The sequence below is a fragment of the Hymenobacter sp. IS2118 genome (assembly GCF_000715495.1).
In the GTDB taxonomy this organism is placed as follows: domain Bacteria; phylum Bacteroidota; class Bacteroidia; order Cytophagales; family Hymenobacteraceae; genus Hymenobacter.
In genome coordinates this window covers 1-47,336 of sequence record NZ_JNLX01000135.1, presented here as the reverse complement: position 1 = coordinate 47,336, position 47,336 = coordinate 1, and the positions used below count along the sequence as shown (strand labels likewise).

Below are 47,336 nucleotides of genomic sequence, written 5' to 3'. Positions count from 1 at the left end.
GGGGTAGCACAAGAGTAGGAACAGAAAATATCGCTAGGCCATTTCGCTTAACGACGCTTCCCAGTCCGTGAGGGCGCGCAACGGGCGTAACTGCCCGGCCGCAACCGCTTCCGGCAGCGTGAAGTCGTAGCGGCCCAGCATGTTGACGTGTTCGTGCAGTAACGGCGAAAGGCGGGCTACGTCGTCTGGGTTCAGGTTCCCTTCGGTTTCTTGCCACTGTTCCAACGCCTGCTGCAAATAGCGAGTGTTCCACAGCACCAAGGCGTTCACGACCAGGCCCAGCGCGCCCAACTGGTCCTCCATGCCCTCGCGGTAGCGTTGGCGTAACTCGCCTTTCTTGCCGTGGAAGACGGCACGGGCCAGCGCGTGGCGGCCCTCGCCGCGGTTGAGCTGCACCAGGATGCGCCGGCGGTAGGCCTCGTCCTGCACGTAGGCCAGCAGGTAGCGCGTCTTCTCCACCCGCCCGAATTCCGCCATCGCCCGGCCCAGGCCCGAGAGCGAACCCGCCCGCTGCAACGTGCGCATCACGGCGGTGGCTTTGACCTTGCCCAGCTTGAGCGAGCCCGCCAGCCGCAGCATGTCGTCCCAATGGTCGTGAATGAGGCGGGAATGGATGACGTGCCGGCCCAACTCGTTGAGCGGGCCGTAGTCGTCCTCTTTGTTCAGGCGCCAGAAGCGCTGGTCCGAGAGGTCGGCCAGCCGGGGGCTGAACCGGTAGCCCAGCAACGCAAACAAGCCAAAGACGACCTCGCTGTAGCCGTGCGTATCGGCCATGATTTCGCGCGGGTCCAGGTTGGTTTGCTGCTCCAGCAGTCCGGCCAGGATGAACAGGGAATCGCGCAAGGTGCCGGGAATGACGATGCCGTGAAAGCCCGTGAACTGGTCGCCGGTAAAGTTGTAGTAGGTCACGCCGCGCTGCGAGCCGTAGTATTTGCGGTTCCACCCGGCATGAAGCGTGCGCACGGGCACCACGAAACGCATGCCATCGGCCGAGGCGACTTCGCCCCCGCCCCAGGCCTGGGCCAGGGGTAACCGGGCTTGCCCGTCCACCAGACGGGCGTTGGCGGCGGCAAGCGTTTCCGCCCGCACGTAGTTTTGTTGCACCCAGGACAAGCGCGGCAGCGTCAGGGCGGGCACTTCGGGCCGGGCCACTGCCTTTAGGCCAATGTTGCAGGCTTGCGCCAATAAAACGGCGCAAATGCTCAGCGGCAGGTCGAGCGCTTTGGTTTGTCCATCGGCCACATGCGTGAAGGCCCCGGTTAAGTCCGTGAAGGCATCGACTTCCAACAGCAGCGCCGCCAGCTCCACGCGGGGCAACTGCCCCGCCAGCTGCTCGCGCAAGTGCGTCAGGCTGGCTGGTTCCTCCTGCGCCGACAAGGGGCTCACCCGCACAAAAGGCTGCCCGTCCTGCTGCACCACCTGCAGCGCCGTGTTGTGCGGCAGGCTTTCGCCCACTCCCCTGTAGGCGGCCCGTAGCTGTGCCTGGAGCCGAACCAGTTCCACGGCCGGGTCGAGGGAGCGGTCCAAGGCGCGGGCCACCGCCTCCCGCGCCGCCTCCCAGGCCTCACCTTGCAGCAGTTCCGCCCGCGGGTCGCCGTAGCGCTCACTTGTCGCAACGAATACCTCCCGGCGACGCAGGGCCTGGTGCAGCCGGTCCAGCACGCAAAGGGTGTACGCCGCCGGGTTCACCTCGTCTTTGCCGGGAAACACCCGCCGCGCCCAGCTTTTGGGCACGAGGGAGCGGGGCGCCGCCGCCCACTTCGGCCGGCCCCGCCCACCGGCTTCCTGGGCCTGTAGGAAGCGCCACGCGTCGAGCAAGGGTTTGGCCGACGGAGCGCCCTCGAAAGTAACGCCCGCCAGCAAGGTCGGCAGGAACCGGCGCACCGTCGCGTAGCTGCCGCTGAGCGCCTGGAACTGTGGGTCGTCTGCGGAACCGGCCAGCGCCTGCACTGCGTCAGCTGCTGCCCGCAACGGGGCTTCGCCGATGCGCCCCAGCACTTGGTTCCGAATGTGGGCTTCGGGAACGGATTCGTCCAGCAGAATACGCACCGCTTGGTGCAACACTAGCGCGGCCTGGTCTAGGTCCTTGAGGGAACGGAGCCGTTCGCGGCGGCGCTTCGTTTCGCCCCGCAGGGCCAGCGACGTCATCAGCCCGTCGAAGAGGTCCAGCACATCGTCGGTGGCCGTGCGTTCGAGGGCCTGGACAAAGGCGAACAGCGTGGCCAGGCGGCGTTCCTCCCCCATGCGGGCCAACGTCTGCCCCCAGGCCACTTGGGCGTGGCGGGCCAGCCGCACCAAGCGGGCTTCGGGCAAGTCGTGGAGCGAGATGTCCCCGACACCCAGGGCGCGCACGTGGTCCAGCCGTCCCAACGCGGCCACCAGAGCAGGGCCGGAAACGCGGGTGGGCGCGGTACGTAACGCTTCCAGTCGGGTGAGCCGCTGGCCAGGCGGCACGACCAACAGCGATTCCAAGGCCTGCTGCTGCACCGGGTTCAACCGGTTACGGAGCTGGCGGTAGAGGTGGCGGCCGGTGCGCTCGCGCACCCGCGCAATCAGGCGAGCCAGCACCGTCACGCCGGGCAGTACGACGCGCTGGGCCACCAGGTGCGCGGTCGCCAAATCGAAGAGCACGCTGGGCCGCACGGTGCTGGTGAGCACCTGGGCGTAAAGCCAGCGGGCCAGGCGGAACGCCTGGCGGCCGTCAAAGGGGCGAAAACCCAGATAGGCCACCACCTGTACCTGGTGGTCGTGCAAGGTGTTCGGCCGGGTGTACTGGTCGCTCCAGGTATCGGCCGTCAGGTGCAGTTGCCGGGCCAGGGTTTGTACCACAACGGCCGGAACCTGCGTGGGAACGGGCAGAAACGTGCCCAAAAACCGCAACGTACCCAGCTGCACGGCGCACCCGAGTTGGGTGTAGGTTCGGCGGTAGCCGGCCAGAAACTGGATGTCCTGCGGGCTCAGGTAAAAGAAACGGGCCAGTTGCTCCGGACTGGGGTCGGCGGGGTAGCGCCCGTAGCGGGCGGCCTGCTCGTCGCTAAGGAATTCAACGGGCATGGCAGCGGATGACAGCGTTGCGCAAGGGCGGAAGCCGTCTGGTCATCGTTCCCACGCTAACCGCCGAAGCCGCCTGTATCACCTTTGGGTTGGTTTTCGATGGTGCTGGCGGGCTTATTGTTCCCCAGAAACCAGGTGAATCCCAGGTAGCCCACGCGCGTTTCGTATTTGGTTCGCAGGTCGGCGGCAAGCCCATCGGCCGCGAGTTGCGTGTACTGGCGGCGCGTGTTGAATACGTCACTCACGCGCAGGGTCAGCGCGGCCCGGTCGCGAAAGAGGCGCTGGCGGAGGGCCACGTCAACCCCGTACACCTCCAGCAAGCGGCCTTGCGGCACCACCAGCGGCGCGCGGTAGTTGCCGCTGAGCTGCACGGCCAGCGTTTTGGTGGGGTTGAAGGTGTTCAGGACATAGGCCGTGCCGGTGAAGTTGGCCCGGGTCCCCTCGCCGCTGAAGCTGGCTACTTGGTTGCGGTAGTAAGAGCCGTTCGCCGTGAGCTTCCACCAGGGGGCTATGGTTTGCGTCAGCGAAACCTCCAGCCCGTAGCTGGCGGTGTTGCCAAAATTGGCGTAGCTGGTGCGGGTGATGAAATCGGGCTGGCCGCTGAGGCGGGTCGCCAGCGTATCAATGGTGCGCAGGCTTTGGATGGACTGGCTGGCAAAGCGCCCGAACAGGGTCGTGCTCAGCGTCGTGGTCTGCCAGGCTACCTGGTGCCCCAACTCCGCGACGTGCACGTACTCGGGGCGTAGGTCGGGGTTGCCCACCACGTAATTGCGGGCATCCAAATAAATGGGCAGCGCAATGATTTGCAGGAAATTGGGCCGGTTTAGCCGGCGCGCGTAGCTGAACTGTAGGCGCTGGTCGTGGGGCAGCGTGCGCGCCACCGTGGCTGAGGGGAAGACGTTGAGAATCCGTTGGCGGGCCGAGCCCGTGGGCAGCACCTGGGCCTGCAGGCCCGTGTATTCGGCCCGCAGCCCGCCCTGGTATTCCCACGCACCCGACTTGTGCTGGTAGGAACCGTAAGCCTGCGGAATGAGCTGCCGGTACTTGTACCGGAACGAGCCGGCTTCCTGCCGAATGAATTCGGCGCCGGTCGTCGGTTGCACCGAATAATCGGCCGAGCCGGGCGTCACCATGAGGTCTGTTTTCACCCCCGCTGCCCAGCCGCGCTTGTCGTCCAGGGGATGCACGTAGTCCACTTGCGCCGAAGGCATCTGAATGGTGACATCCAGTAGTTGCTGGCGGGCGTTGCGCGAATAGCGGGCGGGGCCATCCAATACGCGCTGCTGGGTCGTGACGGTGCCCCCATCCAGAAGGTACGTGGCGCTGGCCGTCAGCACCCGGCCGGGGTAAGCGGCCCACGTGCGCCGGTAATCGCCCGAGACGCGGGCGTTGTAGAGGTTTTCTACCTGCGAATTCTGATTTTGCAGGTCGATGGTGGGGGCAAGGCCGTCGGTGAGCCGGGTGGTAAAGTCCTGCGCGGTCTGGTTGTCCTGTTTGTAGTACTGGGCCGTGAGGGACAGGCGCTGCTGGTCGCTGGGAGCGTAGCCAACACCCAGACGCCCGCCAATTGCGGTTTGGTCGCGGGTGCTTCGGCCCGTCTGGTCGGTGCGGGTGGTGCTGCCGTCTACCGTAGCGACCTGCTGCAAGGACGAGCTGCCCCGAAAGAGATTGTCCGACCCGTCAACTCCCCCAAAAAAGTTGATGTTGCCGACCTTGCGGTTCAGGTTGAGGGACGCCGTGTATTTGTCGCGGGTGCCCATCGTAACCAGCGCATCGCCGTTCCAGCCATCCTGGGTTGGTTTTTTCTGCACCAGATTGATGATGCCCCCCGTGCCTTGGGCCGAATACTGCGCGCCGGGATTGGTAATGACTTCGATGGTTTCGAGGCGGCTGGCCGGCAGCTGGTCGAGGCGCAGGTTGGGGGGAGCTGGCTTGCCGTCGAGGTAGAGCGTGACGCCCGGGTTGCCCCGCAGGCTCACTTGCCCGTTTTCGTCCACCGCCACCGAGGGTACTTTCTGTAGCACATCCGCCGCCGTGCCGCCCGCGCTGTTGAGGTCTTTGTCCACGTTGAGCACGATTTTACCCAGCTCGTTGACCAGCGCCGCTTTTTCGCCCTGCACGACCACGCCGCCCAGCTGCACGGCGGCGGCCACCATCCCCCACTCCCCCAAACGGACCACCGGGGTAGTGGCGTCCATCGTAGCCGGACGGCGGATAGAACGGTAGCCCAGCGCCTCGGCCCGCACCAGGTAACGGCCCAACGCGAGGTTGGTCAGCGCAAAGGTGCCGTTTTCCGCGGTTTGGGTGTTGGCTACCAGGGCCGAGTCGGACACCCGCAGAAGCAGCACATTGGCAAAAGGGAGCGGTTGCCGGGTTGCCTGGTCCAGCAGCGTACCGGAGACTTCGCCCAACGTCTGCGCACGGAGCGGACTAGGCAGTAGGCCCGCTACGAAGAACACGAGCCCCCAACACCACCCCCCGCCTCGGCGCACAGCCGATGTGCCATCAAGAAGTTGACGCAACAGCTGCATGACAGCTCTTTTAACATTCGGCATAAGAAATTGACTGACAAGGTTTATTGCAATACAAGCTACCAGGCAATACCTAGTAAATTGAGCTGAGAATACCGGCTGATTCATCGGGGTTTGGAAGTAAGATGACAGAAAAAGAAAAGGAGATGAGGCAGTAATTTCCCTCGCGTACTCGCTGCCCTCGCGTTCGAAACTAACGAGAATAGGGGGTTACGAGGGGTTACTTCGCTTGTCGGCGCAGGAATAGATAGTAAGCCAGGAAGCCCAAGGCGGTGCTGAACACTAGGATGATGACGGAGTGCAGGCCCAGGGGTAGGTACCAATTACACGCCGTGAGCCCCGCGCCAGTGCTCAGGAGCAACGCGACCCACTTCACCACTTTGTTTAGCTCGTCCTGCGGGCCGGGCAATAGGCGCTCGACCACGCTTTCCGAAATGATGGCCGTATCAACTATTTTGTTTTTTAGTAAGTAATTAAGTACCAGTTTAATGGCTGCCAAAACGAAGTAGCCGAGCAGGAAAAGGGCGATGGCTGGAAAAATGACCCGTCGCGCAATCTCCACCGCGTTGGCATCAAGGGTCGGTAGCAGGGCCGATTGGGCCGATGCTTCCCCGGCGGTCAGGCAGCAAAACAGCAGCAACAGAAACCTTTTCATAAGTCGGGTTGGGGGTAATACCGCATGAGACCGGTCAGCGCCAGTCAGGTTGCAAAAAATCAAGAAAAAGTCAGCAGGCGCATTTGCTGGCGGTGCCGGGTCAGCAATTCCAGGCATTGCCCGGCCACGACCAAGCCCGTCACGGCCAGCAGCCCAGCCCCTAGCCCGGTGCCCAAGCTTTGTAAAATCGGTACCAGCTGGCCGCCAAATACGGCCAGGAACGCCACCACCACCGCCAGCACGAGGGCGGCCACTCCGCTGAGCACCCAGGGAAAGGCGGGCTGGGGCCGGGGCAACTGTGCCAGGACGCTCGCCGTGAGGTCGAAAGCGAAGACCGGGGGCGGCAGGTGGGCGGCGGCCGTGAACAGATGCTGGTACGTAGCCACCCGGCCCTGACACAAGCGGCAGCCGCGCAGGTGTGCTGCCTGGGAGTCCGGCAGCAAGGAGGTGGATTCCGCCGCTTCCTGAAGGGCGCGCTCGGTGAGATGGGGGCTGGTCATAATTCGTCTCGTTTATAAGTGGCCAATAGCTGTTGTTTTAGCTGTTTCCGCGCCCGAAAGAGGTAGTTTTTCACGGTCCCGTCCGGCAGAGAGGTTATCTGGGCAATTTCCTCGTAGCTCAGTTCCTGCTGGTGATACAAGGCAATCAGGGTGCGGTAGAGCGGGGGCAATTGCTCGATGGCCGTGCTTAAAATACCGGCCAGGTCTTGGTCAAAAAGGGCCGCTTCCGGGTCGTAGTCTGGCCCGGCCACTAAACCGAAGGGGGGACTACGGCCTTCGTCCGACGAGTTGTCCGGCTTGTGCTCCGACAAGTCCACTAGCACCAGTTGCTTCTTTTCCAGGTAATGCAGGCACGTGTTGTAGGCAATCTGACCGACCCACGTGGAAAGCTTTGCTTGAAACTTGAACCCGGCCAAATGCTTAAAAACCTTCAGGTACACTTCCTGCGCGACATCCGGACGGTCCGCGGGGTGGCGAATCATTTTGAATACCATCTGCGTGACCAGCCCCTCCGTGCGCTGCACGATTTGCCCAAAAGCCGCGGTATTTCCTCCCAGCACCTGCGCCACAAGCTGCTGGTCGGTCACGGGGAAGGCGGGCAGTTTGCTCATCTAGGCATGAGACCGGTCAGTCGGAATGATGTTGCATAAAGACTTTTTTCGGCAGTCACTCCGTTTGCGAAAAAGCGTTTGTGCAGGCGACTCAAGCCGGCGTACGGGTGCCGCCAGTGGGTACATCCAAGTGCGCGAGGTACCGGTAAATCGTCGCTCGTCCCACGCCCAGCAGTTGTCCGATTTCCGCCACCGTTTTGTCCTGTTGCAAGTAAAGCGTCTTCGCCGCCTGCGCCTTGGAGAGGGCTTCCTTCGAGAGGCCTTTGGGCCGACCGCCCTGTCGTCCCCGCGCCCGGGCAGCCGTCAGTCCGGCCTTGGTGCGCTCGCGGATAATGTCGCGCTCAAACTCGGCCAGTGAGGCGAACAGATTGAACATAAGCCGGCCCTGCGCCGTGGTCGTATCCAGGTGGTCCTGTAGGCTGACGAAGTGGATGCCGTTGTCTTGAAACCCCGTCACCAACGTGACTAGGTCCTTCAGCGAACGGCCCAGCCGGTCCAGCTTCCAGACCACGAGCGTGTCGCCGGGCCGCAGCCGGGCCAACAGGTGTTGGAGTGCCGGACGCTCTTTCACGGATGACACTTTTTCCTGGGCCACCTCGGCACAGCCGTAAGCCTGCAAGGCATCGGTCTGCAGGTGCAGCTGCTGGTCGGAGGTGCTCACACGGGCATAGCCGAAAATCATGGTAGTTTTTCTCAGGAAGTCAACGGAGGCGAAGATAGCGAGTCGTTGATTGGTGAGAACAGGAAATGAGACAATCTTTGGTCGCTTTTCGGGGCGCAAAGCAGGCCAGGCGGGTGGGCCGCTAAAACGGCCGTATTTTGAGACAGCCGACCACGCAGTTTTCCCCTACCGATACTTTCTGTTCCTACTCTTGTGCTACCCCTAAAGAGACATAATCTGAAAGTACAAAAAATACCTGTCTAATCTAACCTGTTTTTAACACGAACTACAAGCAGAACTTGAAACAAGATGGTCTTTTTGGGAGGCCCTTGGTGGGCCATATTCAGTGACCAATGCGGGTGATTAGGCTAATGATTTGCACGCAATAACCACCATTAGCATTAGTTAGTACAAGCTCAACATTTATAGTTATAAATCTTTAATTACTAGTAATATATAGTTTATAGTCGGCCGCGCCCTGGTGTGCGAAGCTTTCGTTGGTTGATTTTTGCTTTTCTCTTGACTGTCGTTCAGATGCCCCTCTTCCCGAACACTTTAAAAGCCTTCGCCTGCGCGTTCAATTATTTGTGACAATTCTTTTTCATTACTTGTTATTTGGGGGTGCCGTAACTACTTGATTAGCAACGCCGCCAGAGCACCAAAGTTGTCAAAAAGTTCGTGAAAGTTGTCAAAAAGTTCGTGAAAGTTGTCAAAAAGTTCGTGAAACCGGGGTTGAAAGTTGTCAAAAAGTTCGTGGGAAGCCCGTGAAGGTTGTCAAAAAGTTCGTGGGTATTGCCGTACGTAAGTTGTCTGGTTCTTTTAAACGACAACTTTGTTAGCTTTGCTTTATGAAGCACGTTCCTACCCCGCTTGATGGGGCTACACTCTGGCAGGACAACGCCCTGACGGTGGCCCGCTACGAGATGTCCGCCCTGGAGAAGAACATCCTGTACATGGTCATGGCCAGCATCAAAAAAGACGATGCGCCCAACACGCTCTACCAAGTGTCCGCCCGAGAGTTGATGGCCCTCACGGGGGAGACCATCAAAGTGGCTGACTTGCATCGCGCCACCAAGCGGCTCATCACCCGCTACTTTGAAACGACTCTGCCCAACGGGCACCTGCTGCAGGCGACGTTCGTCGCGTCGGCCGAGTACATGACCGGCCAGGGCATCATCGAGCTGGAGCTGAGCCAGAAGGTGCGCCCGCTGTACGTGGAGTTGAAGGAGCGCTTCACCACGATGCAGCTGCACACGGCGCTGACGCTGAACAGCAAGTACGCCAAGCGGCTCTATGAGCTGTTTTCCATGTACAAGAACCTGCCGGATAAGTCCTTCCGCATCGACGTGCAGCAGCTCAAGCAGCAGCTCGACATCATCGACCCTAAGACGGGCAAGGACCGCTACGAGAAGTGGACCCACTTCAAAAACCGGGTGCTGGACCCGTCGGAACACGAAATCAACGGCAAGGCCGACCTCTCCTTTAGCTATAAACCCCTCAAACAGGGCCGTAGCGTGACGCAAATCGAATTTCAGGTCCACTACCACCCCAAGCAGCAGATAGTGGCGTACGAGGGCCCAAACGCGGCCGTATTCGGCCGGCTCACGACCCACTTCGGCCTGCGCCCGGACCAGGCCCACAAAGTGCTGACCCTGCATTCGCTCGCCGACATCAACCGGCAGCTGCATAAGATTCAGCTGCGGGCGGCCAACCACGAGCTGGAAAACGTCGGCGCGTACACGGCCAAGCTCTTCGGCGTCTAGGCGGGGACGCCCGGCCCGGCTACTCGCCGGTGCTGCCCTGGCGGCCCTGCTGGATGCGCTGCCGGCGCTGCTGCTCCTGCTCGCGGGCCTGGGCCGGCCGCGGCGGGGCCGGGGCTGCCCCGGCGAAGAGCAATTCCAGGGCTTCCTGGAGGGCCTGCTTCTGCGAGTAGCTGTAGTCGCCCTGGACCCGGCGGGCGTGCACAAAATCGCGCAGCTGCTCCAGATGGCCCCGGCTCAGCACGAAGGTTTGCCGCACACCATCGGGCGCGGCACTGGCAGGAGCGGGCACGGCGGCGAGTACTGAAACAGGCTTCGTCTTCTCTGTTGTGTTACCGATGTTATCCGTGTTACTGGTATTACCAGTGTTACCAATATTACCGGTGATATATGCCGTTTCTGGATTTTCAGCTGCCTTTTTTTCTGGCGCGGGTACGTCGCTGAGGTCGAAAAAGTCGCGTTCCGACGTGGGCTTGGGCGCGGTTGACTCGCTGGGGCGGGGCAGGTTTTTGAAGGTCTTAGCCATGAGAAGCGAACGGATTAGCGGGTGAGAATCTCGGCCACCAGCGCCTGGTAGTCGGTGGCCCCGGCGCTCTGCGGGGCGTAGGTGAAAATGTCCTGGCCCAAGTGGGGGGCTTCGCCCAGGGCAATGCTCTCGCGAATGAAGCTGGTCAGGACCAGGCCCGGATACAGCGCCCGTAGTTCCTCGGCCGTCTCGCGGCGCAGAATTTTGCGGCCGTCGTGGCGGGTGAAGAAGATGCCGCCCACCGACAGACCGGGGTTCAGGCGCCGCCGCACCCGGCCGACCAGCTCCAGCACCTTCTCCAAGCCGTCAGCGGCGTACATCTGGGCTTCCAACGGCACATAGAGGGCCTGGGCGCAGGCGTAGGCGTTGAGAGTGACAAGGCCCAGGGCCGGCGGGCAATCCAGCAGAATGTAGTCGCAACGCTCGCGCAGGGGTTCGAGTAACTCCTTCAGCAGAAACTCGCGGTCCAGCTCGTCGCCCTTGACCTTCTCGAAACCTGACAGGGCCGGGGAGCCCGCCACCAACGCCAGATTCTCGTGCAGCGAGTAGGCTTTCAGGCGGTACTCGCCCAGCAACGCCCCGTACACGTTCTGCTCGGCATCGACCAGGCCCAGGCCTTTGGTCAGGTTGGCCTGGGGGTCCAGGTCCACCAGCAGCACCCGCTGGCCGGCCCGGGCGAGGCCCGCCCCGACGTTGGCCGTGGACGTAGTTTTGCCCACTCCCCCCTTTTGGTTTGTAAACGCGAGTATTTTGCTCATGGCGCAAACATACGCAACGGAGTGTTACCCGTGTTACTTATCGTACCAATGTTACCTATATTACCCGTGTTACTAATGTTACCGATAGCAATTTTTTCTCCTTGAAAAGCCAGTAGGATTCTGGAATTGGCCCACATACGCTTTTCGCTTACCGCACCTCACCACCCGCCTCATGCCCCGTCATCCCCTCCAGCGGCCCGCGGCCCGGCAAGCATCCGCCCCGCCCCGCGTGCTGCCCGCCACCTGGCTCCCCGACCTGACCACGGCCCGCTTTGCCTACAGCGGCTTGCAGCTCGACCTGTTGTTTTACTTTCTCTCCACGCTGGAAGAAGAGACGGCTACCCGCACGGTGGAGCTGTGGCTTGGTGGCTTTTCCGCAGCGGCGGGCAAAAAGCATAACTACAGCTACGTGGTGGCCGCAGCCGCGGCGCTGGTGGCTCAACCGCTGACCATCCGGGGCAAGCAGGAGCAGTACCGGCCGCTGCGCCTTTTCGACCGCATTCGTTCCGTGCCGGGACAGGGCCTGCTGCAAATCAAACTCGCCCGAACCGGCATCCCGCATCTACTCGAACTGCGCGACGTGATTCCCGCCACCAGTCTGCGGGCGTTTCTACAGCTTTCGAGCAAGCACACCAAGCGGATTTATGCCCTGTGCTGCCGCTACAAAGCCAAGGGGCGCACGCCCACCTTCACCGTGCCCGATTTCAAGCAGCTGCTGGGCTTACTGGATGAGCAGGGCCACGAAAAGCAGCGGGGCTTCACCTCTTTCCGCAAGCACGTATTGGAAGCGGCTATCGAGCAGATTAATGCCACCACCGACCTGCGGATTGACGCTCACTTGGAAAAACACGGCCGGGCTGTTTTCTACCTCGCGTTTACGGTGAAGTCCCAAGCCCTGCCCATGCTGCCACCGGCGGCGGGCTCGGATGCTCAGCTGCTTTCCTAACCGGCCCGGTAACCTTCTTCTAACTTGGTATTACCGGTATTACCAATGTTACTAGTATTACTTGTGTTACTGATGTTACCTGGCCAAAGTAAGATGGGAATAGGGTAAAATCGGGCTAAAATCGTTACTTTTGGTTGCTGCGTGTGCAGCCTGCCTTACCTGATTCTCATGACTTCTTCCAGCCAAGATGCTTACCAGGCCCTCCGGGACTACCTAAACGGGCTCCTTAACCCGTCGCTGGCTGACCAGGCGCTGGCCGACGTGCCGGCGGCCCTGCGTCCCGGTCTGGAGGTGTTTATGACGGGCAAAACCGAGTACCAGGACGAAGCGGGCCGGCGGATGATTTACGCGGCCGACCTGGCAGCCTGGGCGGCGGACCTGATTTATGGCGCGGGCCTGACCGCGCCCCTGCCCCTGGCCACCGTGGACGTGGCCGCGCTGCGGGCGGCCACCCTCCGGCACGCCGCATGACGTGGACGCAGCTTGAGGAGCTGACGCAGCGGGTGCAGCAGCTGCCAACCAGCCGGCAGCAGACCAGCCAGCAGCTTAGCCAGGTTATGGTGTCGGCGCACTCGACTATGATTGAGGGCTCCCGCGTGACGGTATTGGAAGCGTTTGACTTTCTGCTCGGGGCGGCCCCCACCCTGGGGCCGGGCAAGCCGCTGGCCGGCTACGACATGCTGGGCGACCACGCCCGCGCCCTGGACCTGGCCTTGCAGCGGGCGGATGCGCGGCAGCTGCCCGGCCCGGCCCTGCTGCGCGAGCTGGCAGCGGCCGTGATGCAGTCCACCGGCCGGCCGACCAACACGGCCCTGGGCACCGTGGACCCCACGCGGGGCGACCTGCGCCGGGGCAACGTGTTCATCGTCGGGGCCAGCTCTTTCCCGAACGCTCAAAAGGTGCCGGCCCTGGTCGCGGCGCTCAGCGGCGAGCTACGCGAGCGGATGCCGGTGGCCACCACGTTGCGCGAGCAGCTGGAGCTGGCCTTTGAAGCCCATCAGCGCCTGGTCAGCATCCATCCCTTCAACGATGGCAACGGGCGCACTTCCCGCCTGTTGATGAATTACGTGCAGCGCTACTATGGCCAGCCCCTGACCATTGTGTTCCGCGAGGACCGGCAGGCGTATTTCGCGGCACTGGAAGAAAGCCGCGTCGCGGATGACTTAACGGTATTCTTTGATTTTATGCGGGGTCAGCACGGCAAGTCATTGACATATCAGCTGACGGCTGCTGAGCCGTCAAAGCCCCTTTAATTTCAATGACGATAAGTGTTACCCGTGTTACTAATGTTATCAGTGTTACTGGTATTACTAATGTTACTTGTATGACCTCCACGGGTGGTCTGGATTAAACGTTTGGTGCAAATGGTAAGTGAGCAAGCTGCAATGACTGCCTGGCAGACAGTATAAGGGGGTACAGCTTGCCCTGGGCGGCGCGGGCCAGCCTCTCGTGCTAGCCGGCCACGCGCAGCTTGTCGTAGAGGCGTACCACGTAGGTGCGTACCGTGGCTGGGCCCAGCCCCAGCTGCGCGGCGATGGTTTGCTCGGTGTGGCCGGCCACCAGGCCTTCGAGTACCTGCCGCTCCCGCTCGCTGAGCAGGGCCGTTTGCAGGGAGACGGGCGTGAAGTAGGCCAGCATCTTGCGGGCTACCGACGGGCTCATCACGACTCCGCCGGCGGCCACGTCGAGCAGGGCCTGGCGGTAGGCCGGCAGCGGGGTGCCGCCCTTCACCACGCAGCCGCGCGCCCCCAGCCGCAGGGCCTGAAAAATGGTGTCGGCCGCGTCGTGAGTGGTTTGCCCCAGCACCCACAAGTCCGGGAGCTGCGCTATTAGCGCGGGCAGCGCCTGCAGGCCGCTTTCGCTGGGCAGGCCTACATCCAGCAGCAGCAACTGCGGCGGCTGATGCAGGTCGAGTTCGTGCCGGAACGCCTCGATGCTGCCGGCAACGATGACGCAGTCGAATTCGGGGCAGGCGCTGAGGTAACGGTGTAGCAGCTCACGAATAACGACGTCGTCTTCGACGATGGCCAGGCGCAGCGGGCCGACAGGAACGGGCGGCAAGACCTCACCCAAGGGCATGGCAGGAGAAAGCGAGGACACGGGGCGAATAGGTGAGGTAGGGAAAACAGTCGGTGCCCACGGCCTGAGCCAAAGCGGGTGCCGCAAAATTCGACTGCTCAGTTCAGTACCACACCACCACGCGTGTCCCTATTTATGGGGACACACTTCCTGTTTTATCAATAAAGCACAAGTAGAAATACTACGAATTATAGTATCGCCTAAAAAAGACACCTCCTGTACGCTTGCTGGTTCCCAATTGACGGGATATTTCCGCCGCCGGTGCCTTCCGGGCGTGGCGTTCTGGCCGGCAGGGCTTTGCCCTGAGTGCTTTATTCTGCTTACGCCGGCAGGTCCAGCGCCTGGAGCTGGCGCAGGGCGGGGGCGCTGTTTTCGTAGCGCTCGGTCCCGCAGTACACGTAGGGGGCGTCTCAGGAAACGGAAAAAATAGCACGTTAAGGCCTGGAAAGGGGCCGTAGGGGCTGAAACTTGCCAGCCGCCCGTTTCGTGCGCCAGGAATAGTCCCCGGTCAGGTTGATGTGCTCCCAGCCCAGCGGCGATAAGTAGGGCAACAGCGCCTCATCTACAGTCTGACCATGAGCCCACAAGGCTTGCACGGCACGTTGTATATATACTGTGTTCCACAACACAATGGCGGCCGTGAGCAGATTCAGACCGCTGGCCCGGTAGCGCTGTTGCTCGAAGCCCCGGTCCCGGATTTCGCCCAGCCGGTGGAAGAAGACGGCCCGGGCCAGCGCGTTGCGAGCTTCGCCTTTGTTGAGCCCGACCTGTACGCGGCGGCGCAAGTCGACGCTCTGCAGCCAGTCCAGAATGAATAAGCTCCGCTCGATGCGGCCCAGTTCGCGCAGGGCCACGGCCAGCCCGTTCTGGCGCGGGTAGCTGCCGAGTTTGCGCAGCATGAGCGAGGCGGTCACGGTGCCTTGCTTGATGGAGGTAGCCAGGCGGAGAATGGCCTCCCAGTGGGCCAGGATGTGGCGCACATTGAGGGTTCCGCCTAGCAGCGGCTGTAAGGCCTCGTACGCCGGGGAGCCCGGCGGCACGTACAGCTTCGTCTCGCTCAGGTCGCGGATGCGGGGCGCGAAGCGGTAGCTCAGCAGCGGCATCACGGCAAACAGGTGGTCGGTAAAGCCGGCCGTGTCGGTGTAGTGCTCGGCGATGCGCAGGTCGGATTCGTGGTAGAGCAAGCCGTCGAGCACGTAGGTCGCATCCCGCACGCCCACGTTAATCACTTGACTGCTAAAGGGCGCGTACTGGTCCGAGACGTGGGTGTAGAACAGCCGGCCCGGCTCGGCCCCGTACTTGGGATTGATGTGCCCGGTGCTCTCGGCGCGTCCCCCGGCCCGAAACCGCTGCCCGTCCGACGAGGACGTGGTGCCGTCGCCCCAATGGGCCGCGAAGGGCTGGCGCCCTTGGGCGTTGACCAGCTCGGCCAGGGCCAGCGAATAGGTGTCGTCGCGGATGTGCCAGGCCTGGAGCCAGGCGAGTTTGGCGGGGGTGCTGCCGGGGCAGGCCTCGGCCATTTTGGTCAGGCCCAGGTTCAGCCCATCGGCCAGCAGGGTGGTGAGCAGCAGGACGTGGTCCTTGGCCGGGGCCCCGGTCTTTAGGTGCGTGAAGTGGCGGCTGAACCCGGTCCACTCGTCGACTTCCAGCAGCAGGTCCGTAATCTTGACGTGGGGCAGCAGGCGCGCCACCTGGTCAATCAGGGCCTGGGCCGCCCCCGGCACGGCGGCATCCAGGGGCGTAATTTTGAGCCCCGCCGCCGTCAGGCTCGCGTCCGGCAATTCGCCGGCGGCGGCTAACTGGTTAACCGTCTCCAACTGCAGGGTCAGGTGGGCGAGGCGCTGGCGGAGGTAGTGTTCGCCGTCGGCTTCGACCGCCAGGGGCAGCTGGCCGGCTTCCAGCAGGGCGGCAAACGGCTGGGCCGGCACCAGGTATTCCTCGAAGTCCTTGAACTGGCGCGAGCCGACCACCCACATATCGCCTGAACGCAACGCGTTTTTGAGCTCGGCCAGGGCGCACAGCTCGTAGTGGCGGCGGTCCAGGCCGTCCGACGTCACCACCAGTTTTTGCCAGCGTTTGCTGATAAAGGCCGTCGGTGCATCGGCGGTCAGCTTACGAGCCCCGGTCGCGTTCAGCTCGCGCAACACGTCAATCGCCGCCAAGAGGCTTCTGGCCGCTGGGGCCGCCCGCAGCGGCAGGGCCGCCAGAAACGCGGGGGCGTAGCGGCGCACGGTGGCGTAGTGCTCGCTCACCCGGTGCAGAAAATCAAAGCCGGCGGGTTGGGCCAAGTGCTGCGCTTCGCCGACGCTCGCGGTGAAGTCTTCCCACGGCAGGACCGATTCGATGGCCACGAACGGGTCCGCCCCCGTCGTGCGGGCCGTGAGCAGGGCCTGGCCAATTTGCCCAAACAGGCGAAGCTGCTGGTTGATGGCCTTGCCTGCGGCCTGGAATTGCTGCTGGTGCTTGTTCTTCGCCGCGTTGAACACCTTGCCTATGATGCGGTCGTGCAGGTCGAGCAATTCGTCCAGCACCGTGGCCGTGCCTTCCAGTGCCAGGGCCACCAGCGTGGCCAGGCGACGAGCGGGCTCAAACCGGGCCAGGTCGGCCGGGGTCATCTGCGCCCCCTCGCGGGCAATTTTGAGCAGCCGGTTCTGGTGTACCCGGCGCGCCAGTTCAGCCGGCAGGCCCAGGTGTTGCCACGACGCGAGGCGGGCCAGGTGTTCCACCATCTGGCGCGACGTCGGGGCGGCGGGCGCTTGGCGGAGCCAGGCCAGCCAGGTCAGGCTGCTGCCTTCGCGGCGGGTGAGCAGGTCTTCCAGTCCCTGCCGGGTTTCCAGGGTAAGGCCCTCTGTCAACGTGTCGTAGAGCTGCCGATTGGCCCGCGTCAGGGCCTCCGCGCTGAGTCGTTCGAGGACGGCCACCGCGGGCAATAGGATGCCTTGGCGGCGCAAATGCCCCATCAGGGCCTGAACGAGTAGCACGCCTTTGTCCGTTTGCAGCGCAACGTCGGTTAGCCAGGGCACGGCGGCCCGATAATGCGGCAGGGCAAACGTCTGGAACCCGAAAGCCGCTTGCAGTTCCACCAGGTGCTCGCGCCGGGTTTGCTCACGCCGGCCATAGACGGCCCACTCCGGGGCCAGGAGCTTCAGTTGCGCGGCCACGAATGCGAGCAGGGAAGGGGCCGGCAACTGGTCCACACCCAACACGACGCCCGGAAAGCGCAGGTAGCAGAGTTGCATGGCGAAGCCCAGTCGGTTCGCCGCGCCGCGGTGCTGGTGAATTAACGAGAGGTCGGCCTCACTGAACGTGTAGTGCCGGATAAACTCCTCGGAGGTTTCAGGCAAGGCGAGCAGTTGCTCCCGCTCGGCGGCGGAGAGCGTAGAACGACGAGGCATAGGCAACTGGGGAGTGAGCAGACCGATAGGCTACAAGGGGCATTCATCCCTTCTATGCCAGCACAAGTCAATGTAAAGGCTGTTTCTGAATGTACAGTAAAACGAAGGTTTTTTTGTGTACAACGGCATCCCGCCGGCAGGCAATGCCGCCGACACCCCTTACATGCGCTATCTAAATATCGAAACCAGCCTCTACCCACTGGTGCAACAGGCCACCGGTAGCCCGTACCGGCAACTCAAGCCCTTCGACAGCCGTCGCTACAATAAGATATTGGAACGGCGAGGCATCGACTCCCAAACGCTGGGCCCGGGCCCGGCTTCACCTGCGATAGGGGGTAACAAGCGACCGTTAACGCCAAAGGTCACCCGCCCACGCGCGGTCCGCTAATGAAAACTGCGCAACGGCTGCGCGGGCAGAAACTGCGGGCTCACCCCGGGCAGCGCGTTGCAGGCCCGCACGAAGGTGTGGCCGTGAAACACGTAGTACCGGGCGTTTTGTAAGCTGTCGGGGAGCGGGCGGTCTTGGCGCAAGGCGGCCTGAAACAAGCGCACGTAGGTTGGGGCGTAATCCGACCGATAATAGGGGTGGTTGATGGCCAGTAAGGGATGTTCCAGTGGCGGCTGCAAGTTGATTTGTTCCATGTCGGCGTAGTATTCGACCACGGCCTGGAAACGGTACCCCTGGCGGCGGCAGCGTTCTTCCACGCTTTGTAGGGAGGCACACCCGCGGCCATGGCAGTACGGTGCCCAGAGGTAAACCAACGTTGTGTCGTTCGCGGGCAGGGTTTGGAGCAAGCTTTGCGCAGTAACGGCATACAACAGCCCGTTGGCAACCGTGGAAATGGGCTCGTTTACCGGCAAAAACCGAATTTTTGCCCGCTCCAAGTCGGGTAGCCGGGCGTAGCCGCTGTGAAAGCCCGGCGCGTGGGTAATGACACAGCCGGTCAGCAGGAAGGCGCCCGACAGGAGTGCAAGTACTAAGCGTTTCATGGCGGTTGAAAGCAGTAATATGAGCGTTCACAAAATCGGCCAGCACCACTGACAGGATGGTTCAAACGGGCATTACTCCGTTCACTTTTCAGGGCGCTGGGTAGAGCACCAACTGATTTTCTGCCTGCAACCAAGTGATGGCCTGCCGCCACGGGTGGAGCTTGCGAACCGCCCGACTCGCCAGCAGGTGCCACGCCTCGCCGTTGGTGTGGGTTTCCAGTACCTCGCCGGTTTCCGTCAGCAAATAGCCCATCGCGGTGCCCGGCAAAAATTCGACCTGTTCAAAGCTAGTGAAGGGAGGGGCGAACACCGGGTGCCACTGCCCGGCCGTCAAGCGCAGCAAGCGTTTGGTTGGTAACGCCACGTACCCCAAATTGCCGTGGCTCAGGTGTGGTTTGCGGCCGGCCATGGTTACCCATAGTTCGCCGGTACCAGCCTGAGAGAGTGATTGTACGTCGACCGTATCTGGGGTGTCGACCAGTTTAGTAGGTGGTTGTAAGCTGGCCGGCAACACGTAGATGTTGCCCGCAGTAGCGCTCATAACTGAACTCGGGAGAGTGGGCATTCGGTCGCTGCCGAAGATGTAAAGGGTCGAATCCAGGGCGGACAGCTTCATGCCCGTTACGCCCCGGCTGAGGCGGATGCCATAGGGATGCAGCCGGGAATTCGTGGCCAACTGGGGGGTGCGGGTTGCCTCGGTGCCATAAATCCAGAGGTCGCCATCACCGTGCAAGGGAATGGGGCCGGCCTCTTGGCGGGCGTACGTGCCCACCACAAAATTGCCTCCGACGGCGGCGAGGGCCGTGGGGTAGAAGTTGGTCGGTATCGGGTGGGTATCCCAGGTGCTGCCCTGATTCGGCGTCAGGGCAACGAAGGCCTGCTGGCCCTTGTTGGCGAAGTAGCGATGAAAGGACAAGAGCCCAAGTGGCGTGTGCGTGAGCACTGTCGCGTGGGGCGAAGCCGGGTCTGCAGTGCGATACTGCTGCCACGCAGAACGGCACGAGAGCAGCACCCCACTGGCCAGCAACAGCACGCCCAGGCCGGAGGTCAGGCGGCGAACGGCAAGGGGGCGACGTCCCTTCCATGCCAGCCAGAGCAGCAGGAGCAGGGGAAGGACGGCCGCCCCAACGGCCTCCTTTTGGAGGGGTTTTGCGTCTGCTTGCCCTATGCCAACCAGGGCCCCGTGGGTTTGGTCGCGAAAGTAAAAATGGGAAACGGTGAATTCCGACGGGGTCTCCACACGCGTGGTGCGCTGCCCATTAAAGCGATACAGTTGCCCCGTTTGGGTCAAAACATAGCCCGAAGAATCGGTTAAAAACTGAAAGTCCTTCAGCGGAGGAAGGGTGCTGAATGTAAAGGTTTTCATGAGGGCTACCAAAAAACACCCACCTGGGTATCGGGCATGAAGGCACAAAAGTTGCTCCATGGTGGAGCAGTTGGCGGGTTAGTTCGCCGCATTCAGCAGCTTGGCAAGGGTGCTTTGCAGTTCCTCGCCGCGCAGGTTCGTGGCCACAATTTTGCCCTGCGGGTCGAGCAGGAAGTTCTGGGGAACGGACTGGATGCCGTATGCCTGCGCCACGGCGTTGTTCCACGACTTGAGGTCGGACACCTGGGTCCACGTCAGGCCGTCTTTGGCGATGGCGCGGAGCCAAGCCTCGCGGCCATTGGGGTTGTCCAGCGACACGCCGATGACGGTGAAGCCTTTGCCTTTGAACTCGTTGTAGGCCTTTACGACGTTGGGGTTTTCTTGGCGGCAGGGGCCGCACCAACTGGCCCAGAAATCAATCAGCACGTACTGGCCGCGCAGGCGACTGAGCGTCACGGGCACGTTGTCGGGGGTGTTTTGCGTGAAATCCGGGGCGATGGCCCCCACGGCCACCTGTTGCAGCCGCTTTATCCGCGCGCCGATGCGCTGGCCGCGCGGGGAAGTTCGCAGGCCCTCGTTTAGGCCCTGGTACCACCCGGCATAACGCTCCAGGTCGTGCTTGCTCCACTCCAGCTCCTGCAGCACGAACAGGCTGAACCGTGCGTCCGGGTGCGCCGTCACGTAATCGGCCCGTACCTGCTGCTGCGCGGCCTCGATGGCCTCAAGGCCGGCTTCGAGCTGCGGCTCGGTGGCGTGGCTCTTGCGCAGGGCGGCAGCTTGGTCGTTGAGGGGCTTGAGCGAGGCTTGCAGCCGGGCGAATGCGTCGTTGAGCGGCGTCCCCCGCACGACGGCTTTCGCGGCCGAGTCAGGGGTGGACCAGGTCAAGGTGCCTTGTTCCAGGAAAAAAGGGTACAAGGTATAATCGCGCGATTTCTTATACGAGGTGCCGTGGTGACTCAGCGCCAGGGTGGCCCCTGCCGGCTCGGCGAGGGTGCCCCGAAACTCGAAACGGCCGTTTTTCACGGCGACGGAATCTTCCCCAAACCCGTTGTTGGGAAGGCCCCAGTGCAAGTATACCTTGGTGACGCCGGCCTTAGCCCCGACGGTTCCTTTCAAGACAAAGTGTTCGGTTTGGGCCTGGGCCAGCGTGGGCAGCAGGAGTAAGGCGCTGTAAAGGAGGTTTTTCATGAATGCAGTGGGTTGGGGGTTGTTAAATGAATGGGCGAGCCTTTCGACTTGGCAGCCAAGCCGCTTATTTCCTGACGTCAGAGTGGCTTCAGCACGACGCGCCGGTTGCCGGCACGCTCCCTGGGTTGGCTGTTGTCGGCCACCGGTCGGGAGCCCCCGTATCCAACCGCTCGCAAGCGACTGGCCGCTACGCCGTGGTTGGCCAGGTACGCGCACACGGCCGCGGCGCGTTGCTGCGAAAGCCGCAGGTTGATAAGCGGGTTGCCCTGGTTATCGGTATGCCCCTGGACTTCGAGGCGCAGGGTCGGGAGCCTGGCCAATGCTTGCGCCAGGGTGTCGAGGCTACCCCGTACAGCCGGCAGTAAAGCAGATTGGCTTTGCTCAAAATACAGTGTGCCCATCGTCATTTTTTTGCCCGTGGCCAAGCGAGCCGCCACCGCTGCTACCCGGCCCGCATCGAGGGGTGCGAGTGCGTTTGGAACGAGCGGCCGGCTCGCCCTCATGGCTAAATAGCTGCGCGGGCGGGAGGTTACAAAGGGCTCGGTAGCGGGTTGTACCACCACCACGCTCGTGGTAGCCGCTGGCTGCTCGGCCGGTCTAGATGGGGGGCTGAGGGGAATAGCTGCTACTGGCTGTGGGACCGGGGGAAGGCGCGGGGCGGCGCTGAATAAATAGCGCGTCGGGATGACAACGGCCTCGCCTTGGCCTGCTAACAAGCCTCCCCGATTGCGCTCGGTGGCGGCATCAGCCGGCGCAGCGGGCGGTTTCCAGGCCAGCTGCACCCGGCTAGCGGAGTCGGCCTGGCAATAGTCCAGCCGCAAGGGGTATGCTTCCCCGGCGCGGAGGGTAATGGCGATTTGGTAGTAACTCTGCCCGTGGTTCCGCCAATCGTCGAGTAGCGGGCGGTTGCCCAACCACAAGCGCACGCCGTCATCCGCACTGATATGCAACACGTAAGGTCCCGTGCTGGGGGGCACCAGCCAGCCTGTCCAACGCACCGAAAACTGCTCGGCGGCCACCCCAGCCACCGGGTGGTGTTCGTGCCAGTCAAAATTGAGCATCTCGTCGCGGCGGGTCGAGACATACCGCTCGAAGTTGCGGCCCTCGTAATAAGCGCCTTGCAGGCCGTCGCCCACCGGGACCTGCGCCTGCCCGCCGGTAACCGGCGCCACAGCCAACCACCACCCGAAACTCCATTGGTACCAAGTCATGCGGGGAGGATAATGGATTTTAGAAAGTGGTTGCTAAACGGGGTTATTTGTTGGCCTTCTTGTAGCAGCAAGGAAATCGAACGAAGTGCCTCCTTTTTCGGCCTCCCTACCAGTAGGTGTTTGCAGCCAAAAGCTGCTGGGGGGCGATTAATGCTGGGAGGGCCATCCTACTGTTGGAGTGCTTGCTCAATAGCCTCCGTGACAGCTGGCCCCGAGGAGGGACGAGGGGCAGCGGTTAGCTGAATGCGTCCATCACGGCCAATCAGCAGATAGGTGGGAAAACTTTGCACATTATAGGCGGCTGCCACCGTGGGGTCAGGGCTGCGCAAGGCTACTTGTGCCGGCCCCGCCAGGTGTTCCGTTGCCACCACCCGTTGCCAAGTTGCCGCGGCATCGTTTACCGCAATGGAGACGAAGACGACCTCGCGCCCCGCAAATTGTTGCAGCAGGCGGGCGCGGGCGGGTAATTCCTGCCGGCAGGGTGCGCACCAGGTTCCCCAGAAATCGAGGTACACAACTTTGCCTCGAAAATCATGCAGAGAGACGGCGTGACCACTTTGGTCGAGCAATGTAAAGGTGGGCGCTGGTTGGCCCGGCTGCATCCGCAGTTCCCGCTGCACAAGTTGCCGCATGTTGCGGCTCAAGGTCGAATCCCGGTTGAGCGTCCGAAAGACCGGGTAGGCGGCCAGCAGCGCAGTGGGTGCCTGGAAAGTCAGCATCTGATACATGGCCCAATCCCGGGCGCGGGAAGGGCCAAAATCCGTGGTGGCTTGCGCGTAAAGCCGGCGCACCTCGGCGGAGTCGGCCGGTAGCGGACCGTTGGGCAGTAGCCGCCCTCCATATGCCGCTAATAAGCGCAGAACGGGTTCCCACTCCACTTGCTCATCGAGCTGCCGACGGGGAAGTGCTTGGAGAAAATCATAATAGCCCACCGGTACCTCGGCAGCCTGCTGGGTTGCCTCGCGGTGGTACCCGGGGAAATCCAGCAGGTGGCGCGCCCATTCCACGTCAATTTCCAACCCGGCCTGTTGCTGAAAGGCCAGTGGCAGCGGGTGAGCCGCCCCGTAAGTGGTTAAAAAGGCGTGACGTTTCTGGCGAAATGCGTCCGCGAGCTGGCGCATTTGCGGCGCGGTCGTGACGGGGGTACGCTGGTCCTGCGGCCGCGGGCCGGCGTGGCCATACTCAAAGCGCGACAAGGACTGGGCCAGGTAATTATTCGCGGTGGCGCCGCGCCCGCCGTAGCGCAAGGACGTTTCGAAATACAGAAAATCCAGCACCAGGCGCAGGCGGTCGCCGGGGGTGAGATAGAGTGCCGTACGTTGCCGGGCATAAGCGAGGGAAGCGAAGCTGGCTTCGCTTAGTCCGTTGACTATCAATTTAAAATCACCCCCCGGGCCGACTACGGCTTTCGTCTGCTGGTGCCCGCAATAGAGGCGAATGGTATCGCCCGCCGGGGCGTGGTCAAGGTGCCCCTCAACGATGGTCACAACTGGCGAAACTCTGGACAATTGGGTTGCCCCCAGGGCGAAAAACGAAGTAACGCCAACTACAAGCAGCAGGAACAATTTGCACATAAGGGGTCAGCTGGCAAGAGACAATACAACCCGTCATCTTTCAGGAATACGACTTTCTTGGAAGTCAGCAACCCGCTTGATTAAGGCGATGACAAATGTACAACGTATCTTTGCGTTATACAACGTAAAGATACGTTTATATGGCGCAAAAAGCAGTTTTCTCTGGCTACTACCTTTGACAATCCCCACGCTGCTTTGAAATCCTTATTGGTAAATTAGTCATTGATAATTAAGGGTTTGTATCAACTTTTGCTATTCGAGAGTCTGGTAATTTATGCCAAACGACGTATCATGCTCACCATCATTTCCTTCAATTTAACGCCCTAAACTGTTCAGTGTAACTAGACCACCTCACGGCGTGTTCGGGCTCAGTAGCAAGCCTGCGGACTACTACTTTTCCACCACCACCACTCCTATATCCGTTAGCTTGGAAGGTGAGCCGTTGTCGAACACGGGCTGGGGGTTGATGTGCACCTGGTTGGCATCAAAGGAGCCCATTGCCGCAATCAGATGCTGCGCCTGCATCAGCTTCGCCCGGCTAAAGAGCTCCCCGGACTTCAATGGCAGGGTAGCCAGCACGGCTTGGGAATTGGTTTTCTGGTTGCCCTGCAGCGTAATCGTACGCAAGCGGACCTGCGGGCCTTCCACCATTGTTAGCGCCAAATCAATGGTGCCATTGGCCTGAGGGGTAGCTGTTGGGATGAGGCTAAAGAACATGTAACCCTGGTTCATGTACTGCGACGTGATGTCGCGTCCGTCGGGGAGAAAATTCAGCCGGGATTCAATGACTTGGGCGTTGTAAACGTCGCCCGGCTGCAGGCCCAGCAATTGGTTGAGCCGGTTGGTGGAGAGCACCGTATTGCCTTGCCAGCGGATACGGTTAATTTTGGGTCCTACGATGGCGGAAGCGGCGGTCAAGGGGAGCATAGGCGCTGCCTCTGTCGCGGGATTCCCAAAGCTGGCAGTAGACAGCCAGACGCTTAGCGCAACCGGCAGCACTAACAGATAGCGAAGCTTCTTGGTGGGCGAAGCGGGGGGCTGGGTGAGAAACCGAAGGCGCAACACAATCTGTTTGTTGGTGAAGGCGTGGCTCAGCACCGGCGCGGCCTGAGCAGAAGCGAGCCGCAGCAGCAGCCGACGGTATTGGGAGACCAAATGAGAGTGCTGGGCCACCTGGGCGTCGGCTAAATACTCGTGCACGTTCCGGAGTTCGCGCTTCAGGTACCCCACCAGGGGATGAAACCACAAAAGGGCGCCCACGAGCTCGGCAAACAGGATGTCGAGCGAATGATGCTGCTCTACATGCATCTGCTCGTGCCGTAATAACTGCGCGCGTTCCAAGGGACTTAACGTCGCGTGGTCAGGCGACAGAAACACGTACCGTCCGAAGGAAAACGCCCCCTGCCCGGCAGTAGGTAATTCCACCAGCCAAAAGGTCCCTATTCGAGTTCGGGGGGACTGCCGAATCAGCTGATAGAGCCCGCGAAGGCTGCGGCCAATACGCCATAGCCGAAGCAGCGCTCCCAGCCCGTAGACCGTCACGGCCACCACGCCCAGCGTCCCCAGCCAGTCCCAGCTAGATATTAAGCCCGCAGGGGTGCCAATCACCAGGTGCTGGGCCGACCACTGCAGCACCCAAGGCTTCAGCGTGGTACCCGCCTGGGCCACAGGTGGCCGCAAATGGCGCAGCACGTCCGGCAACCCCAGCAGCGGCAGGACTAGGCTGGCGGCCAGGCTACCTACCAAGTACCCACGACTCCAGAGAAAGCTCGACAATCGGGCCAGTGCAAACCGGTAGAGGCCCGCAAACGCGGTCAGGCAGAAGCTGGCCTCCGCCAAGTACCACCAGAAGTTGCTACTCTCCATGGGCAGGGGAAGCGCTAGTGCCATCGGCATTGTCCAGTAGCTGTTGCATGTGCTGCACTTCATCCGGTGTCAGCTTCTCTTCCGCCACCATATAAGAAACCAGGGCCGCGGGCGAGTTGTCGAAGTACTGGCTGAGCATACGCCGAAACGTGGCGCCCCGGTAGGCGACCTTGCTGACGAGGGGGTAGTATTCGTAGGTCTTTCCGTAGGCCTTAAAGCCCACATAGCCCTTGCGCTCCAAAATGCGCACCACCGACGAGATGGTGTTATAGGGGGGCTTGGGTGAGTCGGGCAGTTGCTCAATGATATCCTTGACGAACGCCTTTTTCAGTTTCCACACCGCCTGCATGACGCGCTCCTCGGCCTTAGTTAATTCTTCCATGAGTCAAATATAAAACTGAAATTTCAGTTGTAAAACTGTTTTTTAAGTTAATTGACTCGCGCTTTTGTTAGCTCGCTCGATACTGATTCTGTATACGCTATAATGAGGAATGGAAAAGGAAGGTTAAAAGGATGATTTAAACCGGTGCAGGATGATGTCGAGCGGTAAGTGAAATCGTTGCTCAGGGGCTGGCGCAGGTCCGGCAGATAATCAGTGAAGACCACTTTCATTCGGATTTTCGGCTGTCAGGATGTCGGTGTGCGCTCTATCAGGGTAAGTTAAGCGGTAGCGGGTTGCCCACGGATGGGGCGAGTTAGAGCAAGAGGCTGTCGGCTGGGTAATAGCATATGAGTAGCAAAGCGTGGGACCTTATTGGCCGACCCAGCCAGCGGAATACGGGGCAGCGCTGGCGGCAGGGCGCCCAGACCGGCGCAATGGGACACGGCACGAACAGGCGCGCTTGCTCAGCAACAAGAGCTAACTATAGCCCCACTGACCCCGACGTGCGTATCCGCGTCAAACCCGGCAATGCCCGGGCCCTGAACTACCTCTGCAGCCTAGCTGTCGATACCGCCCACGGCGTCATCAGCCACGTGCAGGGGGACCTGGCTGACCAGCCCGACAGTTTCCACCTGCCTCGGCTGCTGTCGTGCTTACGCTGCTAGGCCGGCAAGGTGCTCTCGTTTCGCAAGCACGATACCCGGGCCGACGGGGTCTGGCTCAAGTTCTATTGGGCCACTTACTAGGAATGCCAGTAGTGCCCGTTAAGGCCCACCTGCGTGCCTGGCGCCAATCGTAAGCAGCTGAACCGCATCATATACGATGCGGCCTAACGCCGCGCCTAGTAGCGGCAGCAGACCCGGCGTGGTTAGCGCATACGGCGCGGGCGGCAGCGCCAAATCGAGCCCGTCTTCAGCAACCTGCTGCCCACTACGGCCTGCGCTGGATGAACGTGCGGGGACTGGCTGGGCCCCACAAAACGATGCTGCTCACGGCCATGGCTTATAACCTCAAAAAGCTGCTCAAACACTGCACGCCAACAGGCATGCTGGCCAGCGAAGCCGACTCTGCGAAGCGCCAATTTGGGCATGCGCCAAGCAGCTGCGTGTAGATGGAACCACCTAACCCGGGTTCTGGAACAGCTACGACCCTTTCGGTCAAATTCCTTAACGTGCTATTTTTTTCGTTTCCTGAGAGGAGCCCACGTAGGCTTCGTCGTAGCCGGTGATGCAGGCCGCGTTGAGCACGAGGCGGCGGTTGACGCGGATGAAATGGTCGGACAGGGAGGCGGGCAGCAGCTGGTCGAGCACGTAGGTGAGCGAGCCCCGCACGGGGTAGCCGGCCTGCTGCCCGGCCAGGTGCAGCGTCACGTAGTTCTTGCCGGCTTCCAGGCGCTGCACGGCCGTCCAGGACAGCTTGTGGGTGCGCTCGCCCAGCTTCACAAAGAAGAACGCGGGGCCGATATCTGACGAAGCCGCCGCCGGTAGCACCTCGGCCGGCAGCGGGGCCGGCTGATGGGTCGTGGCCCGGTCGAGCGCCAGCTGAATGGCGGCAAACAGCGCCCCGCTGCTCACGGGCTTCACCAGGTAGCCGCTGGGCCGCAGCTGGGTGGCCTGCCGCACGGTGTCGAGGTCGGAGTACGCGGTCAGGAAAATGAACGGGGGCCCGCCCTGCCCGGCCAGCTGCCGGCCCAGGGCCAGGCCGGTGCGGGCGGGGTCGGCGTGGCCCAGGTTGATGTCGAGCAGCACCAGGTCGGGCACCGGGGCGGGCGGGGCCAGGGCGGCCTGCGCCTCGGCGTAGGTGTAGCAGGTGGCGATGACGTGGTAGCCCAGGTCTTCGAGGGTGAGGCGCAGATTTTCGGCAATCAGGGCTTCGTCTTCTACGACCAGCACGGAGAGTTTACGCAGGTTTTCCATCGGGAAGGCACAGGTCGTAGTGGTAGGGCTGGCCGGCGGGGGTGTGCACCGTGGCCCCGAGCTGCCGGGTGAGCAGGGTGATAATCTGGGTGCCCAGGCCGGCGGGCGGGGGCGGGGTGCCGGCGGCAAGGCGGCCGTTGTCGAAGTAGGTGAGGCAGGTGGCCCCGGCTTCGTGGCGCAGGCGCACGCTGATTTCCAGCAGGTGGTCGGCCGGGTCGGCGTACTTGACGGAGTTGGTGACCCACTCGTTGAGGATGAGCGAGAGGGCCAGGTGGCTGCCGGCGGGCAGCGGGTGCTCGCCGGTTTGCAGGTGCGTCACCACCTGGCAGTCGGTGGCCAGGCAGCTCACCACCGAAGAAATCAGGCTGCGCAGGTAGGCGGCCAGGTCGGGGGCCTCGGGGTTGCTGAGCAGCTGGTTGTGCAAGGCGGCGATGCTTTCGACGCGCAGGCGGGCCGTTTGCAGGTGCGCGATGACTTCTTCGTTATCCGTGCGGCGCTCCTGCATTTGCAGCAGGCTGTAAATCATGTGCAGGTTGTTCTTGACGCGGTGCTGAATCTCCTTGTTGAGTAGCTCCACCTGGGCCACCTGCTGGTCGAGCTCCTGGTTTGACCCGGCCAGGGCCGTGTTGGCCTGCGCCAGCGCCCGCGCCTGCTGCCGCGAGCGGTGCCCCTGCCGGTAGAGGTAGAAGCTGAGCAGGGTGATAATGGTGAGGGCCGCTCCCAGGCCCCACAGCCCCCAGGTGCGGGCCCGCTGGCGGCTGGCCTCGTAGCGGCGCTGGCGCGCCAGGGCCTGTTCCTCGCTGCGCAGCAGGCTGCGGCGCACCTGCTCCACCTCGCCGCCGTTGTTGAGGCTGTCGTTGAGCAGGGCGGCGCGGGTGCGGGCGGCGTAGGCGGCCGGGTACTGGCCGGCGGCGGCGTAGAGCTCGGCCAGGTTGTGGCCGTAGTACACGCGGTCCATCAGGTTGGTGGCCCGCAGGCGGGCCAGCGAGTCGAGGTAGGGCGCGGGCCGGCGGCGGCGGTAGAACACGTCGAGGCGGGCCTGGGCCAGGTAGTAGTGGGTGAGGTAGTCGTAGGTTTCGGGGTCGTTGCGCACCCAGGGGCGGCGCACGAGCTGGCCCAGCAGGCTGTCGGCCAGGGCGTAGTTGCGCACCTGGGTAGCGGTGAGGGCCATCTCGACGGTGCTCGGCACCTGCCGCAGCAGGCTGTCGGGCTGGCCGGCCAGCTCCTGGCGCAGCTCGCGCAGCACCCGCACGGTGCGCAGGCTGTCGGGGACTTTGTCGTAGGCGTGGGCCAGCAGGAACTTGGCGTAGAAGTAGCGCCGGCGCTGGGCCGGCAGGCGGGCAAACAGGGCCGTGGCCTCCCGGAAGTAGGCCACCGTTTTCTGGGGTTCCTTGTTCCAGGCATCGTACACGCGGCCCCGGGCAAAGACGGCTTCGGCCAGCAGCAGCGTGTCCTGGGCGCGGTCGGCCAGCAGCTGGGCGCGGTCGTAGTAGCGCTGGGCGTGGGCGAAGCTGCGGTAGCCCTTCTTCTGGGCATACACCGAGTCGCCGGCGCGCAGCAGGCCGAAGAAGCGGGCCGCCGTAGCGGGCGCGGACTGGGCCCGGCCCGGCCCGGCCGCCGCCAGCCCGACGGCCAGCGCCAGCAGCCCCCGCCGGATGAGGCGGAAGGGCAGCGAGCCGCGCCCTGAAAGCGAAGAAATTATCCTGTTGAACACCGGCCAAAAGTACGGTAGTCGGGACGGGTGGCCGCCGGCCCCAACCTCAAAAAACGGCCGTTCGCACTCAATTATCGGGGCGGCCCGCGCAGCCTATCTGCGGCGGCGATGGCGGCCGGCGTCCCCGCCGGTGCGGCTGTCGGCGGCCGCCGGGCCCGCCGCGCCCCGTTTTTCGGGCCCCGACCTCAAATATTGCCCCTTCGACCTCAAATATCTTGACAAAGCAGCGCATACTGTCCTGTTTTGTACCTGAATTGCAGCAGCTCGCACGCCCGACCTCCCGCATCGTGCCTTTCTCCTTTTACGTCCTGAAACCAGGCGCGTTTTTCCGGCTCCGGCCATTTGCCCTATTTGCTATGCCCCAACCCTTACCCCACGCTGCTTCCTGGCCGGCCCGTCCCGGCCGCTTCCGGCCGCTGACGCTGCTGCTGACGCTGGCCCTGGCCGGCCCGGCCGCCGCTCAGCAGCTCACCAACACCGGCCAGACCCTGTACGTCGGCCCCGACGCGACGCTCTCCGTGCCCGGCAGCTACAGCCAGAGCGGCGCGGCCATCCTGCGCACGGCCGGCACCGCCCGCCTGGGCGGCAGCTTCGGCGGCGCGGCCGGCACCACCCTCGACCTGAGCACCGGCACGCTTGAAGCGGGCGGCAACGTGCAGCAGGCCGGCACCCTCAGCAGCACGCCTACCGGCACGCTGCGCCTGAATGGCGCGGCCGCCCAGACCCTGGATGCGCCGGGCGGCACCGTGGGCCAGCTCGTGCTCGACAAGCCCGGGGCCACCCGCGTGGACCTGCCTGCCGACCTGACCCTCACCGGCGGCCTCACGCTCAGCAGCGGGCTGCTGCGCACGGCCGCCGCCAGCACCCTCATCCTGGCCGACGGGGCCACGCTCATGGGCGAAGCCCCCGGCAACTACGTGCAGGGCAACCTGCGCGCCACCCGCACGGCTGTGAGCGGCACCGCGCCGGTAGTATTTCCCAACAGCGCCGCCATCAACCCCAACGGCAACGCGCTGGGCAGCGTGAGCATCACGCGCACGGCCGGGCTGGGCAACAGCAACAGCGCGGCGGCCAACCCCGGCGGCTCGCCCAGCAGCTCCATCGACCGCATCTGGCGCATCAGCGTTCAGAACCAACCCGCCGCCGGCACCCCGGCCACGCTCACGCTCAGCTGGCTGGCCGACGACGACGGCGGCCTGAGCACGCCCGCCCGCCGGGCCGCCGCCCAGGCCTTCCGCCGCGACGTGCCCGGCGGCCCGTTCGTGGCCGTGGGCCCGAGCCAGGATGCCACCGGCCGCAGCCTGAGCGTGGCGGCGGCGGCCTTTTCCGACTGGACCGTGAGCGCGGCTGTGGCCCCGCTGCCCGTCACGCTGGTGGCCTTCTCGGCCGAGCGGGCCGGCGAGGCGGCCCGCCTGCGCTGGACCACCGCCTCGGAAACCAACAGCGCCTGGTTTGAGGTGCAGGCCAGCCCCGATGGGCAGCAGTTCCGGGCCGTGGGCCGGGTGGCCGCCGCCGGCACCACCAGCCAGCGCCGCGACTACACCCTGCTCGACCCCAACCTGACGCGCTACGGCGCACCGGTGGTGTACTACCGCCTGCGCCAGCTCGACCTGGACGGTACGGCCCACTTTTCGCCCGTGCAAACGGTGGCCGTGCCCGCCGACGCTGCCGGCTGGCAGGCCGCCCTTTGGCCCAACCCGGCCGGCTCCGACCAGCTCGTGACCCTGCAGCTGCGCTCCCTTGAAACCGCCCCGCTGCAGCTGCGCCTGCTTGACGCCACCGGCCGCGAGTTGGCCCGCCGCACGGTGCCCGCTGCCGCCGCCCTGGCCCTGCCCGAGCTCGACGGCCTGGCCCCCGGCCTCTACCTGCTGCACCTGGAGCAAGCAGGCCACCGCCGCGCCCTGCGCCTGGTGCGCCAGTAGCGGCGGTCTGCTACCGCGTTTTTACTCGTTTTTATCAACTCCCTGCTTTTCACGTTCATGAACAAGTTGCTGACCTGGAGCGCCGCGCTGGCCCTCACCTCGCTGTTTTCCTATTCCGCTACCGCCCAAAGCATCGGCGTGGGCACCACCACGCCCGATGCTTCGGCCGCGCTGGATATTACCTCCACCACAGGCGGGCTGGCCCTGCCGCGCATGACCACGGCCCAGCGGCAGGCTATTGCCAACCCGGTATCGGGCTTGCTGGTGTACCAGACCGATGGGGAGTTTGGCCTGTACCATACTTACAACGGGGCGTGGTACAACCTGATGAACAACCAGCAGCCCAACAGTTACGGCTTTCTGACCAGCAGCGCCGCCAACGGCGGGGCCGTCTCCCCTTTTTCGGGCGCGGGCACCCAGAACAGTGTAATCAGCGACCCCTCCGGTACGGCCACGACTGCGACCTACACCAGCACAAACCTTCAGATGGCGATGGACCGCGACGGCAACCTGTACATGGGCGTCAGGCGCTTCGTGATGAAAATCAGCCCAACGGGTGCTTCCTCCATCTTTGCCGGTACCTCGTCGCTCGCCCTGGGTTACGCCGACGGACCCGCCACGGCCGGGGCCCGGTTTGGGGATTTCCTGCCGGCCCTGACGCTGGACCGGGACCAAAACGTGTACGTGTTCGACGCGGTGAACCGGGTGATTCGTAAAATCACCCAGGCCGGGGTGGTATCCACCGTCGCCGGCACCGTCGGCGTAGACGGCAGCACCAACGGCACCGGGGTCGGCAACGCCACCTTCAAGCAGTTTACGCAGGGGCTGGCCTTCGACCCCAGCGGCAACCTCTACGCGGTGGAAACGACCACGCACACCATCCGACGCATCACCCCCGGTGGCACGGTGTCGCTGTGGAGCGGTACATTGGGCACCAGCGGCAGTGCCGGCGGACCGCTTGCCAGCGCTACCTACAACATGCCGGTGGGCCTGGTGTTCGATATCTACGGCACCGGCTACCTGACCGACCAGTCCAACCATACCATCCGCCGCATCGATGTCAACGGCACGGTCAGCACCCTGGCGGGCTTGGCTGGTAACTCGGGCTTGGTCGATGGCACCGGCACGGCGGCCCGCTTCACCAACCCAAACAGCGTGGCCATTGCCACCAACGGCGACCTCATCGTGGGCATGAACCACGCGGTTCGGCGCGTAACCACGGGCGGTGTCGTCAGCACCGTAGCCGGTAGCACCACCTCGGGCATCATCTACCCGGCCACGGGCACAGCGGCCCGCTTCAACACGGTCTACGGGGTGGGCGTGAACCGCGCCGGCTGGATTTATGCCTTCGATTCGAGAAATTTTCGCTTTGTAGTCATCAAGTAGCTCACGCCGTCAAAGCGGCCCGGTCCTTTTCATTTCTTAACTACCCCCACCATCTATGCGACTGACTACCAACTGGGATACGATATTCGCCATTCGGTTTGGCGCGGTGAATGACTTATGGCAGGCCGATGCCAACCGGGAAGCCCGCTGGCGAAACGTGTTGCGGCAGCAGGTCAGCGCCGCGTGGGCGGGCGCCAATGCCTTGCAGTTTGCGGGCACCGCCAGTTGGGGCGGCACCTACGCCGGGGCCGTGACCGTGACCGGCACGCAACCCCGCAACGGAGTGGAACAACTAGTGCTGGCTTCGGCCAAGGTAACGTACCGCCTGCGGGAGGTGTTAGTGCTGGAAGGAGGCACGGACTACAATAACCCGCTCACGGCCTTGTCTTTTGCGCCGGCCGCGGCCGATGGCGACACCATTCGGGCGGCCACATTTGATTTTGCCTACGGATTGGCCACCGTCCGGTTCGTGAAGGGGGAAAAACCGCTGTTATTTCACACGCCCCCCCTCATTAAGTTTCACCGATGGCAGCGCGGCTGTGGTCGTGTTAGCCCCCAAAATCAAAGAAGATGAGGCTGTTCCCATCGCCTACGTGCGCATCACTAAACGGTCGAGCAATTGGGCAACCGAAACCGTCACTTTAGACGCCGATGCGTCCACCCCGGATTGCAAGGTCGAATACGTCAGGGGGCACTACGTAACCGTGCGCGATGGCGGCGCGGGCTACCCGGCTGTTGGCCCCGATGATGCCATCATCAGCTCCCCCGATAGTACCGCCAGTGGTTTGCGACTACAGCCACTGCTGGGGATAGATGAGGTTAGTTTCCAATATCCTGCCAGTGCTTCGGTAGACGAGCCGCTGCCCTTGCTCACCGTGGGTAGGGCCACCACCGACGCTGAAACTGATGAGGCCTTCGTGCTGGCCGGCCGTAGCATTGTGCAAGAGGTGGTTGGCCGTTTTCCCTGGAGATTCCACTCGGAAAAAACCGCGGCAGCGGCCTTTCGGTACTTTTTGGGCGGGGACGGTAATGAAGCGTGGGCCGGCGCCCTGTGGCCAGCTATAGAGCAGGTGTGGGAAGAGGCCGACTGGCAGGTAGGTCCCGCCAAAACGAATAAGACAGAAGCCAAGAAGCAGCTTCACCTCGAATTGCGTTCAGTTACGCTGGACGATTCGCTCTCCGTGGCCGCCTGGCTGGGCCAACTATTGAGTAAAGCCATGCAGAAAGTGTGGCAGTACTCCGATAAGTTCAAGCCCGCCAGCCTGCTGCTGGCCGAGCAGGGCAACCGGCCGCAACCGCCCGACCCCGATGCTGCCCTAGCTTACGCCCGCTACATCCAGCGGGACACACGAACGAATTTGAGCCCGATTGAGCGAACGGCCCTGTTGGCGCAGGCCTACAACACCGTGCTAGCCCGGGAGGTAGCCCTTGTGGCCGAGCGCGTGCAGGCCGCCGTGCGGGCCGCCGCCATGCGGGGGGCCTACCACACCGAATGGCAGGGCGACGTGCTGGCCCTGACCGGCGAGCGTACCATGGCGCAGCTCAACGCCGGCTGGTATGCGCAGGCGCTCAACCGCCACGAGGTGCTGGAGATGCTGCTGGAGGCCGTGGGCGGGTTGGTACCCGTTACCTGCCCACCCCACCTGTATGGCATTGGTCAACTCACAACGCCTACCCCGCTTATCCCTGCCTCCGACCCGGTGCGCTACACCGAATCGTTTGCCGTGGAGTTGGGACCGTGGCGGCTTTTGCGCACGGTGGGGCAGGAGCGCAGCCTCGACCCCAGCCTCCCCGTTACGGCGGGGGATGCCACCACCGAAATTACATTTCGCATTCCGCTCATTGGTGGGCTACTGTACTCGGGCCGCGCCGCCTATCGGCTGCTACCCACCGACCAGTTATCGCTCGATGTATCGGTCAGCATGCGGGCCGTGCAGCAAACGCAGCAATCAATGCAGCTGGAATTGAAGCACTTCAAGGCGCTGCGCTACAACCTGACGGCCCTGCCGGCCGGCACCTTGCCCAGCCAGCTCTTCTCGAGCAACACGGACAATATTGTTGGCCGACTGGTCGCTTTTCTGAACCGGGCCCTGCTGGTAGAGGCCCGGGCTCCGGTGGCGGATGCCGTGTACGCATCCTTCCTGCTGTCGCGCCGCTCGGCGGCCAGCTATCAGCGGGTGCTGGCCCGCCTCAACGTGCTGGAAGACGTGGCAACGCAAGCCGCCAAATCAGCCTCAAGCGCGGCCGACCATAAGGCGTGGCTCACGCCCCGGTCGGTGCAGTACTACTCCCGGCACCGGCCCGATGACCAAGACCTGGCCGCAGACGACCCGCAACGCGAGCTGCTCGTCTGCCTGCTGATGCGCGGGGAAAAAGAAGATAGCCAAACCGTTGACATTAACAGGGATTTGATTCCGACAGGGCGGTCGGCGGCACTGTACATCGACAAGCACCTGCTGCTGCACAAGTTTTACCTGCCGGCCATCGCCCGCAGCTTCTACCTGGATGCGACGGGCCCCCAAACGGCCGAATCGAATATGGATGAGTTATTTATCGTGGCCGATTCGAGCGTTATAACGACTAAAGCGTTATACTTTGCCCAGGATTTTCTGACCAACTCCTCCCGCGCCGACGGCCAGGGCCCGGCGCGGCTCCTGGTGCAGCCCTTTCAGTTTTTGTTTCGGCTCAACGCGGACTCGGTAACCCTTGAATTTGATAGCGTGGCCGTTCCGGGCGATTACGGCCGGGTGCAAGGCACCGCCAGCCGGATAGCCACGGGCACTTACCATAATACCACGGCCGATTACGGCAGTGCCGACCGGGCGGAAGTTTATTACTTGGAAGATGACCAACAGTTTTTGGCTACCGCCGACGCAACGTCTTGGCTGATGACCACGCTGACGCTTATATCGGGCGCTGTAAGCTTAGCGTCTGTGGGTATAAGCATAACCAGCTTGGTCCAGCGGAAGCGTCTGGGACCCAATTACAAGGGCTTGACGAAAACCATCAAGGGGATTTGGGGCGGAATGACAGCTTTTTTCGGGCAGTTCGTGCCTCGAAACCGCGTAATGCCACAACCCAACGCGCCGGCGACGCTGCGCCGGCAGTTCGGATTGGGTATGTACATCCGCAACAAGGTGGAAAACGGACGCAGGTGGGAAATTGACCGGGAAATAGCGCGGGAAAACCCGCAGGGCTGGCGCTACATGCTCACCCATTTGGCGCAAGCCGATGGCCGGATAATAGCGCACGTGCAGCGGACGCCCCGGGAGGGATGGGATGGGAACGTTGGGCAGCCAGCAGTTGAGAATCAGCGATACAACTTGCGCTTTGCCGAAGGCGGGGCCTACGCCGGCCGGTTGGACCGTATAGAGCGCATCAACATTGACGAAGAGGCTGACCCTTTCTTGGATGGCAATTTCGTGAATGAGGAACTTCGCAACTACGAACGCGGCACGCTCCTTCCCGACCACTCCTTACTCACCGAGGACATCAACAAAGCCATGATGGAAACGGCGTTAAGATGGCCTCAAAAGTTGTCCACCATGAGCGAATATACCTCGGAGGGGTCGACCTACCTCAGTTTCATCATGCTGGGCTGGCAATACCTGATAGGCTATGAGATTGAGCGCGATACGAAAAAGCTACAGGCTCAAAGAAAGCAAAACGGCTTTTCGCAGCTGGCGGGGGCCTTCCTCAATGATATCCGGCCCTTCTTCGGTACGGCGCTGGTCGTGGACGAGGTGAAGCTGGACGATGGCTTGGTCATTAGCTTCAATCTTGACTTCGTAAAGGGGAGCCTGACTCCGGGGACCTATTTCGTGGTGCCGCAGGTGAGCCGGGAGGCCGGCGCGCAGGTAACGATAACCCTCACCGACGCGGTGGATGCCGAGGTGTATGTGCAGCTGGCCCAGCCGGCGCTCGGCGAGCGGCTCGGCTACAAGCTGCTGGGCGAGAAAATGCCGGTCAAAAAGCTAGCCAAGTCAGCCGAAGGCAGCGAGGCCTATACGGCGTCGATTAGCAGTTTCAAGGCCCCACCGCAAGCTACCATGCTGGTGTTTATCCTTGACCCGCCGGCCAAATCAATCCGCAACCCCTTGTTCACCCTGAATTTCAGCACCAATGCTACATTCTGAAACCACCCCGACGGCTCATCTGGCGGGCTGGGACGCCGTGTTCTCGGTTCGGCTGAGGTATTTCAATCAGTTGCTGGAGCAAGCCCGGCAGCACCACCCACAACCGACGCACTTGCGCTGGCCAGTCATGGGCGAAGCCAAGGTGCCCCGCTTAGCGGGCACTTGGCACGCGTGGCAATTCAAGGCTCTAGACAATCCCTATGCGTTGGCGCTCGAACTGCGGGTGCAGGACTTTACCTACACGCCCGCTTGGACCGGCCACCCGTACTCAACGCCGACGCTGGTCGTATCGTGTGTACTCAAACTGGGTTGGGATGAGCAGAGAGGGGGCGGTCATCTGCGGTTTCTGCCGGTGGTGCCACACCAGCTCGTCGTGCATGTGGCAGCCACCCCTGATGTCCTCCCGATAGATTACGAGTTGGGCCTGCAGCAGGAGTGGCAGCAATATGTAAGCGAAGTGCTCGCCTCCACGTTGGCGTTCCCACTGCTGAGTACTGTCTCCCTCCGGGGCCGCGCGCTGCCGTTACTGCCTAGTGCCGGTGCTGTGCATGACATGGGATTTTGTGTCACAGGAGCTCATGATACAGCCGCCCTGCACTTGCTCCTCCGTACCGAGCAATCGGCCCTGCCTGCAGGAGGCCCCTCCCTGCTTCGTTTCGACCCAATTCCAGATGGTGCCGAAGCGGCCTACTGTCTCCGCGACGGGCTATTGCTAACGAAATTGGTATTGCCCACCATTGCCTGGCTAAGCCCGGAAAACGTGCCTGCCTGGGCCTTTACCCTCAGCGCATCCGGCCGCGTGGCCACCAACGCCGAGCCGCTGGCGTTGTATCCGGTCCAAATGCCGAGCTATGACGCAGTTTCTTCTATGGGTATGCCGCCCCTGCCCGCGTCGGTTAAGTACCCGGTGGTGCTACCAGGCTCGCTGCGAATAGCCCTGACTAAGGGCACGCTACGCGTGGATTATCGCAACGTGTATTTCCCCTGGAACGAATCGGCCGAGCTGCTGCACTCTTTCAGTTTCGCCTACACGCTCGGCAGTACCGCCGATGGGCACTGGCGCGTGAGCATTCGAGGTGTTGGAGGGGAGAGCAAGCGGTTCTTCCTTCCGATTGGGGTTGCCTCCCACGATAATGACCAATGGCTGCGCGAGCAAGGCCAGAAGCTGGCTGCTGATGTGGTCCCTACCGCAGATGCCCGGCAATTTTATGCGGCGTTGCAGGCTTGGCCCGGTGGGTCTGGCATCGTGCTGGGAGATAATTTGTCTACTCAGCCGACAGCCTACCAAGTGCAATCGGGCACTTACTTGGATGGCCTCGGCCGCTCCTACGACCCGGAAGTAGGGTTTCCCATTACCCCACAAGCTCCGCGGCCCGCCGCCCAAAACTCACCTCTTAACGCTCTACAGCAGGTGGGCGCGCAAGACCCGCCGCTGGCACTGTCCGCACTGCTGCCGATGCTGCTAACCCCCTCCGGCCGTTTCGACCTTTACCAGTTGCCGTCTCTGCTACACCCGGCCGCTGCCTTGGCCTATGGGCTACTGAATCAGATTGATTCAACCTATCCGGAGGTACAACCGTTGGATGCTGATGACTTTCATCTGGAATCGACTTTCGGCGACGCGGCAAAATCGCTCCTTTCACTATTCCGCTTCCACTCGTTTTCTACTACCAGTGCTGCGGTAACCTCCGCTCAACTGCTGGACGGCTGTCTGCAAGTGGGATTGCTGCCGGCTCCTACTGCCACCGTTCCCAATAAGGCAGCTATCCGACATTGGCAGCAGCAGTGGCAGAAGCAAATGACGCATTTACAGGCACCCGCCTTGGCTCAGCTTCGCCACGACCTGCGTCAACTAGTCCAGACGCAGCGGACGCAGCACCCCGTTCTTTCAGTAAGCGAGGCCGATGCCCCAGCCAATATTCGGCGAGTGCTGGAGCAGGTCCAAACGGCCGTTGACCAACAGCAGGCGTACTGGCATAGCGCCCCGTCTCAGGCACAGCTGTGGCAGGCCCAGCAAGAGCAGCGCCAGGCCATCGAAGCATTGTTAAGAACCGTTCGCCACGATGTGCCCCTGCCGTATGGCCCTATGAGCCGTGATTTGTCTGACCACCAGCTGCATAGCTTTGTAGACATGTCTTCTTTTAACGGGGTTCTGACAGGATTTATGCTGATGTGTCGGCTCCGGACTGAACATGATTCCTATCTGGAGTCAATTGACAGACAACGACCTAGCTATGAGGATGCGAGGCATTTGGCGCATGAAATAGCCGCTCGCATTGAGACGCTTGAAAATTATCCCGAAGTTTCTTCGCTGTTGGAGTGGGCGGCATCTCAAACGTATCCCGTTCAGCTAAACCCAGAACGCGGTGAGTGGGCCCGGTTTCGTTTAGCCGTCCACCGGCTTCGAGAAATAGCTGTGGAATTAACAGCAGTAAGTGCGTCATCTCCACCAGCAGTAATTGATTACTTCACTTTATTCAACGAGCACCTACTATGGCTGCGGCTCGCGGATGAGCCCGAAGAAGCGCTTCTGCGTCAGGGCTATCGACTGCTTGATAGTGCGGCTGCTCTGGGCACTTCAGTGCACCAGACACCTTTGCACGTGCCACAAGTGCCCACGTTCGAGGCCCTGGAGGCAATCCGAGCCATCCTGGCGCTTTCTCCTTTTGCAGGCGGTTCCCTGCACCATATTCGTTGGCCAGAGTTATTGGCAGTCCCATCTAAAGACCTCAAAAACTGGCTTAATGACCTACTGGAAGAATCTTTTTGGGTTAATGGTGAAAATGCATATTATTTTCTATTCAAGCACCTGCTAGACAGATACCAACAGAATTCACTGGCTGTTCTGGCTTGGAGAAGTTTGGGGTACCATCTTGGACTTGGACAGCTATTCAAATGGGACGCTGCATTTTCATCCCTTGAGCTTGACGAATTTGAGCGCACCATTTCTGAGTGCATTCACCCAAATGAGTACGAGTTCGTGCCTGTGCTAAGTCGGATATCACCCGAAGCAAATAAGGAGATTTCGGATGTTACTGCATTTTACGCTGCGATTAAGCAAGAGAAATGGCCATTTGAATCTTATATTAGAAATATAGGACATAAAGTTCACGGTGCTCTAGGATGGGTTAATGAAAACGTGTCGCCACAGGGCAGTTGGGCGGCTGTCAGCCAAGACCTATCCTTTTTATTCGCTCAATATGGACTGTTGGCATCAACAAAGAATACCGATACTGGACCGCATGCCGTCATGGCTGGATTGTACCGTTTCGTCAAAATGGTGTCTGAGTTAGCTGAAGGGCAAATGGATACTTCCAACCGCTTCTTCATTGCTACTTATCGCACTTTTATCGAACAGGCACTTTACAGTATGTTTTCGGGAGTTTCCACCCTAACGCCCGCTTTGAGCGCACGGCTGCAGGAATGGGGCCGGCTATATATCTCGGAAATAAACGAATCACCCTACGTGATGAGGTACACAAACCCCCTGGACGTACTGGCCGAGCAACTTCGCAAACGTGCAAACGAAGAAGAGGCCTTACACACCTTGCCTCAGCCATTAGTGGCAGACTGGGTAGTATACGATAAGGCCCACCCGATGCCGGTAGATGTTATGGTGGAATGGCAGACTTGGTCTACTACGCACAACCGGGAAGTGGAGCAGTGGAGTGGAGCATTTCACGGAAGCCTGCAGAAATTGCGCCAGCGCTACCCCAACCTGCCAGCATTTGCTGATGTATTTACGGGTTACGACGCTTGTTTAACGACATACGCCACGTTATTGGGTTTTTTAAATCAGCGTGCGACGCTGCAGCTGCTGCGTCACAAGACGGCCCCTCTGTGGCAGCAGCTATACGACTCCTGCCTGGCTCAGTTGACCAATTACGAATCGGCTGGCTTGGTGCCGAATAAACACCTGCACACTTTTCATGATGCCTTGCTGAAAAGCTGGCTTCTGGACACGGAGGCTGTGCTGGAACAGGATGAAGTGGGCCTACCCTCGGTACTCCATGGAGCGCCTTGCATGGAGATGGCAATTATGGTTCAGCACGCCATAGCTACTTTTCAATCCGACTACGGGCAATTCAGGCAAGTGCTTGCCGTAGAGCAAGGACGCCTGCGCCGCAAGCCTGCAGATACGCCATTATCCATCGAAAAAATCGCTGAATTGAGCACCCGGATAGACGGCCTTGCCATTCGTCTGCATAACCTGACTAAAGTAGTAGCAGTGGCAGCTTCCTGAAGGAACAGTCATTTTTCGGAGACACAGCCGGCTACAGTTGGGTAGGGTACCCGGTCGTTCAGCACCACAGCCCGCCACTTTCGACGGCGCTCATCCTATTTATCCTATGCCCGACCAGATACCCCCGACCAAGTCTGCAACCTACGTTACCGCTGCGTCCCGCATCGGGCTGGCCTTATCTGGCGGCGGCTACCGTGCCGCCGCCTTCCACCTGGGCACGTTGCGCAAGCTGCATGAGCTGGGACGCTTGGCCGAGGTGGACGTGCTCTCCACTATCTCCGGCGGCTCCATCACCGGGGCCGCCTACTGCCTGTACGAGGGGCCGTTCGAATCCTTCTACGACCGGATGCAGGCCGCCCTGGGCCGCTGCAACGTCATCCGCCGCGTGCTCACGTCCTGAGCATTCATTCGCTTCGTCCTGCTCGTGCTGGCCCTGCCGGGGCTGGCGCTGGGCCTGCTCTTTACCCGCTGGGCCCCGGCTGCCCCCCTGCCCCTGCTGGGGCTGGCGCTGCTGCTGGCCCGCTACCAGTTCCGGCTGCTGCCCGTCAGCCAGGAGATTGAGCGGGCCTACGAGGCCTTCTTCTTCCAAGGCCGCACCCTGGACCAGCTGCCGCCCCGCCCGCTGCTGGCTCTGAGCACCTCCAACCTGCAGACCGGGCGGCCCTTTACGTTCTCCCGCGACTGGATGGGCGACTCGACCTACACGTATGCGGACCGCCCGGCCCGGTTCGTGGCGGCCGGGTTTCCCGTTGCCCGGGCCGTGGCGGCCTCCTCCTGCGTGCCGTTTGCCTTCACGCCCGTACGCCTGGCGCGGACCTTCTACCAGCAGCCGGCCGATGCCGACCGCCCGGATGTGCAGCCCCAGCTCATTGATGGCGGCGTCTACGACAACCAAGGGCTGCACAAGCTCACCCAGCCGGGCAGCCGATACGCCTGCGGGACGATTCTGGTGTCCGACGCCGGGGCCGGGCTGGGGCTGGTGGCTGCTTACCCCAACACGGTGGCGCTGCTGCTGCGCACGGTCGATTTGTTCATGCAGCGCATCCGCAACGTGCAGCTCATGGACCAGCGCTTCCGCCCGGCGGCTGAGGGCCCGGGCCGCAGCATCGCCTACCTGGCGCTGGATGGGCAACTGGAACAGGTCATTCCCGCCTTTGTGAACCAGTTAATCAACGGGCAGCTGCCGGCCGCCGTCGTGGCCGCCCGGCAGCTGCGGCCGGAATGGCAAGCCGAGCCGAAGCAGCATCAGGCGCAAATCGAGCAGTATCTGACCGAGCTGGTGGGCTATGCGCAGGTGGCGGCCCGCGACCTGACCCCGGCCGAGCGGGCCGTGGTCACGAGCGTGGGCACGAACCTGACGCCGCTCACGCCGGCGCAGATGACGCTGCTCAGCCGCCACGCCGAAAACCTGACCGAGTTGCAGGTCAAGCTCTACTGGCCCGCTCCGACCCAGCCGGCGTAACCAGTCCCCCTCCGACCGTAGCAGCCAGTACTGCTCCAGTACCTGCCAACGGGCTTTGTGGGTGGCCAGAATGCGTTGCCCAATGACCGATAGCGATAACTTATTTTTCCTAATCCCAGCCTCAAATGAAAAACACCTCTCCTCTACGGCTAATTCCAACCCTGACGCTGCTGTGTTGGGGTTTCGCATTGCTTCCAGCACAGGCACAGAGCGCCCCCCGCAGTGCGGCGGCTTCCAGCCGCCGGTCAATTGGCGGCGGCAGCGGCAAGAGTACCCTTTTGGCTCCGCCCGACACCTTGCGTATTGACCTGGCCGTGCCGCTGACGGCTACGCGAACAGTCGAGGACAAGACCTACGTGGTACTGCTCGAAAGCAAACTGGTGGACCAGCTCTATACCATCAGCGCGCAACTCATCACGACGCCCATCCCGGCGCTGCCGCTGCCGAATCCGAACAACACGCCGTCAGCGCCTATCGCCGCTGCTTCGCCTGACAAAAAAGATGAAAAAGATGAAAAAGCATGTGCGAAACTGGCCGCGCTCGTGCAAGACCTGCGCAATACCCGCCAGGAAGCCGACGTGTCGGGCCTGAGCGCGGTAGTCCGGGAGGCACTGGCCGCAGACTCGTGTAAAGATAATGCCCTGGTTAGTAAGGCGAAGGCTGTCCTGCAACGTACGCGACTTGTTGTCGGAACCTATACCCTCAAAAAAGGGCAGCAGTTGACGGTTGTCGTAACGCGGCAAACCGGAGACGAAAAACGAACCTGGGAGCAAGTGTTTTCCACCGGCCCCCGGGGCACCTGGGAAGTCTCCTACGGGTTCTGCTTCATAACGCCAGTGTTCAACAAAGAAGAGGTTTTCTTCGCAGCGGCCCAGCCCGCGGGCACCGGTACAACCACTGGCACAACCTACCGCATCACCAAAGAGCGGGATGACCGCCGGCTGCGGTTCGCGCCATCCATTTTCTTCACCTGGGTACCGACCAGCGTCCAGGCCAATGGCGTCGGCTTTGGACTCTCCGGTGGCCTGGGTTTCGATTTGGTAAGCCCTACAGTATTCTTCGGTCCGACCTTCACGTACCACCAAAACCTAAAAATCAGCGCGGGGATAGTTGGGCAGCAGCAACGTGTACTGCTGGGCCGCTACAAAGAGGGTGACATCATCAACGATAACCTGAACGAATCCCAGCTACACGAGGACCGCTACCGTTTCAACCCGTTCATTTCGCTCTCGCTGGGCTTCAGCCAAAACCCCTTCGAGCGTCGCACCCAACCGTAGACCCAGGCTCAAAATCAGGCGCTTCCTGCTTGGACTGGTAGCAGCCGCTGTACTGTAGTAGGGTGAAAAGCTCGTCCCCGACGGGTGCGGTAGCCAGCCTGGTTCAACTCATGCGCGACTTGCTGCAAGGTATGGCCCTTGGCCCGGAGCAATTCCGCGAGCCGGGCAGCCTGGCGGTTCTGCTGGTTCTCGCGGGCGTTGGCCTGCATCGCCGCCTGACCCTGGGCAATAACGGCCGGCGTGAAGTTGGCCGGCGTGCCCAACTGCGCCCCCCGCGCCTTTTTGGCCGCCAACGCATCCTTCGTCCGCTTGGAAATGGTCTCGCGCTCATGCTGGGCAATGACGGCAAACAGGCCCACGGTCAACGTATTCGCGTCGGGCATATCGCAGCAGACAAAGTCCACGCCCGAGTCACGCAACGCGAAAATGAAGCCCGCGTTGCGGCTAAGCCGGTCGAGCTTAGCGATGAGCAGCGTCGCGCCCACGCGCCGCGCCTCGGCGATGGCGGCCAGCAACTGGGGCCGCTGGTTCTTTTTGCCGCTCTCAATTTCCACGAACTCAGCCCCAAGCTGGGCCACGTCCGGCACGAAGGCCCGCACGGCGGCCCGCTGCGCGTCGAGGCCCAAACCCGAACTGCCCTGCTTCTGAGTGGAGACTCTATAGTAAGGAGTGTAGCGGCGGGCTTGCGACATCAAATCAGAACCAGAGGGAAGAAAACACCCGCAAGTTACCTTATTTTACATATTGTAAACGTTCGTTTACAATATGTAAAATCGGGTAACATTCATTAATTAGACACGAATGTCTGTCATCCCCCTTTGCTGAACGAACGGAAGTCGGGTGTACCGATTGGCGTCGCATAAAGTAGGCCCTGCCGGTTAACCATTCTCATACCGGTTACCAGCGCACGCTGTTCCGCTTCCGCCTGCCCCATGCCCAACGCGTGCACCGAGTGGAAACACAGCCTGAAGCGGCCCACTGCCCACTTGGCCGCCTGGGAAGCGCCGGCCGGTGGGGTCACATTTCGGCCGGCACTTGCGCACCTATATTCGGGGTGCCGCTTCCACGATTTTTTTCACACGAACGCCGGACGCCGGGTCGGCCTGAACCCGGTCGCGGGCCGGGCGTTGCACGCGCTGGTGGCGGCGTTGGTCATGCTGACACGATGCAAGCTCTTGGTGCGGGCGCTGGAGCTAGCTAACCTTGTCCAGTCTGCAGATGGTGCTTTTAGGCCATTGTTGCTTAGGGCGAAACTCAGCCCCCATCTCACAGGCCCAAACGTTCAGGATAATCCGTGGATTAGCTAGTCGGCTGTAACACCATACATTAACAATTATTTAAAATTGTCTTTAACCTGCTGTATCATTGGGTTCTATGTCGGTCTTTACAAAGAATTTTTAAAATCTAATTTCTATTTTTATTAGCATTAAACGAAACTATGGAAAAATCTCACTATTTTAGTAGTCGACGCTCTTTTCAAGTGTCGCAAACGTTATGGCTAGCAAGCTAACCCCCGGCACGGCCGCACCGAAAAGCGGTCAGTATCAAATTATTGGTCCCCGTGGCGGCCAAGGCCCCGAAAGGACCTCTACAAAAGGCAACCCGTTGCCCCCTACCCCCCTTGCGGGTTCAACCTACAAGTTGGTTGACGCCACCCGCACCAAGTAGGTTTTCAGGTGGGAGAGTCGCGCTCTCCCACCTCACCTGCTTAACCGTTCCGCTCCTTTTCGTAACTCCATAAACTCAAAAACGGATAAAATGAAGAAAATATCAGTAAAAAATATTGTTATGTTTAGAAACAAGTCCGAGAAAAGTCGAAGGACGCTGCTAACTAACCTAGGCAAAGGGAACGAGGTTAGCTTGGATGGCGGTGGAGACTATTGGGTTCGAAGCCTAAGTGCGTTAAGCAACGCCGTAAAGGAGAAAAGCACGGAACCCATTAGGAATAAAATAGTCGATATAACCAACGACTTCAAACCGGGCATGATAAAACAGACGAAGGATATGTACGAGAGAAATCTTAATATTCTTCACAACTACGAAGACTTTGACTTTAGTAATTGGTTGCCAGCAAACACCAAAACAGTAAGCAGGAGCAGCAAAAAGGCAATTATTGACTGATGTTACGCAGCCATTTTGGTTAACGCGTAGTGCATGGCTTTGAGTCCGCGCAAATAAAGTTGGGCTTTGAGGCGAAAATGACCAATGCCTAATTGTCGGGTTATCTTCTCTAACTTGATGTAGGCCAGGATGGAAGAAAAGAAATGATTGGCCTGCGTATCGATGGTTTTCGTAGGCGACTTGCCCATCGACGTGTTTTGCTTGAGCGATTTGTGGTACTCCTCGATTTTCCACCTTTTCTGGTAGATTACCGTCACTTGTTCCCCGGTCAAATTCGTATCGCTGCTCACCAGATATAACACGCCCTGCGAACCGTCCTTATTTGTAAAGACTTGCCGGACCACGAGCACCGCCTCCACGACGCTCCGTAGCCAGACGCGCAAGGGCTGCCCATCCGGGAAAGCCAGCGTATCAAGGGCCTGGAATTCCCCATTGCCGCGCCCCACTTCGCTCAGGGCCACGGTGCGCGAGGTGGGCAGGGCAAAAATAAAGTCGTGGCCCAACGCGCGCACCTGGTTCATGTTCTCAGCCGAGGCATACCAGCTGTCGGCCAGCAGGTAGCCGTAGGCCACTTGCTCTTGGGCCACGCGCAACATGGCGCGGAGCATCTCGTTTTTCGTCAGCGGGCTTTTCTGACTCACTTTCTGGGTTTTAGGGTCGGTTACGGCCTGCGTTTTCTCCACCAGCTCCACGGCAATCGGCACGGCGAGCGAACCGGCCACATAGAGCAGGCTCACGAAATTGAGCCCCTTCACGTACCGCCCCAGGCTATGGTCGTAATGGGTACAGAGCAGGGCATTGGCATCGGTGTGGGCCTTCTCCAAAATAGAATCATCGACGATAAGAACAGCAAAATCGGCTGCTTCCAACGTCCGCTCGGTTTGCCGAATCAGCGGTTTGGCATGGCCCCAGACCTGGCGTGAATCCAAGTGTACGCTGCTGAGCCAGCGCGTCACCTGGTCGTGACTAAGCTGCCCATCGAACAGGCGTGAGAGGCCCGTAGCCGAAGTTTGGCCCGTCGAGCTGATGAGATAATCCGTGTACAAATCCAGGGTGCAGGCCATCGAAAACGGTAGTTAGAACGGAAAAATACTGCGTAACATCAG

At 61.5% G+C, this 47,336-nt stretch carries 34 protein-coding genes; 13 read left to right on the top strand and 21 right to left on the bottom strand.

The genetic code is table 11. The features are described from left to right. Positions 1-33: 33 nt before the first annotated feature. From GM79_RS12820 to GM79_RS12795, 6 genes are all read right to left on the bottom strand, one after another. The gene (locus tag GM79_RS12820; protein ID WP_035560189.1) at positions 34-3,054 is read right to left on the bottom strand and encodes a Tn3 family transposase; all 3,021 of its coding nucleotides are present in this window, start codon (positions 3,052-3,054) and stop codon (positions 34-36) included. Positions 3,055-3,110: 56 nt separating this feature from the next. Further along, complete coding sequence (locus GM79_RS12815) at positions 3,111-5,465, bottom strand: outer membrane beta-barrel protein (protein WP_035560191.1); 2,355 nt, start codon at positions 5,463-5,465, stop codon at positions 3,111-3,113. A 340-nt stretch (positions 5,466-5,805) separates the two neighbouring features. After that, positions 5,806-6,240: a hypothetical protein gene (locus GM79_RS12810; RefSeq protein ID WP_035560193.1), complete on the bottom strand. Its 435-nt coding sequence runs from the start codon at positions 6,238-6,240 to the stop codon at positions 5,806-5,808. Between the two features lie 59 nt (positions 6,241-6,299). Then, positions 6,300-6,740, bottom strand: a complete 441-nt coding sequence (locus GM79_RS12805; RefSeq protein ID WP_035560194.1) for a hypothetical protein — start codon at positions 6,738-6,740, stop codon at positions 6,300-6,302. Next, positions 6,737-7,351, bottom strand: coding sequence for an RNA polymerase sigma factor (locus tag GM79_RS12800; protein ID WP_035560196.1), 615 nt, complete (start codon positions 7,349-7,351; stop codon positions 6,737-6,739). The genes GM79_RS12805 and GM79_RS12800 overlap by 4 nt, the downstream gene beginning before the upstream one ends. A gap of 91 nt (positions 7,352-7,442) precedes the next feature. Continuing rightward, positions 7,443-8,033 (bottom strand): recombinase family protein, encoded by a 591-nt coding sequence (locus GM79_RS12795; RefSeq protein WP_035560197.1) that lies wholly within the window; start codon positions 8,031-8,033, stop codon positions 7,443-7,445. Between the two features lie 827 nt (positions 8,034-8,860). Between GM79_RS12795 and GM79_RS12790 the strand changes: the two genes are divergently transcribed. Beyond that, positions 8,861-9,775 (top strand): replication initiation protein, encoded by a 915-nt coding sequence (locus GM79_RS12790; protein WP_035564462.1) that lies wholly within the window; start codon positions 8,861-8,863, stop codon positions 9,773-9,775. Positions 9,776-9,794: 19 nt separating this feature from the next. On the opposite strand, the gene GM79_RS12785 is transcribed toward GM79_RS12790, so the two are convergent. Beyond that, positions 9,795-10,298 (bottom strand): hypothetical protein, encoded by a 504-nt coding sequence (locus GM79_RS12785; protein WP_035564460.1) that lies wholly within the window; start codon positions 10,296-10,298, stop codon positions 9,795-9,797. Positions 10,299-10,312: 14 nt separating this feature from the next. Continuing rightward, on the bottom strand, positions 10,313-11,056 hold the full coding sequence (locus tag GM79_RS12780; RefSeq protein ID WP_035564458.1) for a ParA family protein: 744 nt from the start codon (positions 11,054-11,056) through the stop codon (positions 10,313-10,315). Between the two features lie 172 nt (positions 11,057-11,228). Here GM79_RS12780 and GM79_RS12775 point away from each other — a divergent pair, with 172 nt between their 5' ends. The 3 genes from GM79_RS12775 (at position 11,229) to GM79_RS12765 (ending at position 13,255) form a co-directional block, all read left to right on the top strand. After that, a complete protein-coding gene (locus GM79_RS12775) occupies positions 11,229-12,002 on the top strand; it encodes a replication initiation protein (protein WP_035564456.1) in 774 nt (257 codons plus the stop codon). A gap of 168 nt (positions 12,003-12,170) precedes the next feature. Further along, complete coding sequence (locus tag GM79_RS12770) at positions 12,171-12,473, top strand: hypothetical protein (RefSeq protein WP_081867738.1); 303 nt, start codon at positions 12,171-12,173, stop codon at positions 12,471-12,473. Further along, positions 12,470-13,255 carry a Fic family protein gene (locus GM79_RS12765; RefSeq protein ID WP_051718850.1) on the top strand — a complete coding sequence of 262 codons (786 nt, stop codon included), beginning with the start codon at positions 12,470-12,472 and terminating at the stop codon, positions 13,253-13,255. Before GM79_RS12770 ends, GM79_RS12765 begins: the two co-directional genes overlap by 4 nt. Positions 13,256-13,454: 199 nt before the next feature. Here GM79_RS12765 and GM79_RS12760 read toward each other — a convergent pair whose 3' ends face one another. The 9 genes from GM79_RS12760 to GM79_RS12720 form a co-directional block, all read right to left on the bottom strand. After that, positions 13,455-14,102 (bottom strand): response regulator transcription factor, encoded by a 648-nt coding sequence (locus GM79_RS12760; RefSeq protein ID WP_152559981.1) that lies wholly within the window; start codon positions 14,100-14,102, stop codon positions 13,455-13,457. 413 nt (positions 14,103-14,515) lie between these two features. Further along, positions 14,516-17,476, bottom strand: a complete 2,961-nt coding sequence (locus GM79_RS12755; RefSeq protein WP_035564450.1) for a Tn3 family transposase — start codon at positions 17,474-17,476, stop codon at positions 14,516-14,518. Between the two features lie 384 nt (positions 17,477-17,860). Further along, a complete protein-coding gene (locus tag GM79_RS12750; protein WP_035564448.1) occupies positions 17,861-18,466 on the bottom strand; it encodes a hypothetical protein in 606 nt (201 codons plus the stop codon). Between the two features lie 88 nt (positions 18,467-18,554). Continuing rightward, entirely contained in the window at positions 18,555-19,832 is a 1,278-nt protein-coding gene (locus GM79_RS12745) for a hypothetical protein (RefSeq protein ID WP_035564445.1), read from the bottom strand. 78 nt (positions 19,833-19,910) lie between these two features. After that, positions 19,911-21,020, bottom strand: coding sequence for a TlpA disulfide reductase family protein (locus GM79_RS12740; protein ID WP_035564443.1), 1,110 nt, complete (start codon positions 21,018-21,020; stop codon positions 19,911-19,913). A 77-nt stretch (positions 21,021-21,097) separates the two neighbouring features. Continuing rightward, positions 21,098-22,231, bottom strand: a complete 1,134-nt coding sequence (locus GM79_RS23125) for a PA14 domain-containing protein (protein WP_051718849.1) — start codon at positions 22,229-22,231, stop codon at positions 21,098-21,100. Positions 22,232-22,398: 167 nt separating this feature from the next. Beyond that, a complete protein-coding gene (locus GM79_RS12730) occupies positions 22,399-23,718 on the bottom strand; it encodes a TlpA family protein disulfide reductase (protein ID WP_161787174.1) in 1,320 nt (439 codons plus the stop codon). Between the two features lie 477 nt (positions 23,719-24,195). Beyond that, positions 24,196-25,671, bottom strand: coding sequence for a M56 family metallopeptidase (locus GM79_RS12725; protein ID WP_161787173.1), 1,476 nt, complete (start codon positions 25,669-25,671; stop codon positions 24,196-24,198). Next, entirely contained in the window at positions 25,661-26,053 is a 393-nt protein-coding gene (locus GM79_RS12720) for a BlaI/MecI/CopY family transcriptional regulator (RefSeq protein WP_035564437.1), read from the bottom strand. Before GM79_RS12720 ends, GM79_RS12725 begins: the two co-directional genes overlap by 11 nt. Positions 26,054-26,556: 503 nt before the next feature. Between GM79_RS12720 and GM79_RS25480 the strand changes: the two genes are divergently transcribed. Beyond that, on the top strand, positions 26,557-26,718 hold the full coding sequence (locus GM79_RS25480) for a hypothetical protein (RefSeq protein ID WP_161787172.1): 162 nt from the start codon (positions 26,557-26,559) through the stop codon (positions 26,716-26,718). A 501-nt stretch (positions 26,719-27,219) separates the two neighbouring features. On the opposite strand, the gene GM79_RS23120 is transcribed toward GM79_RS25480, so the two are convergent. After that, complete coding sequence (locus GM79_RS23120) at positions 27,220-27,969, bottom strand: LytR/AlgR family response regulator transcription factor (RefSeq protein ID WP_051718848.1); 750 nt, start codon at positions 27,967-27,969, stop codon at positions 27,220-27,222. Further along, positions 27,953-29,683: a sensor histidine kinase gene (locus GM79_RS12710; RefSeq protein ID WP_035564435.1), complete on the bottom strand. Its 1,731-nt coding sequence runs from the start codon at positions 29,681-29,683 to the stop codon at positions 27,953-27,955. Before GM79_RS12710 ends, GM79_RS23120 begins: the two co-directional genes overlap by 17 nt. 356 nt (positions 29,684-30,039) lie before the next feature. On the opposite strand from GM79_RS12710, the gene GM79_RS23115 reads away from it, so the two are divergent. The 8 genes from GM79_RS23115 to GM79_RS12670 all read left to right on the top strand — a co-directional run bounded on the left by GM79_RS23115 (position 30,040) and on the right by GM79_RS12670 (position 44,109). Beyond that, positions 30,040-31,605 carry a T9SS type A sorting domain-containing protein gene (locus GM79_RS23115; RefSeq protein ID WP_152559980.1) on the top strand — a complete coding sequence of 522 codons (1,566 nt, stop codon included), beginning with the start codon at positions 30,040-30,042 and terminating at the stop codon, positions 31,603-31,605. Between the two features lie 57 nt (positions 31,606-31,662). After that, positions 31,663-32,991, top strand: a complete 1,329-nt coding sequence (locus GM79_RS23110; protein WP_051718846.1) for a hypothetical protein — start codon at positions 31,663-31,665, stop codon at positions 32,989-32,991. Between the two features lie 55 nt (positions 32,992-33,046). Beyond that, a complete protein-coding gene (locus tag GM79_RS12695) occupies positions 33,047-33,565 on the top strand; it encodes a hypothetical protein (RefSeq protein WP_035564433.1) in 519 nt (172 codons plus the stop codon). Next, positions 33,537-37,127, top strand: a complete 3,591-nt coding sequence (locus GM79_RS12690) for a hypothetical protein (RefSeq protein WP_035564431.1) — start codon at positions 33,537-33,539, stop codon at positions 37,125-37,127. The genes GM79_RS12695 and GM79_RS12690 overlap by 29 nt, the downstream gene beginning before the upstream one ends. Further along, a complete protein-coding gene (locus GM79_RS12685) occupies positions 37,114-41,370 on the top strand; it encodes a hypothetical protein (protein WP_035564429.1) in 4,257 nt (1,418 codons plus the stop codon). The genes GM79_RS12690 and GM79_RS12685 overlap by 14 nt, the downstream gene beginning before the upstream one ends. Before the next feature lie 106 nt (positions 41,371-41,476). After that, the gene (locus GM79_RS12680) at positions 41,477-41,770 is read left to right on the top strand and encodes a patatin-like phospholipase family protein (protein WP_035564428.1); all 294 of its coding nucleotides are present in this window, start codon (positions 41,477-41,479) and stop codon (positions 41,768-41,770) included. Positions 41,771-41,794: 24 nt separating this feature from the next. Beyond that, positions 41,795-42,832 (top strand): patatin-like phospholipase family protein, encoded by a 1,038-nt coding sequence (locus GM79_RS12675; protein ID WP_035564426.1) that lies wholly within the window; start codon positions 41,795-41,797, stop codon positions 42,830-42,832. 125 nt (positions 42,833-42,957) lie between these two features. Continuing rightward, positions 42,958-44,109, top strand: a complete 1,152-nt coding sequence (locus GM79_RS12670; RefSeq protein ID WP_152559979.1) for a hypothetical protein — start codon at positions 42,958-42,960, stop codon at positions 44,107-44,109. A gap of 14 nt (positions 44,110-44,123) precedes the next feature. On the opposite strand, the gene GM79_RS12665 is transcribed toward GM79_RS12670, so the two are convergent. Then, positions 44,124-44,801: a recombinase family protein gene (locus tag GM79_RS12665; RefSeq protein ID WP_035564422.1), complete on the bottom strand. Its 678-nt coding sequence runs from the start codon at positions 44,799-44,801 to the stop codon at positions 44,124-44,126. A gap of 1,431 nt (positions 44,802-46,232) precedes the next feature. Further along, positions 46,233-47,294 carry a transposase gene (locus GM79_RS12650; RefSeq protein WP_035562095.1) on the bottom strand — a complete coding sequence of 354 codons (1,062 nt, stop codon included), beginning with the start codon at positions 47,292-47,294 and terminating at the stop codon, positions 46,233-46,235. Between the last annotated feature and the right edge of the window lie 42 nt (positions 47,295-47,336).

Excerpts from the sequence above, each read along its gene's own strand:
- GM79_RS12820 (WP_035560189.1), bottom strand. The coding sequence starts at position 3,054 with ATGCCCGTTGAATTCCTTAGCGACGAGCAGGCCGCCCGCTACGGGCGC.
- GM79_RS12810 (WP_035560193.1), bottom strand. The coding sequence starts at position 6,240 with ATGAAAAGGTTTCTGTTGCTGCTGTTTTGCTGCCTGACCGCCGGGGAA.
- GM79_RS12805 (WP_035560194.1), bottom strand. The coding sequence starts at position 6,740 with ATGACCAGCCCCCATCTCACCGAGCGCGCCCTTCAGGAAGCGGCGGAA.
- GM79_RS12800 (WP_035560196.1), bottom strand. The coding sequence starts at position 7,351 with ATGAGCAAACTGCCCGCCTTCCCCGTGACCGACCAGCAGCTTGTGGCG.
- GM79_RS12795 (WP_035560197.1), bottom strand. The coding sequence starts at position 8,033 with ATGATTTTCGGCTATGCCCGTGTGAGCACCTCCGACCAGCAGCTGCAC.
- GM79_RS12790 (WP_035564462.1), top strand. The coding sequence starts at position 8,861 with ATGAAGCACGTTCCTACCCCGCTTGATGGGGCTACACTCTGGCAGGAC.
- GM79_RS12785 (WP_035564460.1), bottom strand. The coding sequence starts at position 10,298 with ATGGCTAAGACCTTCAAAAACCTGCCCCGCCCCAGCGAGTCAACCGCG.
- GM79_RS12780 (WP_035564458.1), bottom strand. The coding sequence starts at position 11,056 with ATGAGCAAAATACTCGCGTTTACAAACCAAAAGGGGGGAGTGGGCAAA.
- GM79_RS12775 (WP_035564456.1), top strand. The coding sequence starts at position 11,229 with ATGCCCCGTCATCCCCTCCAGCGGCCCGCGGCCCGGCAAGCATCCGCC.
- GM79_RS12770 (WP_081867738.1), top strand. The coding sequence starts at position 12,171 with ATGACTTCTTCCAGCCAAGATGCTTACCAGGCCCTCCGGGACTACCTA.
- GM79_RS12765 (WP_051718850.1), top strand. The coding sequence starts at position 12,470 with ATGACGTGGACGCAGCTTGAGGAGCTGACGCAGCGGGTGCAGCAGCTG.
- GM79_RS12755 (WP_035564450.1), bottom strand. The coding sequence starts at position 17,476 with ATGCCTCGTCGTTCTACGCTCTCCGCCGCCGAGCGGGAGCAACTGCTC.
- GM79_RS12750 (WP_035564448.1), bottom strand. The coding sequence starts at position 18,466 with ATGAAACGCTTAGTACTTGCACTCCTGTCGGGCGCCTTCCTGCTGACC.
- GM79_RS12745 (WP_035564445.1), bottom strand. The coding sequence starts at position 19,832 with ATGAAAACCTTTACATTCAGCACCCTTCCTCCGCTGAAGGACTTTCAG.
- GM79_RS12740 (WP_035564443.1), bottom strand. The coding sequence starts at position 21,020 with ATGAAAAACCTCCTTTACAGCGCCTTACTCCTGCTGCCCACGCTGGCC.
- GM79_RS23125 (WP_051718849.1), bottom strand. The coding sequence starts at position 22,231 with ATGACTTGGTACCAATGGAGTTTCGGGTGGTGGTTGGCTGTGGCGCCG.
- GM79_RS12725 (WP_161787173.1), bottom strand. The coding sequence starts at position 25,671 with ATGGAGAGTAGCAACTTCTGGTGGTACTTGGCGGAGGCCAGCTTCTGC.
- GM79_RS12720 (WP_035564437.1), bottom strand. The coding sequence starts at position 26,053 with ATGGAAGAATTAACTAAGGCCGAGGAGCGCGTCATGCAGGCGGTGTGG.
- GM79_RS23120 (WP_051718848.1), bottom strand. The coding sequence starts at position 27,969 with ATGGAAAACCTGCGTAAACTCTCCGTGCTGGTCGTAGAAGACGAAGCC.
- GM79_RS23115 (WP_152559980.1), top strand. The coding sequence starts at position 30,040 with ATGCCCCAACCCTTACCCCACGCTGCTTCCTGGCCGGCCCGTCCCGGC.
- GM79_RS23110 (WP_051718846.1), top strand. The coding sequence starts at position 31,663 with ATGAACAAGTTGCTGACCTGGAGCGCCGCGCTGGCCCTCACCTCGCTG.
- GM79_RS12695 (WP_035564433.1), top strand. The coding sequence starts at position 33,047 with ATGCGACTGACTACCAACTGGGATACGATATTCGCCATTCGGTTTGGC.
- GM79_RS12685 (WP_035564429.1), top strand. The coding sequence starts at position 37,114 with ATGCTACATTCTGAAACCACCCCGACGGCTCATCTGGCGGGCTGGGAC.
- GM79_RS12680 (WP_035564428.1), top strand. The coding sequence starts at position 41,477 with ATGCCCGACCAGATACCCCCGACCAAGTCTGCAACCTACGTTACCGCT.
- GM79_RS12670 (WP_152559979.1), top strand. The coding sequence starts at position 42,958 with ATGAAAAACACCTCTCCTCTACGGCTAATTCCAACCCTGACGCTGCTG.
- GM79_RS12665 (WP_035564422.1), bottom strand. The coding sequence starts at position 44,801 with ATGTCGCAAGCCCGCCGCTACACTCCTTACTATAGAGTCTCCACTCAG.
- GM79_RS12650 (WP_035562095.1), bottom strand. The coding sequence starts at position 47,294 with ATGGCCTGCACCCTGGATTTGTACACGGATTATCTCATCAGCTCGACG.